This window comes from Pseudomonas sp. S3E12 (genome assembly GCF_001702295.1).
GTDB lineage: Bacteria > Pseudomonadota > Gammaproteobacteria > Pseudomonadales > Pseudomonadaceae > Aquipseudomonas > Aquipseudomonas marginalis.
Genome location: NZ_MBDT01000032.1, coordinates 402,753 through 460,423, shown reverse-complemented (window position 1 = coordinate 460,423; position 57,671 = coordinate 402,753). Strand labels below are relative to the sequence as shown.

Here is a 57,671-nt window from a genome sequence, read left to right as displayed (position 1 = left end):
TCGCGGATACAGATGTTTTTTGGGGACCCCGATAGCCTGTAATGGAGTTCCAGTAAATTCCATAAAATTGTTTTATAACAAACGCTTATTGGAAATTTCAGTCCATTGCCGCCTGTCTAAATCCAATGGATTCCACGACTCATGGGGGCATAATTGGGGGCAAATTTCGGTTCCTTAAAAAGGATGCCCCCACCGATGCCCCCAGATAATGCGGTTGTTTTCAAACGAAAACTCAGCGATGCCTTGATCCGCTCGCTGACCGAACCCGGCAAACACGCCGATGGCGAAGTCCCTGGCCTTTACTTAGAGGTAAGGGCGTCGAGCAAGGTCGGCAAATCCCCTTCCAAGGTTTGGCGATTGAAGTATCGGCTGCATGGTAAGGAAAACCGCTTCTCCATCGGGGCTTACCCCGACATTGGTCTCAAGGAGGCGCGCGACATTGCCCGCGGCGCACGCCGCGATGTGGCTAACCAAACCGCACCGCTCATGGCCAAGACCGCCAAGATCGAAGCACACCTGCTCAACGAGGTGCGCACCTTCGAATACGTAGCCAAGCAATGGTTGGCGTTCAAGTCTGCCGAACTGGTAACCAAATCCATCGCGGGGTTTAACGGAGCGCTGAACAACCACATCTTGCCCGCAATCGGTAAAAAGCCGGTCAGCGAGATCAGGCTGGAGCACATCACTACAATCATTACGGAGCTGCGTCGCCAGCGCACCATGGCCATGGCCCGGCGCGTGCGTACCATCATCCGTGCCGTCCTGGGCTTTGCCGAGGGGCGCGGATGGGTGGAACGCAATGTGGCGCTTAGCAACATTGAGGAGTTGAAGATCCGCCATGTTGTAACCAGCAACCCAGCGATCGAAAGGCCAGCCGACCTAGGCAGGTTTCTCCTGCGTCTGGATGACTGCAACGACGGCAGCGTTGCCGCGGCAATGCGCCTGCTGGTCATATTGCCGGTCCGCCCAGGCGAACTAGTGCAGATGCGATGGGAAGATGTCGACTTGGTGGGCGCCGATTGGCGTTATGTGGTGAGCAAGACCAAGCATCTGGACAAGAGCAAACACATCGTGCCGTTGCCTGAGCAAGCCTTGATTCTGTTACGCGAGCTACATAGAACCCGCGTGGTGGATGAAGAAGGTAAAGGCTGGGTGTTCGTCTCGCCGGTCTATCCGGGACGTCCCATAAACCCGACCTCCATGCTCAAGTCCTTTCAGCGTATCTGGCCGGAGTACAACATCACTGCCCACGGCTTTCGCGCTACCTACCGGACCATTGCTCACGAGCACTTGGGTTTTGACCCCATCGTGCTGGAACTCTCGTTATCCCACCGTATGCCAGGTGCGCTTGGAGCTGTGTATGCGCGCGCGCAGCTGCTGGTACAGCGCCGGGAGGCGGCTCAGCAATGGGCGAACTACTTAGACCAATTGCGGCAAAACGCGGCGAGAGCGGTGGCAGATTGACGATTCAGCGAAAACAGGAGATTGAAGAGGGAAACGAGACTCGCATCTGGCGCCCGACCCATTGAAATCTAAGGGGTTTCTTTTCTTACCGAAGCAGGAAAAGACTCAATTCTTGACCTGTTTTTAGGGCGTTTCAAGAGCGAAAAAAGGGGTAATCCTAAGCAACGCTACTGGATTCTACCCTTAGCCAAAAAAACAATTACTCATCAGCGTTACATTTAAAGCGCTGCGCTGGATAGAGTACCAATCCATAAGACCGGTATTCACGTTTTCACCAACTGAAGCCAGCTCAACCAGACGAACCTGGACGCCGATCAAGTTTTTCCATCAGCCTCTGGAACGCCGCCAGCACCTGCGCAGGCCGCTCCAACATCAATTGATGACCACACCGCTCCAACACCTCAAAGCTACCCGTTGGCAGCTGTCGGGCGAGCGCTTCCCCCCCACTGGAGGGAGTCAGTCCGTCGCTGTCTCCCGCTAACACATAAGTCGGCAAAGTCAGTCGGGCCAGGGCATCGGCGTCGGGCCATTGGGCATTTTGCAGTAGAGACTTGAACACATACAGACGATTGCGACGGGTCAGGTGTTCCTCGTAGGCCACCAGCCGGGGATCGGCTGCGGGGTGCCACGCACGCTGACGAAAGCCCTTGGCCAGCAACGGCCGCAGCAGCTCCAACACCCAGGCAGGCAGCGACATCAGACCACCATGGCTCAACGGGCGATGCAGTTGTGTGCCTAGCAGCAGGGCGCCATCTATGGTCACCTGCGGCAACCTGCGTGGAAGCTCCAATAAGGCACTCAACCCCAGTCCGGTACCAAAGGAATGGGCGACCAGGATATTCCGCCGTGCAGCGTAGCGGCCCAGTATTTCCAGCTGATCTGCCACCAGTTCCGACCAGGCATAGGCCTGCGGCCGGCGCGGCTTTTCGCTATCGCCGTGCCCCAACAGGTCCCACGCCACCAGGCTGTATCCCTGCTCGGCCAACGCCTGCCATAACTCGCGCCATTGATCCTTGTGACCACCACCGCCATGCCCGAAGAACAGGACTGTGTCTGCCTGATGCGTGCCAGGTTGATAAGCGATGCTCAGGTGCCGTCCGGGTCGGATTTCCACCCGCTCGCCCCGCACCAGAGGTAAATCAGAAAATGCGTGTAAATCAGCCATGAGTGGGACAAGCCTCTTGGGATTCAAGGTGTTGAGGAGTGACCGTCGAAGGGTGGGCTGTTCTGGAAAAACCACGTAATAAGGTCTGGGTATAAGCATGTTGCGGATGGGCCAGTAGCGTTGCCGTTTCCCCCTGCTCCACCACATGCCCGCCCTGCATCACGGCAATGCGATCACACAATCTGGCGGCCACTCGCAAGTCGTGGGTGATGAACACAATGCTCAGCTTGAGCCGACGTTGCAGGTCTTCAAGCAACTCGAGGATCTGTACCTGGATCAGCGCATCCAGAGCGGAAACGCATTCGTCCGCGATGAGTATTTTCGGATCCACAGCCAAGGCACGGGCGATACCGATACGCTGGCGCTGACCACCGGAAAACTGATGAGGATAGCGTTCGAACGCGGCTGCGGGCAGCCCAACCAACTCCAGTATTGACCGCGCGCGCCGCTCGGCCTCGGCCTTTGAGTGTCCCTGCACCAGCGGGCCGGTCATGACGATACGGCCGACGGTCTGGCGCGGATTGAGCGAGGCAAACGGGTCCTGGAAAATCATCTGCACATCGCTGCGCAATGCTCGCAAACGCCCTTTTGACAGCGCCGTTACATCCTGGCCCAACCATTGAATTTGACCACTTTCAGCACGTAGCAGCCGAACAAGGCAACGCCCCAGAGTGGATTTCCCCGAGCCTGACTCCCCAACAATGCCCAGGGTTTCACCCTCGCGCAGGGTCAACTGAACCTGCGCCAGGGCCTGGGTGGCACGCTTACGCCACCAACCGCTGTTGCTGCGAAACACTTTATTGAGTTGCTCGGCCTTGAGTACCACACTCCCGTCCACCGTGGTGCGCGGGGCCCGCGGTTGCGCCGAGACCGCTGCCAACAGTTGCCGGGTATAAAGCGCCTGAGGCTTGCGCAATACTTGATGGGCGCTGCCCTGCTCCACCAGTCGACCTTTTTCCAGCACCAGCACGCGGTCGGCAATTGCCTCGACCACGGCGAAATCATGGGTGATGAACAACAGCGCCATGCCTTTGTCCTGTTGAATCTTGCGTAACAGATCGATGATCTGCGCCTGGGTGGTCACATCCAGGGCCGAGGTGGGTTCGTCGGCGATCAGTAACGAGGGATCGAACGCCAATGCCATGGCGATGACCACGCGCTGACGCTGACCACCGGAGAGTTCAAAGGGATAGACCAGGCGCAGGCGTTCAGGCTCGGGCAGGCCGACGTAACCCAACAATTCCACCACCCGTCGGCGACGCTCCTGGGCCGATTTCACCCCGTGGGCGTGCAGGGTTTCATCGATCTGCTCACCCACGCGCAACAGCGGGTTCAGCGCGCTCATGGGCTCCTGGAACACCATGCTAATATCTCGCCCGCGCAGCTGACGCATCGCGGTTTCACTGAGCTTCGCCAAGTTTTCACCACGAAACACCAGGCGCCCGCTTTCCACGCTCAGCGGCGTCGGTAACTGCCGCAACAATGCCTTGGCCAACATCGACTTGCCCGAGCCGGACTCGCCCACTACACATAGGCATTCACCGCTGCGCAATTGCAGCGACAGGTCATACAGCGCGTGACTGCGGTCGGCACCGGCCGGCAAGGCGATACGCAGGTTTTCCACACTGAGCAACGTCATAGCGACCTCCCCGGTTCAAAGGCCACGCGCAGGCCTTCGCCCACCCGGTTCACGGCCAGCACGCACAGCACAATCGCCAACCCCGGCAGGAAACTCATCCACCAGGCATCCCGCAGCAGTCCACGGGACGCGTTGATCATGTAACCCCAGCTCATGGCCTCAGGGTCGCTCAGGCCGAGAAACGCTAACGCGGCTTCAGTGAGAACTGCAGTGGCCATCACAAAGGTCATGGTCACCAGCAACGGCGCCAAGGCATTGGGCAGGATTTGTTGGCTGATGATGCCTAATGGTGATTGCCCCAGCACCCGCGCCGCCTGCACAAACTCACGATGTCGCAGGGTAAGAAATTCGCTGCGCACCAGCCGCGCGACGCCCGGCCACGCCACCAGCGAAATCGCCAGCACGATGGACCCCAGGGAAGGTTCCAGCACCGCCACCAGGATCACCGCCAACACTAACTGCGGAATGATTTGGAAGAACTCGGCGATCCGCATCAGCGCGCCGTCGAGCCAGCCACCGAAATAACCGGCGACAGCGCCGACGAGCAGCCCCACCAGCAAGGTCACCAGACTGGTCAACACCCCCACGGCCAGGGACACACGGGCGCCGTAGAGCAAGCCGCTGCCGAGGTCGCGGCCAAGCATATCGCTGCCCAGCCAGTGCGCCGAATCGTGGAACGGCGGGAGCATCGGCTGGGTGTTCATTTCCCAGGGCGAGCTACTGGTGAGCCACGGCGCGGCAGTCGCCAGTGCTGCTAACACCAGCAAAAACACCGCGCCGGCCAGCGCCGACGGCTGGAGAATAAAGCGTGTGAGCACCGCCATCAGCCCTGTCCTCCGGCGCCAATACGTGGGTCGAGCAAACGGCAAATCACATCGGTCAACACATTGAAGCCCACCACCAAAATCGAGATCACCAGAAAGCCGCCCATCAACACACCGTAGTCACGCTGGGCCAATGAGTCATACATCAAGCGGCCAATACCAGGCCAGGAGTACACCACCTCCACCAGTAACGCACCGCTGGCCAGCTGGCCGAGTTGCAAACCAGCGAAAGTCACCACCGGCAGCAGTGCATTGCGCAACACATGTACATAGAGGATCCGCCGTGGATGCAAGCCTTTGGCATGAGCAGTGCGCACGTATTCCTGACCAAGAGCATCGAGCACGGCGGCTCGGGTGAGGTGGATATACAGGGCCAGAAACAGCACGCTCAGGGATAGGCACGGCAACAACAGATGCCGCAGGCGATCCAGCAGCGAGAAGTCCCGGCCCACGGTCTCCATGCCGAACGCCGGCAACCAATCCAGGCTTACGGAGAACAGCAAAATCATCAGCATCGCCAGCCAGAACGGCGGCATCGCGTACAGCAACAAAGCACCGTGGGAGATCACGCCGTCCAGCCAATGCCGTTTCTGCCGTGCCCGCGCCGCCAGCCCCCCCAGGGTCACGCCGAGCACGGAAGACACCACAAAGGCCGAGCCCATCAATGCCAGCGTCGCCGGCAACCGCTCGGCGATCAGCGACCACACCGAGGTCTGGTTTCGGTAGGAATAACCCAGGTCCAGATGGGCGATATTGCCCAGGTATATCAGCAACTGCTGGAGCAGCGGTTTATCCAGGCCCATGGTCTGGCGCAGCTGCTCGATAAACTGCGCATCGTCCACTCCCGCCTCTCCGGCCAACAGCAATGCAGGATCGCCGGGCGCCAGTCGAATCAGCAGGAAACTCAGCACCAGCACCGCCACCACCATCAGCAGCGCCTTGACGAGCCGCCCGCTGAGATACAGCACGCCGTTCATGGCGCCAGGGCCTCGAGGTACACGCTCTCGTAGTCCTCGTTAAGGCTGGTAGCGGTCTGCAGCAGGTTTTTTACCTGTTTGTGAAACAGCGTCGGGTAACGCATTTCGAAGATCGGTGCGATGGGCAGGTCGGTGTTCAGCAGGTTCTCCAGCTGGCTGTAGAGCTGTTTGCGCTCCGGGCCTTGCGGGGTATCGGCGACTTTCGCCCACAAGGCATCGGCCTCGGCGCTGTTGTAGCCGCTGACGTTGGCGAACGGCGAGGTTTTGAGTATGTAGTCGGAGCGGAACAGGTAGGCGCTGGTCAGGTAGGGATCGCCGATCTGGAAAATAAAGTTGTAGGTCAGGTCGAAGTCCCAGTCGCTCACGCGCTGGAACCAGGTCGCCGCGTCGGACGTCACCACCTGCACCTTGAAACCCAGGGGTTGCAAGGACTGCTTGGTGTATTCGGCCAGACGCTCCCAGGCACCACCCTTCTCGCCATTGAGCAGGCGAATGCGCACTGCGCCGACATCCACGCCGGATTCCGCAATCAGCGCTTTGGCCTTTTTCACGTCATAGGCGTACTGCGGCAACTGGGGATCGTGGTAAGGCGAGCTGGACACAAACGGCCCCTGGGCGACCTTGCCCGAGCCGAAGAAAATGTTATCGACAATGAACTGTCGGTTCAGCGCATACAGGATTGCCTGGCGCACCTTGGGGTTGTTCAACGGTGGCTTGCGCGTGTTGATTTGCAGGAAGGCCAGACCCGAGTACAACTCCCAGCCCTTTTCCGACGACTGCACATCGGGCAAGGCAGTCAGGCGCTTGAGGTCGGAGTAATCCGCATCGCCGCTGCGCAACACTTGCACGTCGTTACGCTCGAACGCGGCGGCACGCGAAGAGGCATCAGGAATGACGTGGAAGATGATGCTGTCGAGGTGCGGCAGGCCCTTTTTCCAGTAGTTGGGGTTCTTGGCCAGCTTGATATAGGCGCCGCGTTTCCACTCTACGAACACAAACGGCCCGGTGCCCACCGGTTTTAGGTTGTAGGGGTTGTTACGAAAGTCGGTGTTCTCGTAAAGGTGCTTCGGCACCACCGGGCGCAAGCCGCTGCCAAAGGCCGAAAGCAACGGCGCGAACGGTTTCTTCAGGTGAAAGACCACCTGCAGCGGACCTTTGGCGGTGATGCTTTCGACGTACTCGGTGATGATCCCGCCGAGGCGTTTGTCCACCTCGGGGTAGAAGGTCTGGAAGCTGAACACCACGTCATCGGCGGTGAACGCTGGACCGTCGTGCCAGTGCACGCCGTCCTGCAAGTCGAAGGTATAAGTGAGGCCGTCAGGGGAGATAGTCCAGGCTTTGGCCAATACCGGTTTGGGCGCAAGGCGTGTGTCGAAGGTGAGCAGGCCCTGGAGCACCTTGCCGCTCACGTATTGGGTCGACACATGGCTGACTACACCGTGCATCAGCGAGGGCGGCTCCGGCTGGGCCACCAGGTTGAGCACCCCGCCCTCATGGGGTTGCGCGTGAGCCTGGCCGGCCAACAACGCGGTGCACAGTGCCACGGACGTGAGGGCACGGCGGAAGGAAAATGGGCGCATGGAGGCTCCTCGAATTTAAAAATCTAACGAGGGTTTTGCAAGCGCTGTGCCATGGGGGTTGTGCGGGTATTGCTGGGGTTGGCGGTGATCGCACTGATGAAAAAACCACAGAACTGCGCCTGAGTGTGCAAAAAGCAGCAGCAAAGCATTTCAAATGCAGGAGGTGCTTGCTCCCGAAAGAAGTGAGTCATCAATGAATGAGCCAACTGTCCCGACGCTATCGGGGGCAAGCCTCCTACCACAGGGATTCACCACTGGTCGATGGCACAAGGTTTGCCCCTGTAACCGTCATCTGAATAAACGAGCCTCGCCACCATGTCACTGGATTACCTGGGCAACCCCATCGACACCACCGCCCCCACCACCCGCCAAGGTCTGGACGACTTCATCGGCGGCTTCCTCGGCTACCAGCCCCGTGCCGAAGGCATCCTCGCCGCCGCCGATGCCGACCCCGACTCTGCGCTGGCCAATGCGTTTGCCGGCTTGCTGCTGATGTTCATCGAGTCGCCCGAGGGCCCGGCACTGGCGGAAAAATACCGTCAACGTGCGGCACACGCCGCCCACCCGCGCGCCCAGCTGTACCTTGGCGTGCTGCAAGCCTGGATCAAGGACGACCTCGATCAAGTCCTGCATTTGAGCGAAAACCTGCTCGACCGCTACCCCCGCGACCTGTTTGCCGCCAAGCTCAACCAGTACCTGGAATTCAACCGCGGCAACTGGCCCGCCCTGTTGCGCATCGGCCTAAAGGCCACCGTTGGCGCACCCGACATTGCCCACAGCCACGGCCTGCTGGCCTTCGCCTACGAGCAATGCCACTTGCTCGAAGAAGCCGAAGCCAGCGCGCTGCAGGCCTTGCGCCTGCAACCCTCGGAGCCCTGGGCCCAGCACGCCCTGGCCCATGTGATGCTGACCCAGGGACGCATCGAGGAAGGCACGGTGTTCCTGGAAAGCGTGACCCACCACTGGGACGGCTTGAACTCGTTCATGTACACCCACAACTGGTGGCACCTGGCGTTGTTCTACCTGGCGCGGGGCGAGGATCAGCGCGTGCTGGAGATTTACGACCAGCACGTGTGGGGCATCCTCCCGGAATACTCCCAGGACCAGGTCGGCGCCGTGTCCTTGCTCGCGCGATTGGAACTGGCCGGCATCGACGTGGGCGAGCGCTGGCAGGCACTGGCGCCGTACCTGCAAGGCCGGGTCTGCGATACGGTACAGCCGTTCCTGAGCGTGCAGTACCTGTATGGCCTGGCCAAGGCGGGTAAGCCGGAAGCGGATAGGTTGCTGGCGGCGCTGCGCCAGTACAGCGTCGACGCACGGCCGGTGTGGGGCGAAGTGACCCTGCCGTTGGCGAAGGGCTTATTGGCCCATGCACGTGGGGACTGGCAACAGTCGCTGGTGCAACTGACGATCGCCCTTCCCCGGCTGAATGAGATTGGTGGCAGCCACGCACAGCGCGATCTGTTTGCCCTGGTGGAGCTGGATGCACGAGTGAAGGCCGGGGATTGGCTGGATGCGCAGCAGACACTGGAATTGCGGCGCCGGTATGACGGCTGGGATGTGCCGACAAATCGGAGTCTGGTGCAGGTGTATGAGGCGTTGAGGTTGCCGGCGCTGGCGGCAAAGGCACAGACGCGCCTATCACGTTTCACCTGAACAGCAGGAGCCGGCTTGTCGGCTCCTACAGTTGATCGCGGCTAGCGCCTGGCACTGAACACCCCTCTGGCGATCGCCCGCGCCACGCAATCCGCGGCCGCCGAGCCAATACGGCCAATCTCCACCTGCCGCCGTGGGCCATCGGTCAACTCAACCGCCGCCGACGCCAAGGCAAATACCGTGTCCCCATCAAACGGCAAATGCGCCGGACGCACCGCACGGGCAATCCCGTCCTGAGCCATGATCGCCACGCGCTTGCACTCAGCCACAGTGAGCCGGGCAGTACTGGCGACCACCACCAGAGTCGTGTTGGCCCCGGCTTGCAGGCGGCCCATCGAATCCAGGCGTGACAGCTCCGGCATCGGGTCGCTGCAGTCCATCTCGGCGTCAGGGCGCTGGCCACCGAACTCCCCCGCGACTTCCCAGGGCCACGCCCAGAAGGTCTGGCCGTCGGGCATGTACACCGAGCCTATTGGATTGGCGACCACCAATGCAGCGACGATCAAGCCGTTCCCCAGATTCAGGGAAGCGGTACCCAGCCCACCTTTCAGCACCCCGGCCATTGCACCACGACCGGCACCCACCGAGCCCAATTCAAAGTCCTCACCTGTATTGGCCAGCGCTTCGAAGCCCAAGCGTCGGTATGGCGGTTCCAACCCCCAGTCTTTGTCGCCGCCGTTGGCCAGGTCATGCAACACCGCTGCGGGCACGATAGGAATCGCTGGGGCACCGGGTTTGAGGTGCAGGCCCACTTGGTCGTGGGACAGTTTCGCCGCCACCGCATCCGCCGCCCCCAGGCCGAAGACCGAGCCGCCGGCAAATACCAGAGCGTGGAGCTGGCCGACCATGTTTTCCGGCTCAAGCGCAGCCGTTTCGCGCCCGCCAGGGCCACCGCCGCGAATGTCGATGCTGGCGGTCCAGAAACCATTGGGGCGAATCACTGTGACGCCGGTGTCGACGCGCAGGTCCGTGGCGTGGCCGACCGTGAGGCCTGGGATATCGGTGAGGGCATTGCGCGGGCCGGGTCTAGGCATACAGAAATAGCTTCCTTGGGTTCAGGGTGTCGCGTGGGGAGAGCAAGTCGTGTGCCAAGCACAACCACCCAAGCCTTACGGCTCACTACCCGGTTGCCGATAAAAGCCCCTGCACAAAAACCAACACCCTGCCCTTCGGCCTGTTAAAAAAACACCAACACCCCCGCTCAATAACAAGTAAGCCTATGTTTTTAAACACTTTTAACAGATGGCATAGCCCTTGCTCTCCAGCCTTCCCACCAGAGCTTGAACTCAACAAGCCGTCCTCTATCAAGGCCCAACACCTTAAACCACTGGAGTATTTCCCATCATGAATGCATCACGCGCCACAGGTCGCCGACCCAGTAAGGCCTTCGCCCACACGTTGTTGTTTATTGCCCTGTACGAAGCCGCCAGCTACAGCAGCCTGACGCTCGCCGCCGACGCGCCGGCCAGCGATAACCCCTTGGACACCGTTGTGGTGATCGGCAACCGTGGCCAGGCGCGCACCCTGGCCGAGAGCCCGTCACCCGTGGACGTGATCTCCTCCAAACAACTGCTGGCCACCGGGCAAGGCGATCTCACCCGCGCCCTGAGCAAGGTACTGCCATCCCTCAATCAGCCAGCATCGTCAGGCTTCGGCTCAACGTCGGTGGTGCGCCCGATCAGCCTGCGTGGCCTCAATGGCGACCAGGTGCTGGTACTGGTCAACGGCAAGCGTCGCCACAACAGCGCGCTGCTCAATAACGGCACCTACCTCAACTCCGGCTCGCAACCGGTGGACTTGGACATGATCCCCACCGCTCTGGTGGATCATGTCGAAGTGCTCCGTGACGGCGCCTCGGCCCAGTATGGTTCGGATGCGATTGGTGGCGTGGTCAACATCGTGCTCAAGCAGACCGACCACGGCGGCAGCCTGTCCACCAGCTACGGCCAGAACTATGAAAACGGCGACGGCGAAACCGCGCGCCAAACCGGCAATGTCGGCCTGGCGCTGCCCAACGACGGCTTTATCAACCTCGCCCTGGACGTGAAGAAACAGAAGATCTCCGACCGCTCCGACAACGCGCCCTATACCGACTCGGCCGGCAACACCAGCCTGCAACACACCTACTACGGCACCGGCCTGCCCGAGGCACGCAACTTCAGTTTCGGGTACAACGCCGAGCTGCCGGTGGACGATGCCCTCACGCTCTACTCATTCTCCACCTACACCCGCCGCAACTCGGAAAAACCGCTGGCTTTCCACCAGCCCGCCAGTTTCGATGGCATCCGCACCCCCTTCCCCGAAGGCATCGAAGACACCCTGCGTTTTATCGAAAATGACTTCCAGGTAGCGTTTGGCGGCAAGGGCGAACTCGCCGGCTGGGACTATGACCTGTCCAGCACCTATGGCCAGGACCATGCCGAAGCGACCCTGCGTCACACCTACAACCTGAGCTACGGCCCGGACTCGCCGACCTCGGTGGACACCGGCGTCAAGACCTTCAGCCAATGGACCAACAACCTCGATCTGACCCGCGCATTTGACCTCGGCCTGCACAAACCCACGCAAATTTCCTGGGGCCTGGAGCAACGCTACGAGAACTACAAGATCGGCAAGGGTGACCTCGCCTCCTACGCCAGCGGCCCTTTCACCACCGGAGCCAGCGGTGGCCTGATCGCACCGGGCACCATCTCCGGTGCCGGTACCACCCCGCAGGATGCTGCGCAAAAAGGCCGCACCAGCCTCGCCGGGTATGGTGAGATCGGCCAGGACTTCACCGATAAATGGCACGTCGACCTGGCCGGTCGCTACGAGCACTACAACGATGGCTCGGGCACCACGACTAACGGCAAGTTCTCCACCCGCTACCAACTCACACCGATCCTGGCAGTACGCGGCACCTTCAGCACCGGTTTCCGTGCGCCTTCGCTGGCCCAGCAGATTTACAGCTCCACCTCGCAAACCAGCGTCAACGGCCAGCTGTTCGACTACCGTAACGTTGCAGTCAACTCCGACGTGGCCAAGGCGCTCGGTGCCGAGACTCTCAAACCTGAGAAGTCCACCAACTTCAGCCTGGGCCTGACCCTGCAACCGACGGACGCCACCAGCATCACCCTTGATGCCTACCAGATTAAAATCAAGGACCGCATCGCGCAAACCGGCTACCTCGGCGGCACACCGCAAATCAGCGCAATCCTCGCAGCAGCGGGTCTCAACCCGAACCAGGCGGTTACCTATTTCACTAACGCCCTCGATACCACCACCCGTGGCGTCGACATCGTCGGAGACTACCGCCAGAGCATCGGTGCCTACGGCAACCTGCGTTACACCTTGGGCTTCAACTGGAACACCACGCAGATCGACGACATCCACGCCTCCAGCGTGGCCCAACAAGCCCTCGGCCCAACCGGTGGTTATGACCGTCAGCGCCAGGGCAACCTCAAGTACGGTTTGCCGCAATCCAAACTGCTGCTGGGCACCACTTGGACCGTCGACAAGTTCGAGATCGGCCTCAACCTGACCCGCTACGGCGAGTACACCCAGTACGGCACCGCCGAATCCTTCGACCGCACGTTCTCGCCAGCGTGGATCACCGACCTGAACATCGACTACCACCTGACTCCGGCGATCACTCTGAATGCAGGCGCCAACAACCTGTTCAACAAGTACCCGGAACGCACTGACCTGGCCAGCAGCTCGGGCGGCTTTCCCTATGGCAACTTCTCGCCCTACGGCACCACCGGCGGCTACTGGTACACCGGTGTGACGTACAACTTTTAAGCCAGCCTGCGGAGCCGGTTCACCCGCTCCGCACCTGCCCCTGATGGGAGCCTGTTCATGACCCGCCGCACCGACACACTCAAACTGGGGGCCTTCCTCGCCAACAGCGGCCACCATGTCGCCGCCTGGCGCCACCCGTTGGCCCAAGCCGATGCCAGCCTGGATTTCGACCATTTCAAACACATTGCGCAGACCGCCGAGCGCGGCAAATTCGATGCATTGTTTATTGCCGATGTGGTCGCCTTGTGGGGCCACCATCACGATGCCCTGAGCCGTACGGCCCGCGCCGAACACTTCGAACCGCTGACGTTGATGTCGGCCCTGGCTGCCGTCACAAACAACATCGGGCTGATCGCAACCGCGACCACCACCTACAACGAGCCGTACCATATCGCGCGCAAATTCGCGTCCCTGGACCACCTGTCCAAGGGACGCGCCGCCTGGAACCTGGTGACCTCGGTGGTCTCGGATGAAGCGTGGAATTTCGGCCGCGAAAACCACGTCGACCATGGCGACCGCTACCAGCGTGCCGAAGAGTTCCATGACGTGGTCAAGGATCTGTGGGACAGCTGGGACGACGATGCATTTACCCGCGACAAAGCCAGTGGCGAGTATTTCGACCCGGCCAAATTGCACACCCTCAACCATCGCGGCAAGCACTTTGCCGTACGCGGCCCGCTCAACGTAGCTCGCCCGCCCCAGGGCCACCCGGTACTGGTGCAGGCCGGGGCATCGGAGCCGGGCAAACAACTTGCCGCCCGGGTTGCCGAACTGATCTTCGCCCACGCCCATAACCTGGAAAGCGCCCAGGCGTTCTACCAGGACATCAAGGCACGTGCGGCTGCCCTCGGCCGCGACCCGGATCACGTCAAAATCCTACCCGGCGTCACACCGTTTATTGCCGATACCCGTGAACACGCCAAGGTGCTGTTCGAAGAGTTCCAGGCACTGATCGACCCGGTGCTGGGTCTGCGCCTGCTGGCCGACACCTTGGGCGATGACATCGACCTCTCCGGCCATGACCTTGACGGCCCATTGCCGGAAACCCCCGTGGGCCAGCGCGGCAGTCGTCGGGACAAGGTGCTGGAATTGGCGCGCACGGAGAACCTGAGCATCCGCCAGCTGTACCTGCGCCTGGCCGGCGGCAACCCTGTCGTGGGTACCGCCGAGGACGTTGCCGATCACTTTGAGGCATGGTTCCAGGCGCGGGCATGCGATGGCTTCAATGTGTTCTTCCCCTACTTCCCTGGCGCCATCGACGTGTTCGTCGATCAGGTGATTCCGTTGCTGCAGGCGCGTGGGCTGTTTCGCCAGGAATACGAGGGCACCACCCTGCGCGAAAACCTCGGCCTGCCGCGCCCGGACAACCGCTTTACGGGAGAGAGGACATGAAACGCTGCGCCTGGATGCTCGCCTTCGCCAGCTTGATCGCCCCCAAAGCCTTTGCCCTGAACATCTTGCTGAGCAATGACGACGGCTATCAGCATCCGAACATTCGCGCACTCTACACCGAGCTGAAAGCCCAGGGCCATAACGTGAAAATCGCCGCGCCTCAGAGTGATCAGAGCGCGCGAGGCGGTTCGTTCTTCTTCGGTCGCGAAGTGAGTGTTGGGCAAGATACCGACCCCGCTTACCCCGACAGCTACTACATCAGCACCACCGACAACGGCATATGCCAGAGCACCGAGTGCGCCGGCAAAGCAGTCCAGATCGAAATCAGCGGCACGCCGGTGATGGCACTGCTGATGGGCCTGAACAAAGTCCTGCCACATCCCGACCTGGTGATCGTCGGCCCCAACCCCGGCAATAACCTCGGCGCGATCAATATGGCCTCCGGCACCTTCAATACCGCGAGCGTGGCGTTGCAGCGGGGCATTCCGGCATTGGCGGTGAGTACTGATCTGAAGGAGAAAGACCCGCAGCGCGCCGCTCGACTGGTAGCCACACTGGTGCATGCCCTCGACCAGCATCGCCAACCCGATGGCGCGCTGCTGCCGCCGGGCCTGGGCTTGAATATCAACCTGCCCAAGGATGCGCAGATAAAAGGCGTCAAACTGACCCGCGTCGGCAGCTATGTGGGGTTTGAGGCGCTGTACACCGATGATCTCAAGCAGTTCAACCTGCCCGGCAAACCCGGCATCGGCTTCCAATACAGCCCCGCCGCTACCGCTGCGCAACAGAACGATGAAGCGGTGTGGCTGAACAAGGGCTACCTGACCATCAGCCCGTTCAGTGGCCTGCCGGAATCCGTCAGCGCAGGGCCAGCACTGCAAAAGCAGTTGGCCCATGAGGTGAAACCATGAGTGCAGGTTTTTCCCTCGGGTTTCTGAGCCGGGTCTATAGCCCGAGCGCTGATCCCAAGGTCTACCGCGACACCCTGGAACTGTTCAAGGTTGCCGAAGCGCTGGGCTTTGACAGTGGCTGGTTGGCGCAGCACCACTTCGCCAGTGAAAAGGGGCGCTTGCCGTCGCCGTTGGTAGTGTTGGCGGCCGTCGCCCAGCACACACGGCATATCAGCCTCGGCACCGGGATTATCGTATTACCCCAGGAGGCGCCGCTGCGCCTGGCGGAAGACGCCGCCGTGCTGGACTTGCTGTGCAACGGCCGACTGGAACTGGGGCTGGGTGCGGGTTTTGATCCTGAGACCTTCGTCGCCTTCGGCCGCGAGCATGAAACACGGCATCGTGACTACGAGCAGCACCTTCAACAGTTGCTCAATGCGTTTGGCAACGCGCCGCTGACCGACAGCGGTTCCCGCCTCCTGCCACGCACCAGCGGCTTGAGCCAGCGTGTGTGGGAAGCCACCTCGCGGGTGGAACTGGTAGCCGAACGTGGCCACGGCCTGATCATGGCACCCGATCCGCATTTGCCTGCCGAAGCCGGTGTTGAACGGGTGAACCGCTACCGCAACGCCTGGACCGGCGACAACGGCACGCCCGCCCGGGTCGCACGGGTGCAGGCGTTGCTCCCCGCACCGGACGACGCCACACGCCGCGATATCCAGGCCTATGTGCAACGCCAGCAAAGCATCGGCGTACTCAAGGGCACGCTGGACGCTGACTTCGACACCACCCTCAAGCGCCTCGGCGTGTTGCACGGCCCGGTGGAGCAGATCATCGAGCAATTGCAGCAAGGCCCGCCATTGACAGCCCACGACCAACTGATCCTGCAGGTACAGACCACCAGCACGCCGCTGCGCGAGGCGATCCGTGCCCTGGAGATCATCCGCGAACACATCGCACCCGCACTGGGCTGGCAACCCACAGGAGTCCCGTCATGACGTTCAAATTGGGTTTCCTCAGCCACGCTTTTGGTGATGACCCGCAGCAGGTCTACCGCGACCTGATCGAACAATTCGAAGTGGCTGAAGCCCTCGGCTTCGACGGTGGCTGGATTGCCCAGCACCACTTGAGCAATGGCTTTGGTCGTCTTCCTTCACCCTTGGTGCTGCTGGCGGCCGTTGCCGAACGCACGCGGCATATCGAACTGGGCACCGGGGTGATTGTGTTGCCATTCGAAGACCCGATCCGCCTGGCCGAAGACGCCAGTGTGCTGGACGCCCTGAGCAGCGGGCGCGTGCAATTGGGCCTGGGCAGTGGTGGTGCCAACCTCGATAACTTCAGCGCTTTTGGCCGCGACCCAAGCCGGCGCCAGGCGGATTTTGCCGAGCGCCAGCAACGCTTGCAGCGCCTTCTGGAAGGTAAACCGCTGACCGGCGAATTAACGTTGCAACCGCCTGCACTCGGTCTGGGCGAACGCCTTTGGCATTCCCACGGCAGCACTGACGGCGCGGTCTATACCGCCCGACAAGGCAATGGACTGCTGCTGGGCACCGCCACCCATGATCCGCTCACCGTGCAAAAGCCTTTGGCGGACGCCTACCTGCAAGCCTGGTCGCGCAGTGACCGCGCACCGCGTATCGGCGTGGTGCGTGCCATTTTCCCCGCCATCAACCGCGCCAGCGCCCAGGCCGAACTGTCGGTGGATATCGAGCGACATATCCCGCGCCTGCGACGTGAGGGCCTGATCGACGAAGCCTTGGATTTGCAGGAACACCTGCGCTTGATGAACGTGCACCACGGCCATCCCGATGAAGTGATCGAAAGCTTGCAACAGGACCCGTCGCTGCTGCCTTATGCTGACTACATGATTGCTGTGGTTCAGGCCGAAAGCTCGACCCAGGCACAAATACTCAAACGTTTGGAAATCCTGGCCCAGGATATCGCCCCGGCCTTGGGTTGGAAAAAACCATGAATAATGGAGCTTATGCATGCCCCTGGAATTCAGTTGGTTGATGCCCCTGTGTACCCCTGACTGGGCGGCGCGGCCGGGACAATGGGTTCAATTGGCCCAGGCTGTGGAATACGCCGGGCTCGATGGCCTTTGGATTCCCGGCGGCGCGTTATGTGCCGACAGCCTGGGCGTGGCGGCAGCCTTGTGCGCGCATACACGCAACGTGCAGTTGTCGGTGAGTGTGCCGCCGGAAGTGATGCTGCCAGCCGCGTTGGCCACTACCCTGCAAAGCCTGCAGTCGATCAGCGGCCACCGTGTACGGCTACATTTACCCAATAGCGAACACAGTGCCTTTGGGGAGTGGCTCAACCGCGACCAACGCAGCGAACGCATTGGCGAATATCTGGAACTGCTGCAACACCTGCTGGCGTCCAACACCGAAGGGTTCGACTATCAGGGCCGTTATTTCCAACTGGAGAACGCCGGCTTCACCCGCCGCGAAATACCCGCCCCATCGTTGCTACTGGACGACACCCAGAGCCATGCGTTGGTGGCGGCACATGCGCGGACCTGCCTGTTAGCGCCTGGCCACCCATTACGACTGGCCCAGGAGATACAGCGCTGGCGGCAGGTCCAACCTACGCTCGACTTTGCCTGCACGTTTGGCTTGATCCTCGGCGACAGCGAAGACCTCGCCTGGGAGACCGCCGCCACTTTATTATCGGTTCCTCAATTGCCCGAGGAACCCCTGGCCACCCTGCCCCGAGCACGCCACCCGCTACGCCAGTGGGAAGTGCATCCCAACCTGCTGCAACGGGAAGCCGGCCAACCGCTGATCCTGGTGGGCACCCCGCAACAAGTCGCCACACGCCTGCAAGAACTGCACGGAATTGGCTTGAATCACCTGATCCTGGAGGGCGGGCCGTCAGTCAGCGAAGTACTGCGCTTTGGCGAACAGGTTTTACCGTTGCTTTTCCAACAGGGTTTGCGCAAGGAGCGCCTGCACCATGACTGATGATGTACGCCCACCGATCCAACTGGACTGGTTTTTACCCACCAATGGCGATGGCCGTCACCTCACCAGCAGCGGCTTGCCAAAGGTCGGGTTGTTCCAGCAAGGCGAGCGTGCACCGACGCTGGACTACCTGCGCCAGATTGTGCGCGCCACCGAGCAGGCCGGTTTCGACGGCATCATGGTGCCCACCGCTGCCGGGTTTGAAGACCCGTGGTTAATCACTGCGGTGCTGGCCCAGGAGGTGCGCCGCCTGAAATTCCTCCTGACGCTGCGACCGGGCACCGAGCTGCCAGCCTATACCGCCCACCGCGCAGCGACGTTGCAACTGCTCAGCGAGAACCGCCTGGCGTTGCATGTGGTGACGGGCTCCAGCCGTTTTGAACAGCGTTCCCTCGGGGATTTTCTCGAACACGATGAGCGTTACGCACGCACTGCAGAGTTTTTGCAGGTGTTCCAGGCCGTATGGGCAGCCCAACCGCCTGCGCATCAGGGACGTTACTACCGCAGCGGCATTCAAACGCCGATTGCGCCGGGCGCACGAGTGCCGCCGATTTACTTTGGCGGCGCCTCCGAAGCCGCCGAGCGTGTCGGTGCGGCCCATGGGCAAACTTATCTGATGTGGTGCGAACCGCCGGTGATGATCGCCGAACGCATCCAACGCATGCGTGACCTGGCTGCCGCCCAAGGCCGTACGCTGCGCTTCGGTCTGCGTCTGCACGTGTTCGCCGCTGTCACTGACGACGCGGCGTGGGCCCACGTGGAACGGCTGTTGGAAGAAATCCCGACGGATACCATTGACCATGCACAACGGCAGATGGCGGCGTATGAGTCGGTGGGGCAAAGCAGGCAGACGCAGTTGATGCAGGGCCGTGGGCGCGGCGCTCGGGAACTTGAGGTGTCAGCTAATCTTTGGGCCGGTGTAGGCTTGGTACGCGGCGGCGCAGGAACAGCGTTGGTCGGCAGTTATGCGCAGGTGGCAGAGCGAATCGAGGAGTATCACCAGTTGGGGGTGGACAGTTTTATTCTGTCGGGTTTCCCCCATTTGGAGGAAGCGATTCATCTTGGCGAGCAGTTGCTGCCTCAGCTACGCCGTATCGGAAATGCCCCCAGCCAGGTCAAACAAGGTTGAACGCAGGTCAGGGTTTTGCCCGGCCTTTGAGCATGCCGTGATTGACCAGCAAGGTGCGCATGGCGTTGCGGGTAATGCCCAGCAGGTCTGCAGTGCGCAGCTGGTTGAAGCCGCAATAGGCAAAAGCCTCGCGCACCATCAACGCCTCAATATCATGCAAGAGCGAATCACCTGGCACATCGAACAATCGCAAAAACTGTTCGCGAAGCACGTCCTGAGGAAGCTTTTGCACCCCGCTGGAACTTGCGCCCTGCAATGCACTGAGGCCTGCCGAGAACTTCAAGTGCTCGGGGCGGACCGGTCTGTCGCCGGCCACTAATAGAGCCAGGTGAACAACGTTCTCGAGCTCTCGGATATTCCCCGGCCAGGGATAATCGAGCAGCGCCTGAGTAGCCGACTCCGACAGCATAGGCTCATTGATTTTAAGGCGGGCGCTGTAGAGTTTCCTGAAGTGTTCCACCAACGGCAGAATGTCCAAGGGACGTGCCCTTAACGGCAGAACTTCCACTTGGGCGACGTTTATTCGATAGAACAGATCGAGCCGAAAATTGCCGGCTTCAATGGCCTGTTCCAAATTGACGTTGGTAGCCGTCACCAATCGGATGTTGATCTTGATCGGTTTGCGCGAGCCGACCCGAACCACTTCCTGTTCCTGTAGGACACGCAGCAATTTAACTTGCAAAGGCAGCGGCAGATCACCAATCTCATCGAGAAACAGTGTCCCTCCATCTGCCTCCTCGAACCAGCCGGCTCGCCGACCGACAGCTCCGGAAAACGAACCGGCCTCATGGCCAAAAAACTCGCTTTCAGCCAGGGTCTCACTGATCGCACCGCAATTGACCGCAATAAAAGCGCCAGTGCGGCCACTGCTCGAATGGATGTAGCGCGCCACCAACTCCTTACCGGTGCCCGTCTCTCCATTGATCAACACTGGCGCGTCACTGGGCGCCACCCGCTGCAGATACTCCAGCAACTGCCGAGACCGGGGGTCGGCAAATACCAGCGCTTTCGCTCGGATTGAAAGAGGATCTTTATCGCCCTGAGGCAATGTCAAAATCGGGCTGGGGTGTCCGCGCGGGATGTTCATAGACAATTTCCAATGGCGGCCATGAAGGAATTAACAGTACTTTACTGCTTGCGCCATATAACAATAAATATTAAAAAAACATGAGGATATAACCTTGCACCATAGCGACTGAGGCGTCAGGTACAACCAATCGCCTACTCGCATGAACGATCAAAAACAACCATTGCTTTAGTTGCGGATAGATCAGTTAAATTCTCGCTGACGCTCCCAACTCACCAATCTTTTCCAGTCGTGCCCTGACAATGTTGCGACTGATATTGAGCAGGCGCCCAGTCTGCAATTGGTTGCCATGGCAGTATCGGTAAGCAGCACGAAAGATCGTCTCTTCAATATGCTCGTAAAGGTCGGGAATATTTTGTTCGAATAACGCATTGAGGGCCGTTTCCAAGTCCACGGGACCGCTGAGGGCGGCTGGAGTATGGGTAGCCTCTTCCTGGCGAATACCCGAGGATCGCATGTCCACCAGATGAAGATCCGGCGGCTGCACCAACTGGTTGCGGCACACCAGCAAGGCGTGGTGAATGGCATTTTCGAGCTCGCGGATATTGCCCGGCCAGCTATGTTCCAACAGCTTTCGCTCAGCATCGATGCTCAACGTGGCGCGGTTGTACCCCAGTCGCTGGCAGTGCTCTTCGAGAAAAAATTCCGCCAGGGGCAGGATATCGCCCGGCCGCTCGCGCAGAGGCGGCAGTCGAATGGTGGCGACGTGCAGACGGTAGAACAAGTCTTCGCGGAAGTTACCTGCAACGACGGCATCGGCAAGGTTAACGTTAGTGGCGGCCACCAGCCGCACATTGATCGGGATCGGTGTCCGCGAGCCCAGGCGCACCACTTCGCGCTCCTGCAAAACGCGCAGTAACTTCACCTGCATGTTCAACGGCAGATCACCGATCTCATCGAGAAACAGCGTGCCGCCGTTGGCGGCTTCAAACCAACCGGCCTTCTGGGTGGTAGCGCCGGTGAACGCGCCTTTCTCGTGGCCGAACAATTCGCTTTCCACGAGGGTCTCGGCAAACGCGCCGCAGTTCACCGCCACGAAAGGTTCACGTCCGCGACGGCTCAGATGATGGATATGTCGTGCGACCAGTTCCTTGCCGGTCCCGGTCTCGCCAATGATCAAGGTATTGGCTTCGCTGGGCGCCAGGCGTTCGATACGTGACAGTAATTCCTGAGAGCGCGGGTCCTTGAAGACCAGCACGGTAGCACGCACCGACTTGGTCAATTCGCGAGGATTGGGGTGGGTGATCAGCGACATGGTGCGTTCCTGGCAGTAAAAGCGCGTACTCAATAGTGCATGAAGTTTTCTAGACCATTTAATTATAAATTAATATTTATATATTCCCATATCGCATATGCAGACAACATGACCTACCACTGCTGCTGGAGCAGCAACCGGCCAGCACCCACGTGCTCGTCCACCAGCAGCAGATCAGGCAGGCCGTTGCTGCCTCAGACACTGCAGCCCATACAGCACGCGGCCTAGAGCGATTTTTTCGGCAGCTGGCATACAATCTGCTCTCTCCCTCCCAACACGATCCCCTGTAGGAGCCGGCAAGCACGCGCCTACAAAGGGTTTTGAATTCAGGTAGGGAGAAACCTCATGAGAAATTTCTGGCACAGAAGCCTCATCGCTCTGTTCGGCCTACTGGCAAGCAGCGCGGCGCTCGCCGAGTCGGCTGCCCCGGCCTCGGTAAAAATCGCTATCGTGGCCTACACGCAAGGTGGCAAGCCAGTGTTTGGCGGGATTGCCGGCCGCGTGATCGAAGAAGGTTGGCTGGAGGCCCAACTGCGCGAGCGCGGGGTGAAACTCGAATGGATCGCCCTACCCCACGCCGGCGCTGGCCCGCAGATCAACGAAGGGTTCAGCAACAACAGCCTGGACTTCGCCGTACGCGGAGACCTGCCCTCAGTGATCGCCGGCGCCGGCGGTGTGCCGGGCAAGCTGATCGTGCCCGGCGGCAGTGGTAACAACATTTACCTGGTGGTGCCCGAAGGCTCCAGCGCCAAGACCATCGAAGACCTCAAGGGCAAGCGCCTGGCCCTGCACCGTGGCCGGCCTTGGGAGTTCGCATTCAGCAACTTCCTCGCCAGCAAGGGGCTGAAGCTCGATGACTTCAAGATCGCCAACCTCAACCCGCAGGTCGGCGCGGCAGCGGTGTCTGCCGGCAAGGTCGATGCAGCCGTGTTGCTCAGCGAGGCCTATGCCCTGGAAGACAAGGGCGTGGGCAAGATCATCTGGTCGACCAAACAGGGCAACAATGACTGGCGCCTGATCTCCGACCTATGGGGCACCGATTCTTTCGTGCAGCAGCATCCAGACATCACCCAATTGCTGGCGACCGCCTGGGTCAAGGCAGCGTGGTGGATTTCTCAACCGCAAAACCAGGACGCCTATTACCAGCTGTCCTCTCGCGCCGGTACCGCTGAAAGCGTGCTGCGTCGCGACGACCAAAACGACCCGGTGGCCTGGAAGGAGCGCTGGGCGCCGAAAAGCGATGCGCAACTCAAGGCCCACTATCAGGCCCTCACCACCTACGCCCTGGCCAACCACCTGATTCGCGACACCTATGACATCGGCCCGTCACTGGCTACCGGCTTTACCAACCAGGCTTTGATCGACCTGAAACTCACTGACTACTGGCCGGCCCTGCGTGGCCAGGTCAGCACCAATCCTTGATAGGGAAATTGATAATGAAACTGCCGCATTCTTTCGCCTTCGGTCTCAGCGTACTGGCCTTGTCCATGAGCGCATTCGCCGCTGACGTATACGCCCCAAAACCGGACCCACTGCAAGGTGATGGCCGCGTCTCGGCGTTCTACACCTGGGAAAAAGCCATTCCGGCCATTCCGGGCAAGCTGTTGCGCAGCGAACCGCTGGACAAGACCATCAGCCTGGCAAACGCCGCCAGCGCCCAACGCATCCTCTACACCTCCACCGATGGCATCGATAATAAAACCCCAGTCGTGGTTTCCGGCGCGTTGTTCCTGCCCAAGGGCACACCGCCGGCCGGCGGTTGGCCGGTCGCAAGCTGGGGCCATGGCACAGTCGGCGTCGCAGATGTGTGTGCACCGTCCTGGCAAGGTCGCTCCTACCGCGATGTGGCGTACCTCAACCGCTGGCTGGCAGAAGGGTTTGCGGTGGTCGCCACCGACTACCAAGGGCTCGGCGTACCCGGCGGCCACCCGTTGCTGAACAGCCGCATGGCCGCCTACGGCATCCTCGACGCCGCCAAGGCCGTAGTTGCAGGCGTACCTGGGTTGGCTGACAAGGTATTGATCGTCGGCCAGTCCCAAGGCGGGGCCGGCGCGTTTGCCGCAGCGGCCTATGCCGCCACTTACGCCCCGGACCTTGGCGTCAAGGGCAGCATCGGCACCGGCGTGATCTACACCCTCGACTACGCGAAAAATCCCAGCGAGGAAGTGCGCAATAAAGTCGACCCGACCCTGGCCTACGGCTTCTACACCTTGCTCGCCGCCCAGCAATACGACCCGAGCATCAACCCGGCGGACTTCTACACCGACAAGGCGCTGCCCATCTTCGAACAGGCTCGCACTAGCTGTCTGTTCGCTCTAGAAGGCGACGTGGAGGGCCTGGGCCTGAGCATTGCCAACACCAAGAAAGATTACAAAGGCAAACAGCTCGCGCCGTGGCTCGCGCAAGTCGCCTACCCCACCCTGAAAACGTCCAAACCGGTGTTCATCGGTACCGGTGCCGAAGACGTCACCCCAGCCGCCGCGACCCAGGTCAAGCTGATGCAGGACGCCTGCAACGCCGGTTCCGTAGTCGAGGGCCACCTGTACAAAGGCCTGGGCCACAGCGCGACGGTCAATGCCTCGCTCAAGGACTCGATCCCATTCGCCCACAAAGTCATCAATGACCAGCCGATCACCCCAGTCTGCGCCCCAACCGCGCAGTAAGCAGGAGGCTTGCATGAGCATCGAATTTTTTACTCGCCTGCCGCTGCACGGCGAAACCCAGTTCCTGCCGGGCGACCCGCGTAACCGTGGCGACTGGCATCGGGGCGGTCCCGACAGCACCGGGGCTGTGTCCGGGTTCAGCGTGGGCGACCACTTCACTTACATCGACTACCTGGGCCAGATCGCCAAGGCCGCCGAGATCAATAAGTTCGGCGGTGTGTTGATGGTCAACGCGCCCAGCGGCGAAGAGCCGTGGACGGTGTGCTCGCTGCTGGCCCGCGAAACTCGTACCCTGCAATTCGTCACCGCGTTCCAGCCCTACCACTACACCCCATGGGTGGCCGTGCAGCAGGCGGCGACCTACCAACGCGCCACCGGCAACCGCCTGGTATGGAACATCATCAACGGTGGCTCGGACGCGATCCAGCGCCAGGTCGGCGACTACAGCGACCACGATGCACGCTACGAGCGCGCCACCGAATTCATGGACGTGGTCAAGGGCTATTGGCACAACGAGTCATTTCACTACGATGGCAAGTTCTACAAGGCCGACGGTGGGGGCTTGCGCGCGCCGCTGAAAAAGGCGCAGTTGCCGCTTATCTGCACGGCTGGCTCATCCATCGCTGCACGGGAGTTCGCCGCCAAGCACGCGGATTTCTACTTGATGCGTGCCGAGCACCCGGATGAAATCACCGCACTGATCGCCGACCTGCGCCAACGTGCGTTGAAATGGGGGCGCACCGATATTCGCTTTGGCCTCTCGATTGATGTGATCACCCGCGAAACCGATGAACTGGCACGCACTGAAGCCAAGCGTTTCTTCGACGAAGGCATCGCCCGTGGCGCGGTCAAGGCCGTGGCCGCCCACGCCGGGCTGCGCACCGCACGCAAACTGAGCTACGAGCATGGTTTTGCCGAGAAAAACGAGGCGCAGGGTTTCGAAGACTTTTTTATCCACCCGAACGTGTGGGCTGGCTTCGGCTATATCGGCATCCCACCGGGCTGCGCGCTGGTTGGCAGTTATGAAAACGTGGTGGCGCGAATTCGCGAATACAACAACCTCGGCATCGACCTGTTCTTCCTCGCCGGCTATCCGCACCTGGAAGAAGCCTACCGACTCGGCGAGCATATCCTGCCGCACTTTCGCAGCGAACGTTCAGTGTTGAGCCGCCCGCTGGAGCCGGTGCGCGAACTGCACTCGGCCAACGGCGGAGCCTGAAACCATGACCTTACTGCTGAGCCGTCGAGACTTTCTCGGCTACAGCGCGACCGCCGGTGGCGCACTGCTGCTGGCGGGTTGCGGCCCGAATGACGCACCGGCTGCCGCCGCCGGCAGCGACCAGCCACGCTACGGCGGCCGCCTGCGCCTGGGGATTCTCGATGGCAACCAGAGCGGCAATCTGGACGCGCATAAACCGGTGGGCAGCGGCATCGTTCGTGGCTTTGCGCTCTATAGCAAGTTGTGGGAGTGGGATGAGCAAATGCAGCCGCGCTTGGCACTCGCCGAGTTCGCCGAGCCCAACGCGGATGCCAGCACCTGGACCCTGCGCTTGCGTCCGGGCCTGGAGTTCCACAACGGTAAGACCATTGACGCCGACGACCTGATGTTCTCTATCCGCCGTCTCACCGATCCGCAACTGGCCTCGCCGTATGCGGCACTGTTGCACTGGGTAGACCGCGACAACCTGGTCAAACTCGACAACCGCACCGTGCGCCTGAACTTTCGCGACGGCCGCAGCTATATGCCGCTGGCCGAAACCTGGGTCAACTTCGGCGGTATCGTGCCGGTGGATTACCACCCGGTCACCAATCCGGTGGGCGCCGGCCCCTACAAACTGAAAAGCTTCACCCCCGGCCAGCGCTCCCTGTTCACGCGTTTCGAGAATTACTACAAGGAAGGTAAGCCGTACGCCGACGAGCTGGAAATCATCGATTTCAAGGATCAGGTCTCACGCCTCGCCGCACTGCGCGCCGGGCAGATCGACATGGCCAACTCGATGCCCACCGAACAGCTGCCGATCCTGGAGAAGGACCCACGGTTGAAGGTCATCAAATCGGTGACCGGCAACTGGCTGTCCTTCGATATGAATCTGGACAAGCCGCCCTTCAACGACCCGCGGGTGCGCGAGGCATTTCGCTTGCTGGCCGACCGCGAAGAACTGGTCCGTCGCGCGCTAAATGGCCAGGGCCGAGTGGCCAATGATTTGTATGCGCCCAGCGACCCCACCTTCAACCACAGCCTTGGCCCGCGACCGTATGCCCCTCAGCGCGCCGCACAACTGCTCAAGGACGCCGGCCAGGAAAACCTCGAGGTGGAACTGATCACCACCCCGGGTCCAGGCCTGAGTTCAGCATTAGTGCTGGCTGAGCAGGCCAAGCGCATCGGCGTCACCCTTAAGGTCAAGCAAGTAGACCTCGCCACTTTCCAGGGCCCACTGAAAAACGATTGGACCCTGAGCACCGGGGGCAGCATCGGTGCACCGTTCCTCGCCAGTGCAATCCACACCGACGCTCCCTTTGCAGTATCCAACAAGACCCACTTCAACGACGCGCAATTCAGCGAACTGTTCCTCGCCGCCATGGCCCAGCCCGACCTGGAAAAACGCAAGGTTCTGGTGCATCAGGTGCAGCAGATCCAGTACGAACGCGGCGGCATGTTGATCTGGGGGTATGCCGACCTGCTGGACAGCTTTTCCACGCGCGTCGGTGGGGCCCAGGCAGAACAGTCGCTGTTCAGCACCTGGCGCTTCGAGAAGCTCTGGCTCAAAGACACGGCCTGACACCTCATTCCCCGCAGGAGCCCGACTTGCCGGCGATAAGGCCCCCAAGCCTTGCCGATCAACCGGGCGCCTACGAGGCATCACATTGATACCCATTTTCGACAGGAGTCATTTCTGCCATGCACGCTATCGCCTTGCGTTTTCCCCTGCTGCTGGCAGTCACCCTGCCGCTGCAGGCTTTTGCCACCGATACCCAACTGCAAACCGTGACCGTGCAGGCAAGTGCCAGCGAGTCGGATGACGACGCACTGCCCACCCGCCCGCCGACCTCAGTGTACGGTGGCACGGAAACCAAAGTGCTGGACACGCCGCGCTCCGTGGTGCAAATCAACGCCGAGCAATTGGCGAGCGGCGCGATCCATAGCGCCGACGACCTGGTCAAATATGCGCCCGGCATCACTCGGGGCGGCGGGCAAAACGCGGGTATCGCACCGCAGTTTCGTGGCCAGGGTTCGGAGATTTTCCAGGACGGCCAGCGTGGTTACGCCGTGCGCCACCCCGCCAACTTCAACGCCTATGAAGGTGCGGACATCGTTGCCGGCCCGTCCTCGGTGACCTACGGCTCGGTATCCGGCAGCGGCGGCTACGTCAACTACCTGAGCAAGAAACCCGACTTCAACGCGTTCAAGACCAAACTCAGCGGCGAGCTGGGTTCGTGGGTTCCAGACGGCACCTCACGCAGTTCCAACAAATTCAGCATCGACAACACCGGGCCTCTGAGTGACAACCTGGCCTACCGCATGAGCATCACCAAGCAGCGCCAGGAGGACTTCTATGACAATGTCGAGAACAATTTTGACGCCTTCTATGGCGCGTTGGCCTGGCGCAACGACAACGTGCGCGTCGACTGGAACGCCAGCTACGACAATTACTACGACTACAACATCACCCACGGCTGGAACCGCGCTACCCAGGACCTGGTGGACAACGGCAAATACTACGCCGGGCGCGCCACGCCGATTATCCAGAACGGCAGTACCCTGTGGTCGCCGGTGCTGGCTTCGGGCGCCGCCGATGCGCCAACACTCGGTTGGGTAAAACGCCAACGCAACGCCCAGGGCCAATACAGTGTGGTCGACGGCAGCTTCCAGACCGCCTCACCGAATACCCAGACCAACCCCGGCAGCCTGCGTGGCTGGGTGTATGACCCGACGCTGGCGGGCAATGGCGAGCAGTCGCTGTCATCACAGACCGGGCAGCGCAAAGAGGACGAAAGCAGCTCGCGGCGCTTTACCACGCAACTGCGTATCGAGGCCGACTTGTCGCCGACTATCACCGTAGCCAACAGCACTTTTTATGAACGCTCCAAGGACATCACCGATGCCGTGGGCGCATTCCAAGTGCAATCGAAAGACAACATTTTCGATAACCGCTTCGAGTTCCGCTCGCGCAACGAGACCCAGCTGGGCGGCTGGACCCTGCGCGATGACAGCAACACCGGGCTGATCTACCGCCGCGAATTCAACCAGTCGATTGCTGCGAACAACAGCTTTGGCTCGACCATCAATGCCTATGACCTGACCCAGAACCCTTCCGGTAAAAACCCCGGCGACTTGCTCGGCCTCGACGCCAGCAACCCGGCCGGCGGCAACGGCGCGTGGATCGGACAACCCGGCGTGCCGCAATACTCCAATTACTACGGCTGGCTCAACCTGCCGCCCATGTATGCAGCTGGGCACGGCCTGTACGCCGAATCGGTGGCGCCCTACACCGCTGAAAGCACCTGGACCACCAAAACCCTGTTCAGCCAGCACAACCTCAAGTACGGCGAGTATTTCGGCTTGAATATTGGCGCCAGCCGCAGCTGGATCGAGGCCGAGATCGACAACCCGTTCGTACTCGCCGGTGGCAACCGGCGCAAGGACAGCGACAATTACCGGCTGTTTGCTTTCCAGGTCAGCCCGTATGTAAAACCGACTGAAAACACCACGCTGTACTACACCTTCGACCGCTCGTTGGCGGTCAACACCGGGTTCTTTTCCAACGGCCTTGGCTGGGGCAGCGGCAGTGGCGCCAACCAGCTCAACCCGCTGGCGTTCCAGAGCTTGAGCGTGCTGCATGAAGTCGGGGTAAAGGTCGAAGCAGTGCCTAACCAGCTGTTCATGACGTTGGCGGCGTTCAAGCAAGCCCGCGACCAGGCACCTGACAGCAATAACAACATCGCGCGGCTGATGATCAAGGGTGTGGAAGCCACCGTGCGCTATCAACCGGACGACCACCTTCGCAGCGGTCTGAACCTGTCCAAGCTCAACGCCTATAACGAGTTCACCTCCCAGGCCGGATTTGCCTCAGCGGGGTTCATTCCCGACAACGGCACAGTGTTCGGCGATAACAATAGCCTCAACCAGCGGCCGTCCGGGCGTTTCGACGCGGTGCAGATTCCTGAATACACCGCCAGCGGGTATGTCGACTACCGCTTCGACTCAGGCTTTGGCGCCGAACTTTCAGGCTGGTGGACCAGCAGTTGGTACCTGAACCTCAGCAAGACCGTAAAGATCCCGAACGAATACAATCTCGATCTCGCCGTGTACTACCGCCAACCGCAATGGAGCACCACGTTACGGGTGCTCAACCTGACCAATGAACTGAACTTCGTCAGCGGACTGGCCGGTTCCACCAACACTTTTTTGCAACCCATGCCTGGCCGCACCTTGTTGGCCCAGGTCGACTATCAATTCTGATCCGCACCAGGAGCACGTTATGTCTATCGAATTTGTCGGCATGATTTTCCCTCGCCAGTGGTCCGAAACCCGTGGCGTTCGCAGCCCGGATTTCGACCTCGACTTTATCCGTCACCATGCCCGCGCCCATGAGCATGCAGGCTTCGACCGTGTGCTGATCGCCAGCGGCCCCGGCAGTGCCGACAGCCTGCAAATTGCCGCGTATGCGGCGGCGCACACTGAGCGATTGGGCTTCATGATCGCCCATCGCCCCGGCCTCACCGCGCCGACCGTCGCTGCCCGCTCGTTTGCCACGCTGGACCATACCACTGGCGGCGGGCGCATTCGCTTGCACGCGATTACCGGCATTACCGCCGAGCCACAGGAAGGCGACTTTCTGCTGGACAAGACCGAACGCTACAGGCGCACCGATGAATATCTGGAGATTGTGCGACGCACCTGGACGGCCGAAGAGCCGTTCGATTTCGAAGGTGAGTACTTCAACATCAAGGGTGCGTTTTCACCGGTCAAACCGTTGCAACAGCCGCATATTCCAATCTCGTTTGGCGGCTCTTCCGACATTGCCTATCAGATCGCGGTGAAGCATGCGGACCTGTATGCGCTGTGGGGCGAGCCATTAAGCGGCGTGGCTGAGCAAATTGCCAAGCTGAAGGCGGCAGCATTAACAGCGGGTGTTGAAGCGCCACGGGTCAGTTTGTCGGTGCGGCTGATTTTGGGGGCAACAGAGGAATTAGCCTGGCAACGCGCCGAGCAGATCCTGGAGCAGATCAAGGCCAATCCACAGTTTGCGGCGGGCAGTCCGTGGCAGAAGCGGCTCAAGGGCACCGGCTCCGAACGTCTGTTAGCGGCGGCGGCGTTGGGTGATCGTCATGATCGCGCGCTATGGATGCCGACGGCGACAGCAGTGGGCGCTTATGGCGATACCACCGCGCTGGTGGGTACCCCGGAAACGGTGGCGCAGGCACTGCTGGATTATGTGGACCTGGGCGTTACCACGTTCTTGAATCGCGGTTATGACCCGCTGTACGACACCGTGGATTATGGGCGGTGGATTATCCCCGCAGTGCGTGAAGAGGCGTTGCGGCGCAAGGCGAAAATTGCTTAACGACGGCTGAAGCCATCGCCGGCAAGCCGGTTCCTTCAAGGGGTTTGTGTACCTGTAGGGGCCTGCTTGCCGGCGATCACTGTGCAGCGGAGCCATTCACCCCAACGACGGCGAATGCTCCAGCAACGTGCGCGTATAGGCCGCCTGTGGTTGATCCAAAACATCATCAACGGCCCCCTGCTCCACCACCCTTCCGACCTTCAACACCAGCACCCGATCAGCAATCGCGCGCACCACGCCCAGGTCGTGGGTGACGAATAACATCGTCAATCCTTCACGCTGTAGCTGGCGCAGCAGGTCCAGGATCGACGCCTGTACCGATACGTCCAATGCCGAGGTGATTTCATCGCAGATCAGCAACCTGGGCTCGCACAACAGCGCACGGGCGATGGCCACTCGCTGGCGTTCACCACCTGACAGGCTGTGGGGATAGAGGCCGGCGACTGATCCCGGCAGTGACACACGCTTGAGCACGGCTTCCACTCGCTCCCGTGCTGGCGCCCCTTTTACGCCGAAGAAATGCGCCAGTGGCGCGCTCAGAGTCTGGTACACGGTTTGCCGTGGGTTCAACGCGCGATATGGATTCTGGAAGATGTATTGAATCTGGTGGCGCAGGCCTGCATCGCGCTGGCGGGCGTGCAACGGTAAATGCCGGCCGGCGTAGTCCAGTGCCCCCTCGGCATTCTCCCCAAGGCCAGCAATAGCCCGCGCCAGGCTGGTCTTGCCCGAGCCCGACTCACCCACAATCGCCAGGCATTCACCCGGTTGCACCTGCAGCGAGACATCGAACAACACCTGCCGGTCATAGGCGACGTTCAAGCCTCTGACCGACAACAGTGACCGCTCTACCCGGCCCTTCAAGGCCGCAATTGGCGCGAGTGCCTTGACCTGTAACGCCTGATCGTGAGGCGCCAGGCAAGCCACCCCACGACCGGCCGCGTTCATCTGCAATAACGGCTCAGCCACCGCGCACCCAGCCGTAAACCGCTCACAGCGCGGCCCGAAACTGCACCCCTGGGGCCGACGCCCTGGCGCCGGTGCATGCCCGGCAATCGCCGTCAATTCGCGCCGTCCCGCCACATCCGGAATCGCCGCCAGCAACCCTCGGGTATAGGGATGGGACGGTCGACTGAACAACTCATCCCGCGTCGCCGTTTCAACGATGCGCCCGGCGTACATCACCATCACCCGGTCCACCAGGTCCTTGATCACCGCCAGGTCGTGGGACACATACACCGCCGCTACGCCCTGGCTTTTGCAAAGCCGACGCAGCGTGGCGAGGATATGCGCCTGGGTGCTGACGTCCAGCGCAGTGGTTGGCTCGTCCAGCACGATCAGGCGCGGGTGCAGCACAAAAGCCAGCGCCAGCATCACCCGTTGCTGCTGGCCGCCGGACAGTTGATGGGGAAAGCGCCGCAGAAACCCGTGATCGTCCGGCAAGCCGACATCACGCAGGGTCTCGATGAGGCGCTGCTGTTGCGCCTCGCGGTCAAGCCCGGAAGGATGCGCCGCTAAGGTCTCACGCAACAGGTGACCGATGCGCAGTGCCGGATTGAGCGCGGTGGCCGGGTCCTGGGCGACATAACCGATCAGGCTGCCACGAGCACGGCGCAAGGCGTCGCCTTCCAGGCTCAACAATGCCTGGTCACCTACGTGCACCTGTCCGCCCACAATCCGTGCACCGCGCCGGGCATGTGCCAGCAACGCAGTCGCCAAGGTGGTCTTGCCCGAGCCCGACTCCCCCACCAAACCGAGAATTTCCCCGGCAGCCAGGCTGAACGAGATTCCCGACACGACATCCACATGCCCCGGCAATTCCACCCGCAGGTCGCGGACCTGCAACACCCCGGCTTCGATTTCGGTAATCACATTCATGCTTGTCTGTCTCCCAGCCTTGCGCTGCTGCGGCCGATGCCTTCAGCCAAAATATTGGTGCCGTAGGCAAACACACCGATCAGCACCGCCGGAGCCAATACGGCCCAGGGTTGCACCAGCAGGCCGGCCTGGTTTTCATTGATCATCAGCCCCCAGTCAGCGGTGGGTGGCGCCACGCCGTAGCCAAGAAAACTCAGGCCCGACAGCATGCCCACGCCCCAGGTCAGCATGTTGCCGAAATGCACCAGCAGCGGCGTGAGGATGTTCGGCAGGATCTCCTTGAACAGAATTCGGCGTCGCGAATAGCCCATCATTTGCGCCGCTTCAACGAACTCCTGACCTGCCACTGCTACCGCACTCGCCCGCGCCAAACGGATAACGCCCGGTATAAAGGCGATGGAGACTGTCAGCACGATCAACCACGGTGCGCGCCCCAACATGGACACAATCAGCAGCACCAGAATCAGGTCGGGGAACGCCAGGGACACATCCGCCGACCAGGTAATAAACTGATCCAGGCGCCGACGCGACAAACCCGCCAGCAACCCCAACGTAGTACCCACCGCCAGTGCAATACTAGCGGCTGCGACCGACATCCACAGCACCGACAAACCACCGCTGAGCAACCGCGACAGCACGTCATGCCCCAGGAAGTCATACCCTAGCCACGCGTCACCTGAAGGCGCGCCGTAGACAGGACCGACCATGTCCGTCGACCCGTGAGGTGCCAACCAAGGCCCTGACAGCGCCACGGCCACCACCAGCAAAGTGATCAACGCGCCCTTACGTGTTTGTGGTTCGGCCAACCATCGACGGGCACTCATGCATCACCTCGGGAGCGGCGCCACCACGGGGTTATTCCCCTTCGGTTGCGTTGAATCAGGGTCACCCGCCGTGCGGTGCGCAGCTTGGGTGTAAGCAGTACGGTAAATAGGTCGGCCAGTAGGTTGATCAGCACCACCGCGAGGGTGATCACCAGCACAATCGCCTGGATCATCGGCAGGTCGCGCATCTGGATCGCGGCGTTCAGCGCGGTGCCGATACCGGGATAGCTGAAGATGACTTCCGCCAGCACGGCGCCTCCGATCAACGTACGCAAGGTCAGCGCCACACCCTGGATCGCCGGTACCAGCGCATTGGGCAACGTGTGGCACCAGACAATCCGCCGCTGCGGAATGCCGCGTAGCCTGGCGGCAATCACGTAGTCGGACTCCTGGGCCTCGATCACGGCGGCCCTTACCATGCGCGTGAGGTACGGCAATGCAGTGAGGCTCAAGGCGAATATCGGCAATACCAGCGACTTGAGTTGGCGCAGCAGCGACAGGTCGGGATCCAGGATCGATACCGCGGGTAAGAAATCCATATGTGGCATGGAAAACAGCAATACCAGGCCAATCGCCAACAGAAACCCCGGCGTGGCTTTCAGAAAGATCAGCAACGACAGGCTCCAGCGATCCAGCCAGCTGTCGCGTCGCAATGCCAGGGCCACGCCAAGGGCCAGTGCGCCAGGCACTACCACGGTGATCACTCCGACTAGCAACGCCAGTGTGTAGCCCAAACGCCCCCACAGGATGTGGCTGACCGGCGCGTTGGAGTCCAGGGAAACCCCGAGGTCCCCGCACAAGACGCTGCCGAGCCAGCGCAGGTATTGCCACAGGATTGGCTGGTCGAGCCCCAACTGGTGTTGCAGGGTAAGGATGCTTTCCAGCGGCGCGTCCGGGCCGAGGATCACCCCCGCGGGGTCGGATGGCAGTGCCTGAGTGGCGATGAATACCACCAGGCTGATAACCCAGGCCGTCAGCAGGCCGTAACCCAGGCGCCCGATAAACCATGACAACCAAGCAGGCGTGCGTGGAGGGTTGGTAGACGGCTCAAGCATGCTTCAACCACAGTTCGTCAAACCGCCAGGAAGCGAAGGTGGTCTGCTCTGGCGCCAAACCGCCGACCTTGACCGAGGCAGCGTCCAGCACATCGTTGAAGCCCCAAATCAGCAATCCGCCGCGCTCGTGTTGAATCTGCTGGGCCTCGTGTACCAGGCTTTTACGCAACTCCAGGTCTGGCTGCGCAAGGGCCTCACGGTAGAGGTCATCAAAACGCGGGTCATGGAAGTTGCTGCGGTTGTAGATCGCCAAAGGCGCGTCGTTGTGCAGTGCCGAGGCCAGGAAACCCCGGGCCGGCGTAGAACCCGGCGACACTTGCCACTGCTCACGCTGCGGGCCGTTGAACACAGCGCCATCCACTTGGCTCACGCGTATCTCGACACCGGCCTTTTTCGCTTGCTGGGCAAGCACCAGAGCGGCGTTCACACCGGGCCCAGGCGTGGTGGTCAGTTCCACGCGCAAATCCGTCTGCCCGGCCTGACGCAGCAGCGAACGGGCCTGCTCCAGATCATACGGCCGCTGAGCAATCGCATGGTTGTAGGTGGGATCGTGAGGTGAATACAGGTCATTGGCAACGCGACCGAAACCGTTAAGGCCACGGTCCACCAGCTCTTGCCGATCCGCCAGCAAGCGAAACGCCTGGCGCACCCGCACATCATCGAAGGGCGGCTTGGCCAGGTTGAGATTGAAACCGGTAAACGAAGTGCTTGGCGACACGCACAACGACAAGCGTGAGTCGGCCTTGAGCAACGCACTGTGCTCGGCCTGCACACCGCTGGCCACATCGATCTGTCCGGCGCGCAACGCGGCAACACGGGAGACCTGGTCCTTGAACTCGATGATTTCCAGCTCATCGGCATAAGGCTGGCCGGGTTTGTAGTAATTCTCAAACCGCGTGTACAACGAGCGCTGGCCCGGTACGAAGCGCTTGAGCTTGTAAGGGCCGGCACCTACCGGATTGGTGATGGGGTCATAGTCGGTGGGGACGATGCCGCCAAAGCTGATCAGGGTTTCATCCAGAGGGAAGAAGCTCTGGCCTTGCTTGAAGCGGATTTCGATGGTGCGCTCATCCAGCTTGCGTAAGGCATTGCGATCAATGGCACCGACCAGGCCGGCAAACGGCGATGCCAGCTTGGGATCGGTAAGGCGCAACAACGAAAACAGCATGTCGTCAGCGCCGATGGTCTTGCCATGGTGAAACTCCAGGCCCGGCTTGATGCGGATAGTCCAGGCACTCGCGTCGGCATTCGGTTCGGCGAACTCGGCCAGGGCCAGGCGCGTGCTGACATCGGTGTTCCATTCCCAGAACTTGCTGTACAGCGCCCAGCCACGAATGATCCCGCCGCCCACCGGTTTATGCGCATCCAGGTTGCCGGACTGATCGCCATCGATAATGCCAACGCGCAGGCGTCCACCGCTGACGGGCTTAGCGCTCAGTACGGCGGCACCTTGAGTCGTCGCGCCGCTGTCGCAGCCGCCCAACAGCAGACCACCGCCGATGGCCAAGCTGTTGCCGAGAAACACCCGGCGGGAAAATCCATCACTCATGGTTCAAGCCTCTTGGCGCTGCGGCGATTTTTGGCTGACACCCAGGCGCGGCGCTTCAAAGCCATGGTCCAGGTCCAGCAGTGGGAACAGCAGGTCGGCCACGCGGTGGGCTTCATCGATCAGCGGGAAGCCAGACAGAATGAACGCGGAAGTACCCTGGGCTTCGTATTCGCGGATGCGCTCGGCGACCTGTTCCGCGCTGCCCACCAAGTAGGTACCGGCGCCCGGCCCGAGGATATTGAAGCCGAACAGGCTCGGGCCAAGCCATACGTTAGGATAGATCTCCAGCTCACGCGCGGTCGGCAAACGCCCGGCGCGAATGGTCTCGACGTTACGCTGGGTCTGTGGGTCGTCGCTGTGGAAATCTTCCAGGCTCACACCGGCCGGCAACTGGCGCTCGATGGCGTTGCGCGCAGTTTGCAGCGAGGTGCGTTGCAGGAGTCTTTCGGCGTGGGCCCAGGCTTCTTCCTCGGTCTCGCGCACGATGATTTGCAGGCGTGTGCCAAAGGTCAGTTCGCGGCCGATCTTCGCCGCTTCAGCGGCGACTTTGCGAAACTTGTCGCCGAGTTTTGGCGGAGTGTTGGCGAAGCTCAGATACACGTCGAGCAATTGCACCGAATGCTCGACGCCGGGCCCTGAGGTTCCGGCGCCCCACAACGGGATGCCCGGCTTCTGGTAAGGCGGATGCCAGCCGCCCAGTGGATGGTTGGCTGCGCCCGGCGAACGCGGTGCGAGCTTGACGTACTCACCGTCATAGCCACGCGTGTCGCCGGCATAGAAACCCTGGAATGCCCGCCAGTATTCCAGGCTGAAGGCGTATCGCTCGTCATGCGGGTAGTGCACCCCAAGTGTCGCCAGGCCCGCGTCATTGCCATTAACCACGTTGAACAGCAGGCGGCCATTGGAGAACTGGTCGAAGGTCAGTGCCCACTTGGCCAACACCGCTGGCGATAACTCGCCCGGGTGCTGCGCCACCAGAAAACGCAGGCGCTGGGTGGCGTCGATCAACGACGCGGCCACCGCCAGGCTTTCATTGGGGCTGGAACCGAGCAGCGAACCGTAGTAGCCCAGGCGATCACTGGCCACGGCGAGCTGCTTGAGGTGCTGGAAATCAGTGTTCCAACGGCCTTGAGGCTCCCATGGATAGGGGCCATCGGGCGTGGTCAAGTACCAAAGAATTTTTACAGCCATAAAAAACATCCTGGAAATAGAGAACCCTGTGGGAACTGGTAAGGCGTTAACGGCGGTCGATGGCCGGGACCAGGCCCAGTGCCGTGGCTTGTTCGAACAGGCCGCTCATTTTCCATTGCTGGGTCAACACGCCCGGCCCGTAGGCCCGTGAGCCACCGAGTGCATCGGCAAGCAATTGCAGTTGTGCGCCCTCCTCCAGCAACAGGATGAATTCGGCGGTGGCGCGCAGGCCTTGCTTGCCCCACACGGTGGAGCCGCCATTGGCCTCCAGGATCGCCAGGTTGAAGGGGTTCTCAGCGATCTTGTCGAGGATGAAATCCACTTCCTGCTGGCGACGGTCGATATACACCGGCAGTTCACGGGCCAACTGGTAGCGCTGCACCGGCACGTAATGGAATGGCAAGGTGCGGTGGGTCTGGGCCCAGGCGCCCAGGTACGGCGAATGCACGTGGGACACGGTGGTCACATCCGGGTGTTGCTGGAACAGCTTGGTGTAGCGCCCCAGGCCGCCCTTGCCCTTGCCAAAAACCACGTTGCCGGCAAAGTCGGTAACCGTGGCTTGCAGCGGTTTGCGGTAGTTCCACGGGCCTGCGTAGTTCACCGATACCAACAGTTCCTGGCCAGGTACGCGCTCGATAAAGCCGACCGTCCCAGCGGCGGTGATGGTGTTTGTTTCACGGAACACGGTGAAGGCTTCTTCTGCTTCCAGCAGGACCTTGTCGATGAAGGTTTGCAGTTCCTGGCTGATCGGTTGTGTGTGGGCAATGGCAGTCATGGGGATTCTCCGGATTCAGGCGCGGCGCTTGGCCAACAGTTCATGGGCAGCTTGCAGGGGGCGCGGGTCGACCCAGTCAGCGATGGCAAAATCGCGCTCCAGGAAGCCGTGCAGGTAGAGGAAATCTTTCTGGATATCGAGGAATTCCAGGCGCTGGGCAGACAGGTCCGGCGCCAGGGTGGTGTGGAAATCACCGCGATAAGCCTCGGCCACACCGGCACTGCCGGCGCGAGTTTCTTCTTCTAGAATGGCGTTCAGGCTGTCGCGGTTGTTGGCCGCCCAATCGGCGGCGCTGAGGGTTTGCGCGAGAAAGCGCACCACCAGGTCAAAGTGGTTGTCCAGCAGGCTCTGGTGAACGGTGATCGGACGCGGCGTGCCGTTGTTGATGCGGTAGCGCGGCTCGGCGATCAGGTCCAAGTCGATCCCCACCACCAGCCCCAGGCGGCGTGCGGCGTCGGCCGCCGAAGCGCCCTTGACGTAAACCGCATCCACCTCTCCACGCACCAGGTAATCCAGGCCGGACCACAAGCGCTGCAAACCTTGCTGCGGGTCAGGCGCTTGTTCCTGGTCCTGCAATGCCACTTCCACCAGTTCCACATCATCAAATCCCAGTCCGGCCAGGCTCAATGCGCCCTTATAGCCATGCAGGCTCATGGCGCGGGCGATGCTGCCGGGACGGCTTTCACCCCAGGCTGGCAGGGCCAGGCGCTTGCCCCTCAGGTCTGCGGGACGGGTGATGCCGGAGTCCGGGCGGACCAGGATGGTCTGCCATTCCTCGATCCAGGTCAGGCCGATCAAGCGGCTCGGCGCACCCGCAGCACGTGCGGCCAATGCAGGGACGTTGCCGCCTTCGCGAAACAGCCCCGGCAAATCGTGATCGTAGTGGTGCCGGCCCAACTGACGCGCCTCCTGCAAGGTGGACACCGGCAGACCGTCGGAGGCGAACTCCTCGCTCAACCAGCCCAGCTTGTAGGCGATGCCGGACGCAGTCGGCACCGGGCAACGGGTAAACCAGATCTGCTCAAGCTCAGGCGTGGGCAGGACAGCGGAAAGGGTCATGGGCAGCTCCATTAAATTGGGCAAGTCAGTAAAGGGGGGTATTGCAGAGGGCGTGCCAATCGCTCAAAGCCCCGGTTTACAAGGGCATCGAAACAAACATCCAAACGCGACTGCTGGCCTGCCAACAGCACTGCTGCTCTTCCAGCAGCCGTTTCACGACGCTGCTTCCCCAGCAGCAAACCGACGCGTCCCTTCCCCCATACAGCAGGGTTTTGCTCGTTGGCGCAGAACTTGCTCAAGCCCTCCCAACACCAACCTCCCCGCAGGAGCCGGCTTGCCGGCGATGTTCGTCAACGATGACGCACAGCCATAGAGGAACGGGGCAAACCAAAGGATGAATGAATGACAACGTATGAACAGGCGCCCGCCCGCCACCTGCACAGCGAAGCCGAGGCCATCGCCGCCGCCAGAGAAATCGCCGTGGAGATCGCCAGCATTGCCGCCGACACCCAGCAAAATGGCCAACTGCCCTGGCGCCAGGCGCAATTGCTGTCCGAAAGCGGCATCACCGCCATCGGTGTACCCAAGGCCTTGGGCGGCCTGGGCGCATCAGTGCAAACCATCGTCGAAACCGTGCGCATCATTTCGGTGGCCGACGGCGGCGTCGGGCAATTGCTGCAAATCCACAATGTGATGCTGCGCGGGATTTTCAACGGTTACCCGAATGCGGTACGCGATCGGCTGGTCAGCGATGTCCTGGCTGGCAAGCGTTTCGGCAACGCCCTGGCGGAGGTAGGCGGCAAGAACAAGTTCGCCCTCAAGACCCGCGTCGAACGCCGCGAGGACGGCGCCCTGGTACTCAATGGCAGCAAGTTTTACTCCACGGGCTCTTACCTGGCCGAATGGATCTCCCTCACGGCCGCCTCGGATGACGGCGGTGCCGGCGTACTGCTCAACCGCAACACGCCAGGCCTGACCCTGGTGGACGACTGGGACGCCTTCGGCCAGAACAACTCGGTGAGTGGCACGGTGAACTTCGACAATATCGTGCTGGATGAGGATTTTGTTTCACGCCGCAAGGGCCCAATGAAGCGTACCGGGTTGACCTTCCCGCAGATCCTTCACGCGGCCATTGATACCGGTATCGCGGCCGGCGCGTTGTCGGCAGCCGTCGACTACCTCAAGCACAACGCTCGACCGTGGGTGGAAAGCGGCGTAGACCATGCCAATGAAGAGCCGCACATCATCAAACAGATTGGCGAATACGCCGTGGCCCTGCGCGCCGCTGAATCCCTGCTGCGCGATGCGGCACGGATATTTGACCGCCATGAGCAAGACCCGGAAAACAAAGAGCTGCAAGACGAGCTGATCCTTTCGGTGGCCACTGCCCGTGCCCATTCGGACAGCGCCTCGCTGAAGATCTCCAGCGATATCTTCTCGCTGCTGGGGGCCAGTTCATCGCTGAGCAAATGGAACCTCGACCGCTTCTGGCGCAATGCCCGGGTGCACACCACCCACGACCCGATCCGCTGGCGCCTGCACCATGTGGGCAACTACTACCTCAATGGCGTGGACCCCGGTGAATACACCGCGATCCTCAACGCCAAGGAAACCCAGGGCGCTACGCGCAAATAAATCACCGTAGGGTGTTGTGTGTGCCCCTATACGCCGTTTATGCCAATGAGCTTTTCATGATCGAACGACACCCTCTTCTACGCAGCCTGGCGATCTATAGGGAAATGCCCTGGCGATTCATCCTGGTGGCGGCGCTGTATGTGGCCATCAACCTGGGCCTGGTCTGGCAGCAATGGCTGATCGGCCATGCAGTCAATGACGTGAGCGCCGGGCGTGCCGTGGTACGCCTCGGCGACGGCAGCCTGGATGCCGGCCTTGGCTGGTACTGGCTGGGCCTGATGCTGGCCGTCGCCCTGGGCCGTGGCGTGCTGCAATACATCGCCAGCGTGTTGTCGCTGGTGATCAGCCAGGAACTGCTGACGCGCCTGCGCGAACGCATCCTGGCCCAGGTGCAAAGCCTGCACATGGGCTATCACTGGCAGCACGGCATGGGTGAAATGATCACCCGCACCACCCGTGATGCCGACAAAGTCCGCGATGCGTTGATCACCTTCTGGCGGCAGTTGGTAGAGACACCGCTGGTGGTGCTGGCCACGGTTGGCCTGCTGAGCTGGTACAACCCGCTGCTGGGGCTGGTGCCGCTGTTGCTGACGGTGACCGGCTTGGCGATTTTCGTGCGCCAGACCGAACAGCTGGTGAGCCTGGATCGCGCGGTCGGTAGCGCCTATGACCGGGTCAACCAGGACCTCAGCGAAGGTATTGGCGGCGTGCGGGTGATCAAATCGTTCGCCCTGGAACAGCAGCGTATCCAGGGCTTTGCCGATCAGGTGGCGGTGTTTGCTACGTTGGCGCGCCAGGCCCTGGCTTATTCCAGCTCACGTATTCCGCTGCCCCAGGCCGTGGTGGCGCTGGGTCACGTGTGGATTCTGGTATACGGCGCACACCTGGTGGCGACCGGTCAACTGGGAATCGGCGAATTGGTCACTTCGCTGCTGATCGCCACCACCCTGGTATTTCGTATAGAGGGCATCGGCCGGGTAATGCAGACCTTCGCCGATGCCCGCGCCAGCGCCGAACGCATCTGGCAACTGCTGGACGCCCCCGCCGCGATCCGCAGCGGTGCTGCCACCCTACCCGCCAGCCCGCTGGGACTGAAGCTGGAACAGATCAGCGTGACCGCGCCCGGTGGTGGCCGTGACATTTTGCACGGCTGTTCGCTGACCTTGCAGCCGGGTGAAATCGTCGCGCTGGTGGGCGCAACCGGTACCGGTAAGAGCCTGCTCGCCAGCTTATTGCCACGCCTGAGCGATGTGACCGCCGGGCGCCTGTTGCTCGGTTCGGACAACGACGGCTGGCAGGACATCCGTAACCTGCAACTGGGCCCGCTGCGTCAGCGAGTGCATGTGGTACCCCAGGAGAGTTTCCTGTTTGCCGGCAGCCTGGCGGCCAACCTGCGCCTGACCGCGCCTAATGCCACTGACGAAGAACTGCGCGAAGCGTTGCATCAAGCCGCTGCTGAAGATGTCCTGCAGCGCCTGCCCCTGGGCCTTGAAACCCCTCTCGGCGATAGGGGCGTGACCTTGTCCGGCGGCCAGCGCCAACGCCTGTGCCTGGCCCGCGCGCTGCTCGGAAAACCCGACATCCTGTGCCTGGACGACGCCACCAGCGCCCTCGACGCCATCAGCGAGCGCCAGGTGCTGCACAACCTGCGACACCTGCGCGGCACCACGGTGCTGGTGATCTCCAGCAAGCTCTCGACCATCCTGCTGGCCGACCGCGTGCTGATGCTGGATGACGGCAGGATTACCGCCCAAGGCACCCATGCTGAACTGCAATCAACCAATGCGCACTACCGCGACCTGCTGGGGATAGACCATGGCTAACCCGCTGCCAGGCAAAGCCTTGAGCGATATCGAAATCGAAGAAATGCTGGCGAAAAAGGCCCTCGATCGTGGCATGTTCAAACGCTTGCTGCCGTTACTGCGACCGATCCGTCGGCAGATTGCGGCTGTCATCGGCATTGAGATCCTACTGGTGTTCACCGTATTCCTGCGGCCCTGGTTTGTGCGCGAGCTGCTGGACCGAGGGCTGATCCGGCAAGCCGATCACTGGCTGCTGGATGAACGCCTGGTGCTATGGCTGGGCCTGGGCCTGGCGGCCAGTTGGCTGACGCGTTTCCTGCTGGCCGGGGTCTCGCAGTTTGTTGCCGGCGGCGCGGCGATCCGCGTGTTGAATGCCTTGCGCGTGCGGGTGTTTGCCCATGTGCAGAACCTGAGCGTGAGCTACTTCGACCAGACCCGTGCAGGGCGCATCATTTCCCGGGTCGACCGCGATGTCGACGCCCTCGAACCACTGGTGATCCAGGGTCCGCCGGAATTGCTGGGCGCCGTGCTGCGCTGCGGCCTGGCCTCGGTAATGCTCTGGCGCATCGACCCACGGTTCTTCCTCAGTCTGGTGGCGACAGTGCCATTGCTGGTGCTCGCGACATGGAGCTTCAAGCGTATTTCCCAGCGCAACTGGGCCAAGGTCGCGGAGAACCGCAGCCGCTTTACTGCGCACTTGGTGGAAAGTGTCAGCGGTGCGCGCTTGCTGCAACAGTGCGCCCAGGAGACGCCGAACCTGCAGCGCTATCGCGTGCTGCTGGATGATTTCAACCATGCGTTGATTCGCGGCAGTTTGCGCTCGTCGTGGTTTGCACCGTTTACCGCACTGCTCAGTTCGGCAGGCATCGCGCTGTTACTGCTGGTGGGTGCGTATGGGTTGGCGGCGGGTGACGTCAGTGTCGGCCAGGTGGCAGAAAGCCTGTTCTACGTGTTTCTGTTCCTGGGGCCTTTGCAGGAGCTGTCGGACCTGTTTGAACGCTACGCCACGGGTTCGGCGTCGGCCCAGCGGATCTTCCTGTTGCTTGACACGCGCCCGCAGATCCTCGACAGCGCTACCCCCCGCACATTGGAACGCGCTCGTGGGGAAGTGCAGTTTGACCAGGTGGTGTTCGGTTATGGTCAGGCGCCCGTCATCAAAGGCTTGAACCTGCATATTCCAGCAGGAGAAGTGCTGGCGATCGTCGGCCCGTCCGGCCACGGCAAAAGTACCCTGGTGCAACTGCTGACGCGCTTCTACGAAGTCCAAGCCGGCGCCGTGCGACTCGACGGCATCAATGTGCGCGACCTGGCACAACACACCTTGCGTCGCCATGTGGGCGTGGTGTTGCAGGACAATGTACTGTTCAGCGGCAGCATCCTCGACAACCTGCGCCTGGCCGCGCCCCAGGCCGATGATGCAACGCTGGTCGCCGCTGCCCGTGAGCTGGGCGCCGATGAAGTGCTGGAACGCCTGCCCCATCAATACCACACTGAAGTAGGGCCACTGGGGGCACATCTGAGCCATGGCCAGCGGCAACTGGTGTGTCTGGTGCGCGCGTACCTGGCGGACCCCGCGGTGTTGGTACTGGATGAGGCGACGTCGGCGGTGGATATTCATACCGAACGGCGTATCCAACGGGCCTTGCGACGCCTGTGTGAGGGGCGCACGGCAATCATCATCGCCCACCGCCTGGCAACGATTCGGGATGCCGACCGGATTGCCGTCGTACGCCACGGCCAAGTGGTGGAACTGGGGCCACACCAGCAATTGATCGGACAGGCCGGGCCCTATGCAGCGCTGTACCACACCTACCTGCGCAGCGCCCATCAACCTGACGCCATCGCCCTATAGGAGCCGGCGTGCCGGCCCCCTGAAAGCCTATGTTGCGCGTCCAGCATTGGTTGCTGGGAGGCTGCTGCTACAGCAGCAGCCCTCTCCTGCTGAAGTGCGGTTGCCCCCGTAGCCATTGGCCGAAGCGCCCATGGCATGCACGTTGCACAGACCTTGCGCATCAGGTCTGCGCCCCTTGCACGACTCAAATCAGGAGCACCCATGAGCACTGAATTTTTCTGGCGCCTGCCGTTGGGCACCGACGGTCCGCAACTGACCACCGACAAACACAACCGTGGCAACCCCGACTACCGACCTGGCAATATCGCCCCGGGGCGATTACCCAACGGCGAGCCGGATGACTTCACCTACATCGACTACATCGCCCAAGTGGCCAAGGCCGCCGAACTTGCAGGTTTTGAAGGCGCCCTGCTGCCCACCGGCCCTGAGCCCTGGATCGCCGCTGCAGCGCTGGCCCGCGAAACCCGGCGCATCAAGTTCCTGATCGCCTTCCAAGCCACCTGGACCCTGCCCGCCTACGCCGCGCAGCAAGCCGCGATCCTGCAGAACCTCAGCCGTGGCCGCCTGGAGTGGAACATCATCACCGGAGGTAACCCCGCGAGCCAGCGCGCCAATGGTGATTTCCTCGAACATGACCTGCGCTACAAGCGCACCGGCGAATTCCTGGACATCATCCAGGGCCTGTGGAAGAACGAAAAATTCTCCTACGACGGTGAGATCTACCAACTGGAAAACGGTGCCCTGCCCACCGGCCTGCGTCATGAGCGCAAGCCAGGAGTTTATTTCTCCGGATTCTCCGATGCTGCGTTGGGCGTTGCCGCCAAACACGCCGACGTGTACCTGAATTGGGCCGAGCCCATCGACAAGCTCAAGCCGCATATCGAGCGCGTACGCGAGTTGGCTGACAAACAAGGGCGCACGGTACGTTTCGGCCTGCGGGTCGACCTGTTCGCCCGTGAGACCGAAGAGCTGGCCTGGAAAGACCTGCGACGCCAATTCGACAAACTCGAAGGCAAGACCAGTACGGTTGCCAAAGGTTTTACCAGCGGTTCGGATTCAGTCGGCGGCGCGCGGCAGACCGCCTATCACCAGAACGTCGACCGCTTCGACGACCTGACCATCGGCCCCAACCTCTGGGCTGGTTTCGCCAAGGCCAAGCCGGGACCCACCGTCGGCCTGGTGGGCAGCCACGAAAACATCGCCGAGCGCCTGGTGGAATACCGCGACGCTGGCTTCTCGACCTTTATCCTTGCCGGCAACCCGCACCTTGAGGAAGCCTTGCGCATTGGCCAGGAAGTATTGCCGCTGGTGCACCAACGCCCGGCGATCCAACCTTTGAAAGCCAGCGCCTAAGCGCTGGGGGAGAACCTCTGATGACACAACCCCTCGACACTCTATGGTATACCCGTTGTCCTGTGCCAACCGGGCTGGGCATCGCCGTACAAAAGGGCTGGTTGCAAGACACCGTCGGCGCCTTGGGCACCGAGGTGCAGTCCCTGCGCGAATCGAATGACAAGGCCGTGCGCGAGTCGCACTTCGACCACACCTTGCAGAACTCGGTGCGCCATGGCGGCAATATCCCGGCGATCTGGGCCCGCGCCCAAGGCCGCGAAACCCGGGTGATCGGCTTGTCCTGGGCGGATGAAGTGCAACTGATCCTGACCCGCCCGGACAGCGGCATCAAGACCGTCAAGGACCTCAACGGCCGCACCTTCGGCTTGCCGGACTGGGCCGGCGTTCAAATCGACTTCACCCGCGCCCAGGCCCTGCGCGGCCTGGAAAACGCGCTGTCGCTGGAAGGCTTGAAAGTCGGCGATGTGAAGCTTGTCAACTTCCGCTACGGCGGTACCTTCAGTGACAGCGCCGTGCGCAATGTAGCCGGCACGCCGGTTAACACCCAGGTCAGCGCGCGCAACCTGGAACTGATCGGCCTGCTGCGCGGCGAGGTGGATGCAATTTTCCTCAAGGGCGCCAGCGCCGCCCAGCACGCCCATGATTTCGGCCTGCATATCGTGATCGATACAGGCGCCCACCCCGACCCACTGATCCGCAGCAACAACGGCACCCCACGCACGCTGGCGGTCGACCTGAACCTGCTGGAGAACCATTTTGACGTGGCCACTGGCATCCTCGACGCGGTGCTGCGCGCCGAACAGTGGGCCCATACCCACCCGGAAGACACCCGCCGTTACCTGGCGAGGGAAACCAACAGCAGCGAGTATTGGGTGACAGCCGCCTATGGCCACGACGCGCACCTGCGCCTGCGTACCGAGCTGGATGAACAGGCGATTGCTGCCCTGCAGGACTTCACCCACTTTTTGCACCGTTGGCGCTTTATTCCACAGCGCTTCGATGTGCGTGAATGGATCGATGCACGGCCGTTGAACACTGTGCTCAACGACAACGCCAACCCTGCAGGAGCTGGGTTGCCAGCGATGGCCTCCTAATGATTACTGCATCATTCACGGGCGCCATCGCCAGCAAGCCGGGCTCCTGCAATGTGCGAACATTTCATGGATTTGAACGAAGAATTTTATGAGCAAACCACTCGATACTCTCTGGTATACCCACAGCCCGGTCCCCACCGGGCTTGGCATCGCGGTGCAGTCCGGGCGACTGGCCGAAGCCTTCCTGCCCTTTGGCACCAATATCCAATCGTTGCGCGAGTCCACCGAGCGGGAAGTGCGCGAAGCCCACTATGACCATCACCTGCAGAATTCGGTGCGCCACGGTGGCAATATCCCGGCGATCTGGGCCTACGCCAGTGGCGTCGAAACCCGCGTGCTGGGCTTGTCGTGGAGCGACGAGGTGCAGTTGATCCTGACCACCGCAGAGAGCGGAGTCAAGAACGTACGCGACCTGAAAAACCGCCGTTTCGGTCTGCCCAAGTGGGCCAACGTACAGATCGACTTCACGCGTGCCCAGGCCCTGCGTGGCCTGGAAAACGCACTCAAACTCGAAGGTTTGAACGTGTCGGACGTGGAACTGGTGGATTACCCCTATGGCGGGACCTACAGCGATAACCAGACCTCCTATGTGTATGGCCCCGAAATCGGACTGGGGGTCAGCCGCTTCAGCCGGCGCAACAATGAACTGATCGGCCTGCTGCGCGGCGATATCGACGCGATCTTTCTCAAGGGCGCCCACGCTGTGCACTTGGCCAATGAGTTCGGCTTGCATGTCGTAGTAGATACTGGCTCGCACCCTGACCCGTTGATCCGCAGCAATAACGGCACGCCGCGCACCCTCACCGTGGATATCAACCTGCTGCAAGAGCATTTCGATGCCAGCGTGAAAATCGTCGATACCGTGCTGCGCACCGAGCAGTGGGCCTGGGCCAACCCGGATGAAACCCGGCGCTTTCTCGCCAAAGAACTCAATACCAGCGAATACTGGGTCACGGCCGCCTATGGTGAAGATGCGCACCGTCGACTGCGGACCACGCTGGACTCGCGCTCGATCGATGCATTGCAGGATTTTACCGACTTCCTGTTCCGCTGGAACTTCATTCCGCGCCGCTTCGATGTGCGCGACTGGATCGACTTCAGCGTGCTGGAAAAAGTCATTGGTTCCACTTCGCGCGTCGCTGTTTAGTCCTACCCTACCTGTAGGAGCCAGGCTTGCCGGCGATGGCAGCCGTGAAAACGCCATCGCCGGCAAGCCGGGCTCCTACAATTAATGTGTGATCAGTGCCAGCGGTGCTGGCCTGGCAACACTTTCCCTGCTGCTCCAGCAACACACTGCGCGCACTTTCTGCTGAATCCTCCGCAGGTCGTTTTCACGCCTCTTGAAAGCGTTATAAAACTCAGCTTTATATATTTTTTTTATAATTAAAATCAGTAGCTTATGATCATGTATCAACACTGAAATCCTCTTGGCACGATCTCTGCTCTACCCCCCTTAAGGACATATTTTCCGGGGGAGACTGCAATGCATAAAATCAATCCGATCACCAAGGGCCTTTGGCTCGCTTTGCTCGTCGCCGGCAGCACGCACGCCGCTGAAGACGACGCCAGCAAGACCGAGCCGTCACTCAAGACCGTGACCGTCACCGCGCAACACCGCGAGCAAACCCTTCAAGAGGTTCCGGTGGCGGTATCGGCGGTCCAGGGCACCAGCATCGTCGCCGATGGCGTACGTAACATGGGCGACATCACCACCTTCATTCCCAACGCCTCGGCCAAGAATCCCGACGGCGACGGTCGCCCGCGCTGGTACATCCGCGGGCTGGGCACTGGCGACACTGGTGCGGCCACGGTTTACCCCGTAGGCATTTATGCCGATGACGTGTACCTGAATGCACCGATTGCCGGTGGCGGCCCGCTGTGGGACCTGGAGCGCATCGAGATCCTGCGCGGGCCACAGGGCACGCTCTACGGCAAGAACACCACGGCCGGCGCGGTAAATATCATCTCGAAGAAACCGACGTTCGACACCGACGGTTTCGGCACCATCGGCTTTGGCAGCAAGAACGAACGCATCCTCAGCGGCGCCCTCGGCGGGGCCCTGGTGGATGAGAAACTCGCCGCGCGGATCTCGCTGTACTCCGAAGAGCGCGACGGTTTCCAGAAGAACCTAGTGGACGATCACACCTACGGTGACGTGAACAAAAAGGCCGTGCGCCTGCAGTTCTTCGCCCAGCTCAACGACGACCTGGACGCGCTGTGGAAGATCCACAGCCGCGAGTTCAAGGGCGATGGCGCCAACGGTGCGCTGACCCTGGGCCGCTATTACAACGTGGGCTACCAGCGGCCGGCCGGGCGCGATATCGCGCTCAATGTGAAAGACGATTCCAAGCTCAATCACGACGGTACTTCGCTGACCCTTAACTGGCACCTGGGCGACTACACCCTCACGTCCATCAGCGCCTATGACTATATTCGCGGCCAGTCCAGCAGTGACGGCGACTACACGCCGTACGAGGTCAACGGGACCTCCACCGCAGACAACAAATACGCTCAGTATTCCCAGGAAATCCGCCTGGCCTCGCCCCAGCAGGAAACCCTGCGCTGGCTGGCGGGTGCGCACTATTTCCATGAAGATCTGGATAGCACCGCCGGGCGTTTTATCCAGCCCGGCCCGACCCCCAATGGCACAGGTTCGAACCAGATTGGGGGCGCCACGGATTTTCGTGACCTGAGCTACGACCATAATACTGACAGCTACGCGCTATTCGGCAACCTGACCTACGACTTCACCGACAACTTCAGCGTTACCGGTGGCCTGCGCTGGACCCAGGAAAAGAAAGACATCGACCTCAGCCTGACCCAGTTGACCCGCGCCACCGCCAACGGCCCATTGATCCCGCTCGCCGCCGCCGGCAGCAACGGCAATCGCCAGGAGGATAAAACATGGGAAGCCTGGACCTACGACCTGACCCCGGAATACCGCATCAACGACAACGTGCGCGTGTTTTTCCGCTACGCCCATGGCTTCCGTTCCGGCGGTTTCAACACCGGGTTGTCCACCAGCCTGTCGCAACTGACCACGGTAGACCCGGAACAACTCGACGCCTATGAGTTCGGCGTGAAGTCCGAGTGGTTCAACCATCGCCTGACCGCCAACGCGAATATCTTCTACTACGACTATTCGGACATTCAGGTGAACCTGCTGACGGTTAACAACGGAGTACTGACAACCGCCTTGACCAACGGCGCCAAGGGTAAGGTCAAAGGTGCCGAGCTTGAGCTGGAAGGCCAACCCACCGACTACCTGCACCTGCGCGCAGCGATCTCGTTCCTGGACAGCGAATACACCGATTTCAAAAACACCAACCCCACCACCGGCGCCGTCACCGGCGACTACAGCGGCAACAGCTTCGTGCGCTCGCCGCGTAATGTGGTGTCCTTGGGCGGCGACTACACCATCCCACTGGAAATCGGCGGCAAGCTGGTGGCGGGGGCGGATGTGAGTTTCCGCGACAAGGAATACTTCCTCGCCGACCGCCAGAGCAGCGCCGACAAGGACCTGAGCCAGCCTCACTACACCTTGGCCAACAGTCGGCTGACCTGGTACAGCACCGACGAAAAACTCAGCGTCACCGGCTTCGTCAACAACCTCACCGACCGCCGCTACCAAGTCCATGGCCGGCCGAACGGCGGCTTGGGCCAGTACGTGATCACCTACGGCGACCCTCGCACCGTAGGGCTGAGCGTGACCAGCCGCTTCTAACCCAACCACACCTCCACTCCCTGTAGGAGCCGGCAAGCCGGGCTCCTACATTCTGAAAGGACCTTTTTATGTTCCAACGCACTCCGTTGGCCGGCGCCATTGCGCTGGTCATGGGCAGCCTTGCCGTGCCTGTCTTTGCGGCAGACGATACGCAGCCCACTGCAAAAAACGATCACCTGGACACCGTAGTGGTACTCGGCACCCGCCGCAGCGACCTGACCGCCCTGCAAAGCGCAGCCCCCGTCGACGTACTGTCCGGCGAGCAATTGCAGCAGACCGGCGCCACCGACCTCTCCGGCGCCCTCACCGCCTTGTCGCCGTCGTTCAACTTCCCACAATCACCTCAAGGAGCCTTCGGCGGCTCCATCGCCCAGGGCGCTTCGCTGCGTGGCTTGGCGTCGGACCAAGTGCTGGTGCTGGTCAACGGCAAGCGCCGTCACAGCAGCGCGAATATCACCCGTCAGAGCCTGGTGAATGGGCGTGGCGCGGCAGCGGTGGACTTGAGCCTGATTCCGTTGAGTGCGATCCAGCGCGTAGAGATCCTGCGCGACGGCGCCGCAGCCCAATATGGCTCCGACGCCATCGCGGGGGTAATCAACATTGTGCTCAAGGAAAACGACGACGGCGGCAACCTGGGCTATCGCTTTGGCGGCTATGACAAAGGCGATGGCCTGCAGCGTAAGCTCAACGGCTGGAAGGGTTTCACGCTGCCCAACGACGGCTTCCTGACCTTGAGCTTCGACGCCGGCAGCCAGGACCCGGCCAACGACACGAACCCCGACAACCGGATCTTTTACCCCGGAGATACCAGTGTTAACACGCCCCGCGAGCAGAATAACCGCTACCGCACCTGGCGTTGGGGTGCAGGCAATGTCTCGGACCAGTACAACTTCGTGGCCAACAGCGAGGTCGGCATCGGCGAGAGCCTGACCGCCTACGGCTTCGCCACCTACTCCCACAAGAACACCGACGCCGAAGGTTTCTTCGACCCGCCTACCACCTTGCGTAACAACTACGGCAGTAATGCGTTGGCGCGCTACCCGGACGGCCGCTTGCCGATCACCCGCTACGGCCTGGAGGATTATGCGGTGACCGGCGGGCTGCGTTGGGAGAACGAGCGCCTGGGCAAATTCGACCTGGCGCTCAATCATGGCAACAACACCCTCAAATCCACCGACCGCAATGCGATCAACCCCAGCTACGGCACCAATAGCCCATCGAAGATCTACACCGGAGAGCGCGAAAACGACCAGACCAACCTGACCCTGGACTGGGTGCGCGACTTCCCTACCGATCTGTTGTTCAAGCCGCTGACACTCTCCGCCGGGCTGGCCTGGCGCAAGGAAAACTATCAACTGAGCGCGGGTGAAGCGGCGGGCTGGCAGAACGGCCCGCTGTTCAACACGGCCGACCCGATCACCGGGCGCCGAATTCCAGGTTATTACTCAGGCATCACCCAGGTAGATGCTGCCTCGCTGGATCGCAAGGTACTGGGCGCCTACATTGACGTCGAGGGCCAGGTCACCGAGAAATTCCAGGCCGGCGTGGCGGTGCGTACTGAGCACTATTCGGACTTTGGCGACACCACCAACGGCAAACTGTCCCTGCGCTACGACTTCACTCCACAGATCGCCGCACGGGCCACTGCGAGTACCGGCTATCGCGCGCCTTCGCTGGTACAGAGCGGCATGTCCTCGTTCAGTGTGCAGGTGGTAGAGCAACCACCGGGCAGCGGCAACTTCGTCGAGGTGCAACAACGTACGTTGCGCGGCAACAGCCCGGAAGCCCAGGCGCTTGGCGGCAAGGCGCTCAAGCCGGAGGAGTCGACCAACTATTCCCTGGGCCTGGTCTGGCGCCCACTGGAAAATGCCTCGGTCACGGTGGACGCGTACCGCATCAACATCGACAACCGCATCACCCTTTCCGACCAGTTGCCCGCCAGCGTGGTCACGCCGATCTTCGCCGGTACACCCTACGCCAATATCCAGAGCGCGGCGTTCTACACCAACGTCGCCGACACCCGCACCGACGGTATCGAGTTGACCGGCAATTACCAGTGGGACCTGCAGCAGTGGGGTCGACTGAACCTGAGCGGCGGCTTTGCCAAGACCGACACCACCATCACTGGCTTGCGCGATGTGGGCAATATCAAGGGTTCGCAGATTGTCGGGCGCAACACACAGGGCCTGATCGAGGAAGGCACGCCGGACACCAAGCTGACCCTGAGCGCCAACTGGCTGTATGAAAACTGGGGCCTGACCGTGGCCCAGCGCCGCTATGGCGAATGGAAAAGCCTCAATGCCACCAATCCCAGCCTCGATCAAACCTACAGCCCGCAATGGGTGACCGATCTCGACCTGTCGTACACCTTCCACAAGGGCGTAAAAGTCTCGGTGGGTGCGATCAATCTGTTCGATACCCACCCTGACAAATCCGATGGTGCGCAGCTGTATGGGGTACCGAAATACTCCATCACCAGCCCGGAAGGCGCACAGGGGGCTTTTTATTACACCAGCGTGAGCTACGACTTCTGAGGCGGCTGCTGAATGGGTGCTGCCCCAGCAGCACCCCATCACCAATTGCCCGTTTGCCATGAGCTGATCTTACGGGCCTAATCGCCGGCAAGCCGGGCTCCTACAGATGGGTTGGGTTGTGGCACATGTTTTGCGATGGACACGTTGTACTTCGCTGAAAAAGACTTGCCATGCGCACCCATCGATTGTTCACCGCTCTCACCTGGCTGATCTCCCCCCTGGCTTTGCTCGCCGTCTGGACGTGGGTGGCCCATCTCGGGATTTTCCCGCGCAACCTGCTAGTACCACCGGCCCAGGTGCTGCACACCTTCGAAGAACTGCTGGCCAGCGGCGAATTGCTCGAACACCTGGGTAATAGCTTGTCGCGGCTCGGCCTGGGCTTTGGCATTGGTTCACTGTGTGGCTTGGCCTTTGGCGTGCTGATGGCCTTGTCCAAGAACGTCGAGGTGTACTGCGGGCCGCTCTTCCACACCCTGCGCCAGATCCCCAGCATCGCGTTAATACCGATGTTCGTGCTGCTGTTCGGCATTGATGAAACCTTCAAGATCATTATCGTCGCCAAAACCGCGTTCTTCCCGGTGGCACTCGCCGCAGGAGAAGGGGTACGCGGCATTCCGCGCAGTTACTTCGAAGTGGCCGACGTGTACCGCTTGCGCTGGCCGACCTTTGTGCGCCTGGTGGCTCTGCCCGCCGCCGCGCCGCCGATCATCACCGGCTTTCGCATCAGCTTGACCCGTGCATGGGTGGTGCTGGTGGCCACTGAGTTGCTGGCGGCCGACAGTGGGCTGGGGCAGATGATCGAGATGGCCCGGCAGATGCTGCGCATCGATGTGGTGATGGTCGGTGTAGTGGTGACCGGGGTGATTGGGTTTGCCCTCGACTATGCCTTTCGCCGTATCGAACAGCGCCTGTTTCGCTGGCAGACCCGCTAGGAGCCTCACATGCTGCCCTTACTGAAAAAATCCCGAGGACTGCTGCTGCCACTGCTGCTGGTGCTCGCCTGGGAATACGCCTCACGCCAGGACGCTGCCGGGGCCTATGCCTTCGTGCCGTTATCGGCAATCGGCTCGGCGTTGCTGGAAATGCTCGGCAACGGCGAACTACTGGTCAACCTGCTGGCAAGCCTGGCGCGTACCAGCAGTGGCTTGCTACTGGGCATTGTGTTCGGCGTGATGCTGGGGGTGCTGATGGCACTGTCCAGCGTAGCCAACCGTTTGATCGGCCCGCTGTTCCACTCGATTCGTCAGGTACCGATGCTTGGCTGGATCCCGCTGATTGCGATGTGGTTCGGCAACGGCGAGTTTTCCAAAGTGCTGATCGTCACCCTTGCCGCGTTCTACCCGATGGTACTGAACACCTACCAGGGTTTCAGCCATGTGGAGCGCCGTTACCGGGAAGTTGGCCAGGTGCTGGTGCTCACCCCTGTTCAGCAATTCACCCAGGTGCTGCTGCCGGCGGCGTTGCCGAGTATCGCCACCGGCGTGCTGCACGCGCTGGCATTCGCCTGGGTCACCGCGATAGGCAGTGAATTGTTCCTGTCCTCCGGGGCAGGCCTGGGCAATCTGATGATGAACGCAGAGGCCGGCTCGCGCATGGAAGTGATCGTGCTCAGCGTGCTGTGCATCGGCTTGCTCGGCTACCTGATGACCCTGTTATTCACCCTACTGAGCCGCCACCTGTTGCGCTGGCGCAACCTCCGTTGAAAGGCATGATATGAACGCAATCGCTTCCCCACTTTACGTGCAAACCGGTGCGCTGCAGATTCGCGGCCTGAACAAGACATACCAGATCGAGGGCCGTTCACTGCCGGTGTTGCACGATATCCAGCTCGACGTGCGCCCTGGCGAGTTTGTCAGCATTGTCGGCGCCAGCGGCTGCGGAAAATCCACTCTGCTGCGACTGATTGTCGGCCTGGAAGCCGAATACGAAGGCGATATTTTGCTGGACGGCAAACGTATCGTCGCCACCAGCCTGGAACGCGGCATCGTGTTCCAGGACCACCGCCTGTTCCCGTGGATGACTGTCAGCCAGAACATCGCCCTGGCCCTGAAAAACCACAAGCTGCCCCAGGCGGAGAAAGACCGTCAGGTAGCTGAACACATCACGCTGGTGAACCTCGAAGGATTTGAAAGCGCCTACCCCCATCAGCTCTCAGGCGGTATGGCGCAGCGCGCCGCGATCGCCCGGGCGCTCATCAACAGACCCAAAGTGTTGCTACTGGATGAACCGCTGGGCGCCCTCGATGCCTTGACCCGCGTGCACCTGCAACGCGAGCTGCAACGCATCTGGGTACAGCAGCGTTGCACGGTGATTATGGTCACTCACGATATTGAAGAGGCGTTATACCTGGGAGATCGAGTGATCGTGATGGACGCACATCCGGGCCGGATCAAGCATGAAATCCGGATAGACCTGCCCCATCCGAGGGACCGGACATCATCAGTGCTACAGGGGTACAAGGAGCAGTTGCTGGAAGAATTGGTAGGGCATTGAACCTGCCGCTCACAGGCTGCACCTTCCGATCCCGTACGTCTAACTTGGCGCTGCATTGGCGCGACGCTTTGCCCGTGAGGGTTACCGGTCGATTCGCGGCGGAATAAAGCTGAGCATCCACCCACACCTTTGGGTATCCGATCTCGTTCAGCGCCGTCGAGATCGTCGCCCTCATCCCATGACCAGTGAGTTGATCGGCATACCCCATTCGACGCAACGCGCCATTCAGCGTGTTCTCGCTGATGCGTTTGCTTAGATCGCTTCGATGCGCAAATAAGTAGCGCTGTGCGGGAACAACCTGGTCCAGCAAGTGACGCACGATCTCCAGCGCCTGAACCGACAGCGGCACGATATAAGGCGGTACATTTTGGGTCTGCTTACCTGGCTTCCGCATCGCTAGCTGGAGTTGTTTCACCATGAATCGCTCTTGGTTTCGTAGACACCTCCAAGCCCAGCAAACAAATTACGCGGATGCAAATATTAGGTCGAACACAGCCGATCGGAGTTGCTGTTCTCGACCGAGAGCGGATTAGCTGGTCCTTGATGAGCCCTGCCCCCTCCCGTCAGATCCGATGAGGAGTTACACTGAAAGCCATCGACGACCACCCTGCTCCGCCTCAGAGATCGCCAATCTCGATCACCCGCATATCCCGCGCTACTGGGGGCAAAACTGGGGGCATATTTTAGGTTTTCCGACCTGAAAATACTGCGCTAGAGCCTAGTCAAAATGTTTTTTGGCGATCCTGAGAGTCTTTAGGCGTTGTTGGGCAGGCTATTCGACTGATCATTTCTGCCTTTCCACAAACCCTGTAGCGCCATTCACTTCCACTGGTCAGGTGAACGAGGGGGGGGGCTGGACCACTACAGGATATCCGGGCGGTGCACTCTACCTCCTCACCGCTGGGCCAGCTCACCCCGAAAACCCATCCTCTGCCCGCCGCGCCTCAGGCAGCGGTTGTCAACTCGGTCAGTTGGCTGGCGACACAGCCAGCCTAGAGCATCAACGCATACACCGTCTTGTTTGGCCCGGCACTCGGGGTATGGGTCCCGGTGGTCCCACCTGCAATCCACACGCCACCGCGAAATGATGTGGAGCCCGGGCGCGATATACTCCAGGCCAAGCCCGGCAGCACACTCCAGCCATTGTCCGAATAACAATTGAGATCCCCCAGCGCCGAGCCATCCGGCGCGACACCGCCCAGGACAAACACGCCACCGTCGCGGGTGAACACCGTCGGAGACGAGCGAGCCGACGCCGGCAGCGGCGGCTGCTCTTCCCACGTGCTCCCCTGGCTGCTGGTCCACACATCATTGCTGACCGTGTTGATATCGGTCTGTCCGCCAACAACATACAGGGTGGTGTCCGATGCAGCGATCCCAAACCGAGAACGCGGCGTCCAGCCGGCCGTACCGACCTTTTGCCAGTTGCTGCCGTCGCTTGAGCACCACAGATCATTGAGAGGCTGATAGCTCTGGCCAGAGCCCCCCAGCACCCACAGTTTATCCTTGAACACCACGCAGCCGAAATCACTGCGCCCGGACCAGGCCGCATTCGCGGTCACCTGGGTCCATTGCATGCCGTCATTGCTGCTCCAGACGTCATTCAGACGCTGCGCTCCGGTGTCCCCACCCATCAGCCAAAACTTGCCTTTCCAGTACACGCCGCCGGCATTCGAACGCGCCGGAAAACTGTCGTCGAAACCCGCGACCTGGGTCCAGGTCTGCCCGTCACGCGTGTTGAAGATCGCTTTGGCCGTGTCTGGCGAAAACAGCCACAAGGTATTGGCGTTACCCAGCAGGACGGCCCCACTGAGCGCTTTGAAGTCAGTACCGCTATTAAAGGTGTTCCAACCCCGGTTCAGGAAGAACAGGTCTAAGGACTT

At 61.2% G+C, this 57,671-nt stretch carries 43 protein-coding genes and 1 pseudogene (2 of these 44 cut by a window edge); 27 read left to right on the top strand and 17 right to left on the bottom strand.

Annotated elements, in window-relative coordinates:
* Positions 1-42, top strand: partial view of a LysR substrate-binding domain-containing protein gene (locus BB029_RS26360; protein WP_065905096.1) — the 3' end only. Its footprint begins 873 nt before the window's first position; the window shows 42 of its 915 coding nt (coding positions 874-915); the start codon falls outside the window, past its left edge; it ends in the stop codon at positions 40-42.
* Positions 43-195: 153 nt separating this feature from the next.
* Positions 196-1,464, top strand: a complete 1,269-nt coding sequence (locus BB029_RS26355) for a site-specific integrase (RefSeq protein ID WP_065941423.1) — start codon at positions 196-198, stop codon at positions 1,462-1,464.
* Between the two features lie 289 nt (positions 1,465-1,753).
* Here BB029_RS26355 and BB029_RS26350 read toward each other — a convergent pair whose 3' ends face one another.
* The 5 genes from BB029_RS26350 to BB029_RS26330 are packed head-to-tail and all read right to left on the bottom strand — an operon-like array spanning position 1,754 to position 7,649.
* Positions 1,754-2,629: an alpha/beta fold hydrolase gene (locus tag BB029_RS26350; protein WP_065941422.1), complete on the bottom strand. Its 876-nt coding sequence runs from the start codon at positions 2,627-2,629 to the stop codon at positions 1,754-1,756.
* A complete protein-coding gene (locus BB029_RS26345) occupies positions 2,622-4,268 on the bottom strand; it encodes an ABC transporter ATP-binding protein (protein WP_065941421.1) in 1,647 nt (548 codons plus the stop codon). The genes BB029_RS26350 and BB029_RS26345 overlap by 8 nt, the downstream gene beginning before the upstream one ends.
* Complete coding sequence (locus BB029_RS26340; RefSeq protein ID WP_065941420.1) at positions 4,265-5,092, bottom strand: ABC transporter permease; 828 nt, start codon at positions 5,090-5,092, stop codon at positions 4,265-4,267. Before BB029_RS26340 ends, BB029_RS26345 begins: the two co-directional genes overlap by 4 nt.
* Positions 5,092-6,069 carry an ABC transporter permease gene (locus BB029_RS26335; RefSeq protein WP_065941419.1) on the bottom strand — a complete coding sequence of 326 codons (978 nt, stop codon included), beginning with the start codon at positions 6,067-6,069 and terminating at the stop codon, positions 5,092-5,094. Before BB029_RS26335 ends, BB029_RS26340 begins: the two co-directional genes overlap by 1 nt.
* Positions 6,066-7,649, bottom strand: coding sequence for an ABC transporter substrate-binding protein (locus tag BB029_RS26330; protein ID WP_065941418.1), 1,584 nt, complete (start codon positions 7,647-7,649; stop codon positions 6,066-6,068). The genes BB029_RS26335 and BB029_RS26330 overlap by 4 nt, the downstream gene beginning before the upstream one ends.
* Before the next feature lie 315 nt (positions 7,650-7,964).
* On the opposite strand from BB029_RS26330, the gene BB029_RS26325 reads away from it, so the two are divergent.
* The gene (locus BB029_RS26325; RefSeq protein WP_065941417.1) at positions 7,965-9,305 is read left to right on the top strand and encodes a tetratricopeptide repeat protein; all 1,341 of its coding nucleotides are present in this window, start codon (positions 7,965-7,967) and stop codon (positions 9,303-9,305) included.
* A 41-nt stretch (positions 9,306-9,346) separates the two neighbouring features.
* Here BB029_RS26325 and BB029_RS26320 read toward each other — a convergent pair whose 3' ends face one another.
* A complete protein-coding gene (locus BB029_RS26320) occupies positions 9,347-10,339 on the bottom strand; it encodes a P1 family peptidase (protein WP_065941416.1) in 993 nt (330 codons plus the stop codon).
* A 310-nt stretch (positions 10,340-10,649) separates the two neighbouring features.
* Here BB029_RS26320 and BB029_RS26315 point away from each other — a divergent pair, with 310 nt between their 5' ends.
* From BB029_RS26315 to BB029_RS26285, 7 genes are read left to right on the top strand one after another with little or no spacing between them, the layout of a single operon-like run.
* Complete coding sequence (locus BB029_RS26315; RefSeq protein WP_065941415.1) at positions 10,650-13,085, top strand: TonB-dependent siderophore receptor; 2,436 nt, start codon at positions 10,650-10,652, stop codon at positions 13,083-13,085.
* Positions 13,086-13,142: 57 nt separating this feature from the next.
* Positions 13,143-14,477 (top strand): LLM class flavin-dependent oxidoreductase, encoded by a 1,335-nt coding sequence (locus BB029_RS26310; protein WP_065941414.1) that lies wholly within the window; start codon positions 13,143-13,145, stop codon positions 14,475-14,477.
* Entirely contained in the window at positions 14,474-15,388 is a 915-nt protein-coding gene (locus tag BB029_RS26305; protein ID WP_065941413.1) for a 5'/3'-nucleotidase SurE, read from the top strand. The genes BB029_RS26310 and BB029_RS26305 overlap by 4 nt, the downstream gene beginning before the upstream one ends.
* Positions 15,385-16,365, top strand: a complete 981-nt coding sequence (locus tag BB029_RS26300; protein WP_065941412.1) for an LLM class flavin-dependent oxidoreductase — start codon at positions 15,385-15,387, stop codon at positions 16,363-16,365. Before BB029_RS26305 ends, BB029_RS26300 begins: the two co-directional genes overlap by 4 nt.
* Complete coding sequence (locus BB029_RS26295) at positions 16,362-17,339, top strand: LLM class flavin-dependent oxidoreductase (RefSeq protein ID WP_065941411.1); 978 nt, start codon at positions 16,362-16,364, stop codon at positions 17,337-17,339. Before BB029_RS26300 ends, BB029_RS26295 begins: the two co-directional genes overlap by 4 nt.
* Positions 17,340-17,355: 16 nt before the next feature.
* Positions 17,356-18,333, top strand: coding sequence for an LLM class flavin-dependent oxidoreductase (locus BB029_RS26290; RefSeq protein WP_065941410.1), 978 nt, complete (start codon positions 17,356-17,358; stop codon positions 18,331-18,333).
* On the top strand, positions 18,326-19,462 hold the full coding sequence (locus tag BB029_RS26285) for an LLM class flavin-dependent oxidoreductase (protein WP_065941409.1): 1,137 nt from the start codon (positions 18,326-18,328) through the stop codon (positions 19,460-19,462). The genes BB029_RS26290 and BB029_RS26285 overlap by 8 nt, the downstream gene beginning before the upstream one ends.
* A gap of 7 nt (positions 19,463-19,469) precedes the next feature.
* Here the strand turns inward: BB029_RS26285 and BB029_RS26280 are convergent, their stop codons facing one another.
* Together BB029_RS26280 and BB029_RS26275 are read right to left on the bottom strand one after the other, a co-directional pair.
* Positions 19,470-20,549, bottom strand: a complete 1,080-nt coding sequence (locus tag BB029_RS26280) for a sigma-54-dependent Fis family transcriptional regulator (protein WP_065941408.1) — start codon at positions 20,547-20,549, stop codon at positions 19,470-19,472.
* Positions 20,550-20,736: 187 nt separating this feature from the next.
* Positions 20,737-21,804, bottom strand: coding sequence for a sigma-54-dependent Fis family transcriptional regulator (locus BB029_RS26275; protein WP_065941407.1), 1,068 nt, complete (start codon positions 21,802-21,804; stop codon positions 20,737-20,739).
* Between the two features lie 345 nt (positions 21,805-22,149).
* Between BB029_RS26275 and BB029_RS26270 the strand changes: the two genes are divergently transcribed.
* The 6 genes from BB029_RS26270 (at position 22,150) to BB029_RS26245 (ending at position 31,033) form a co-directional block, all read left to right on the top strand.
* Positions 22,150-23,226, top strand: a complete 1,077-nt coding sequence (locus tag BB029_RS26270; RefSeq protein WP_065941406.1) for an ABC transporter substrate-binding protein — start codon at positions 22,150-22,152, stop codon at positions 23,224-23,226.
* Positions 23,227-23,240: 14 nt separating this feature from the next.
* On the top strand, positions 23,241-24,467 hold the full coding sequence (locus BB029_RS26265; RefSeq protein WP_065941405.1) for a S9 family peptidase: 1,227 nt from the start codon (positions 23,241-23,243) through the stop codon (positions 24,465-24,467).
* A gap of 13 nt (positions 24,468-24,480) precedes the next feature.
* Entirely contained in the window at positions 24,481-25,686 is a 1,206-nt protein-coding gene (locus BB029_RS26260; RefSeq protein ID WP_065941404.1) for an LLM class flavin-dependent oxidoreductase, read from the top strand.
* A 4-nt stretch (positions 25,687-25,690) separates the two neighbouring features.
* Positions 25,691-27,247, top strand: coding sequence for an ABC transporter substrate-binding protein (locus tag BB029_RS26255; protein ID WP_065941403.1), 1,557 nt, complete (start codon positions 25,691-25,693; stop codon positions 27,245-27,247).
* Between the two features lie 119 nt (positions 27,248-27,366).
* Positions 27,367-29,928 carry a TonB-dependent receptor plug domain-containing protein gene (locus BB029_RS26250; RefSeq protein WP_065941402.1) on the top strand — a complete coding sequence of 854 codons (2,562 nt, stop codon included), beginning with the start codon at positions 27,367-27,369 and terminating at the stop codon, positions 29,926-29,928.
* A 19-nt stretch (positions 29,929-29,947) separates the two neighbouring features.
* Positions 29,948-31,033 carry an LLM class flavin-dependent oxidoreductase gene (locus tag BB029_RS26245; protein WP_065941401.1) on the top strand — a complete coding sequence of 362 codons (1,086 nt, stop codon included), beginning with the start codon at positions 29,948-29,950 and terminating at the stop codon, positions 31,031-31,033.
* Positions 31,034-31,129: 96 nt separating this feature from the next.
* On the opposite strand, the gene BB029_RS26240 is transcribed toward BB029_RS26245, so the two are convergent.
* From BB029_RS26240 to BB029_RS26210, 7 genes are read right to left on the bottom strand one after another with little or no spacing between them, the layout of a single operon-like run.
* The gene (locus tag BB029_RS26240; protein WP_065941400.1) at positions 31,130-32,908 is read right to left on the bottom strand and encodes an ABC transporter ATP-binding protein; all 1,779 of its coding nucleotides are present in this window, start codon (positions 32,906-32,908) and stop codon (positions 31,130-31,132) included.
* Positions 32,905-33,732 (bottom strand): ABC transporter permease, encoded by an 828-nt coding sequence (locus BB029_RS26235; RefSeq protein WP_065941399.1) that lies wholly within the window; start codon positions 33,730-33,732, stop codon positions 32,905-32,907. Before BB029_RS26235 ends, BB029_RS26240 begins: the two co-directional genes overlap by 4 nt.
* The gene (locus BB029_RS26230) at positions 33,729-34,787 is read right to left on the bottom strand and encodes an ABC transporter permease (protein WP_065941398.1); all 1,059 of its coding nucleotides are present in this window, start codon (positions 34,785-34,787) and stop codon (positions 33,729-33,731) included. The genes BB029_RS26235 and BB029_RS26230 overlap by 4 nt, the downstream gene beginning before the upstream one ends.
* A complete protein-coding gene (locus BB029_RS26225) occupies positions 34,780-36,336 on the bottom strand; it encodes an ABC transporter substrate-binding protein (RefSeq protein WP_065941397.1) in 1,557 nt (518 codons plus the stop codon). Before BB029_RS26225 ends, BB029_RS26230 begins: the two co-directional genes overlap by 8 nt.
* Before the next feature lie 3 nt (positions 36,337-36,339).
* A complete protein-coding gene (locus tag BB029_RS26220) occupies positions 36,340-37,527 on the bottom strand; it encodes an LLM class flavin-dependent oxidoreductase (protein ID WP_065941396.1) in 1,188 nt (395 codons plus the stop codon).
* A 46-nt stretch (positions 37,528-37,573) separates the two neighbouring features.
* Complete coding sequence (locus tag BB029_RS26215; RefSeq protein ID WP_065927638.1) at positions 37,574-38,302, bottom strand: class II aldolase/adducin family protein; 729 nt, start codon at positions 38,300-38,302, stop codon at positions 37,574-37,576.
* 15 nt (positions 38,303-38,317) lie between these two features.
* Complete coding sequence (locus tag BB029_RS26210; protein WP_065941395.1) at positions 38,318-39,361, bottom strand: ABC transporter substrate-binding protein; 1,044 nt, start codon at positions 39,359-39,361, stop codon at positions 38,318-38,320.
* A 342-nt stretch (positions 39,362-39,703) separates the two neighbouring features.
* Between BB029_RS26210 and BB029_RS26205 the strand changes: the two genes are divergently transcribed.
* The 11 genes from BB029_RS26205 (at position 39,704) to BB029_RS26155 (ending at position 55,788) form a co-directional block, all read left to right on the top strand.
* A complete protein-coding gene (locus tag BB029_RS26205) occupies positions 39,704-40,936 on the top strand; it encodes an acyl-CoA dehydrogenase family protein (RefSeq protein ID WP_065941394.1) in 1,233 nt (410 codons plus the stop codon).
* A gap of 56 nt (positions 40,937-40,992) precedes the next feature.
* Entirely contained in the window at positions 40,993-42,759 is a 1,767-nt protein-coding gene (locus tag BB029_RS26200; protein ID WP_065941393.1) for an ABC transporter ATP-binding protein, read from the top strand.
* Positions 42,752-44,590 (top strand): ABC transporter ATP-binding protein, encoded by a 1,839-nt coding sequence (locus BB029_RS26195; protein ID WP_065941392.1) that lies wholly within the window; start codon positions 42,752-42,754, stop codon positions 44,588-44,590. The genes BB029_RS26200 and BB029_RS26195 overlap by 8 nt, the downstream gene beginning before the upstream one ends.
* Before the next feature lie 201 nt (positions 44,591-44,791).
* The gene (locus tag BB029_RS26190; protein WP_065941391.1) at positions 44,792-45,943 is read left to right on the top strand and encodes an LLM class flavin-dependent oxidoreductase; all 1,152 of its coding nucleotides are present in this window, start codon (positions 44,792-44,794) and stop codon (positions 45,941-45,943) included.
* A gap of 20 nt (positions 45,944-45,963) precedes the next feature.
* On the top strand, positions 45,964-47,037 hold the full coding sequence (locus tag BB029_RS26185) for an ABC transporter substrate-binding protein (RefSeq protein ID WP_065941390.1): 1,074 nt from the start codon (positions 45,964-45,966) through the stop codon (positions 47,035-47,037).
* Between the two features lie 88 nt (positions 47,038-47,125).
* Positions 47,126-48,184, top strand: a complete 1,059-nt coding sequence (locus BB029_RS26180; protein ID WP_065941389.1) for an ABC transporter substrate-binding protein — start codon at positions 47,126-47,128, stop codon at positions 48,182-48,184.
* 336 nt (positions 48,185-48,520) lie between these two features.
* Positions 48,521-50,761: a TonB-dependent receptor gene (locus BB029_RS26175; RefSeq protein WP_065941388.1), complete on the top strand. Its 2,241-nt coding sequence runs from the start codon at positions 48,521-48,523 to the stop codon at positions 50,759-50,761.
* Positions 50,762-50,829: 68 nt separating this feature from the next.
* Entirely contained in the window at positions 50,830-53,295 is a 2,466-nt protein-coding gene (locus tag BB029_RS26170) for a TonB-dependent siderophore receptor (protein WP_065941387.1), read from the top strand.
* Positions 53,296-53,465: 170 nt separating this feature from the next.
* Positions 53,466-54,227, top strand: a complete 762-nt coding sequence (locus tag BB029_RS26165) for an ABC transporter permease (RefSeq protein WP_065927648.1) — start codon at positions 53,466-53,468, stop codon at positions 54,225-54,227.
* A 9-nt stretch (positions 54,228-54,236) separates the two neighbouring features.
* Positions 54,237-54,998: an ABC transporter permease gene (locus tag BB029_RS26160; RefSeq protein WP_065941386.1), complete on the top strand. Its 762-nt coding sequence runs from the start codon at positions 54,237-54,239 to the stop codon at positions 54,996-54,998.
* Between the two features lie 10 nt (positions 54,999-55,008).
* Positions 55,009-55,788 carry an ABC transporter ATP-binding protein gene (locus BB029_RS26155; RefSeq protein WP_065941385.1) on the top strand — a complete coding sequence of 260 codons (780 nt, stop codon included), beginning with the start codon at positions 55,009-55,011 and terminating at the stop codon, positions 55,786-55,788.
* Between the two features lie 97 nt (positions 55,789-55,885).
* Here BB029_RS26155 and BB029_RS32560 read toward each other — a convergent pair.
* Together BB029_RS32560 and BB029_RS26150 are read right to left on the bottom strand one after the other, a co-directional pair.
* Positions 55,886-56,206, bottom strand: a pseudogene (locus BB029_RS32560) (tyrosine-type recombinase/integrase); the annotation flags it as partial.
* 574 nt (positions 56,207-56,780) lie between these two features.
* Positions 56,781-57,671, bottom strand: the end of a protein-coding gene (locus BB029_RS26150) for a hypothetical protein (protein ID WP_065941384.1). It continues 1,434 nt past the right edge of the window; 891 of the gene's 2,325 nt are visible here — the last part of the coding sequence; the start codon falls outside the window, past its right edge — the gene reads right to left on this strand; the stop codon is at positions 56,781-56,783.

What these genes read in the sequence shown, in the direction of transcription:
- BB029_RS26355 (WP_065941423.1), top strand. Translation starts at nt 196, where the DNA reads ATGCCCCCAGATAATGCGGTTGTTTTCAAACGAAAACTCAGCGATGCC.
- BB029_RS26350 (WP_065941422.1), bottom strand. Translation starts at nt 2,629, where the DNA reads ATGGCTGATTTACACGCATTTTCTGATTTACCTCTGGTGCGGGGCGAG.
- BB029_RS26345 (WP_065941421.1), bottom strand. Translation starts at nt 4,268, where the DNA reads ATGACGTTGCTCAGTGTGGAAAACCTGCGTATCGCCTTGCCGGCCGGT.
- BB029_RS26340 (WP_065941420.1), bottom strand. Translation starts at nt 5,092, where the DNA reads ATGGCGGTGCTCACACGCTTTATTCTCCAGCCGTCGGCGCTGGCCGGC.
- BB029_RS26335 (WP_065941419.1), bottom strand. Translation starts at nt 6,069, where the DNA reads ATGAACGGCGTGCTGTATCTCAGCGGGCGGCTCGTCAAGGCGCTGCTG.
- BB029_RS26330 (WP_065941418.1), bottom strand. Translation starts at nt 7,649, where the DNA reads ATGCGCCCATTTTCCTTCCGCCGTGCCCTCACGTCCGTGGCACTGTGC.
- BB029_RS26325 (WP_065941417.1), top strand. Translation starts at nt 7,965, where the DNA reads ATGTCACTGGATTACCTGGGCAACCCCATCGACACCACCGCCCCCACC.
- BB029_RS26320 (WP_065941416.1), bottom strand. Translation starts at nt 10,339, where the DNA reads ATGCCTAGACCCGGCCCGCGCAATGCCCTCACCGATATCCCAGGCCTC.
- BB029_RS26315 (WP_065941415.1), top strand. Translation starts at nt 10,650, where the DNA reads ATGAATGCATCACGCGCCACAGGTCGCCGACCCAGTAAGGCCTTCGCC.
- BB029_RS26310 (WP_065941414.1), top strand. Translation starts at nt 13,143, where the DNA reads ATGACCCGCCGCACCGACACACTCAAACTGGGGGCCTTCCTCGCCAAC.
- BB029_RS26305 (WP_065941413.1), top strand. Translation starts at nt 14,474, where the DNA reads ATGAAACGCTGCGCCTGGATGCTCGCCTTCGCCAGCTTGATCGCCCCC.
- BB029_RS26300 (WP_065941412.1), top strand. Translation starts at nt 15,385, where the DNA reads ATGAGTGCAGGTTTTTCCCTCGGGTTTCTGAGCCGGGTCTATAGCCCG.
- BB029_RS26295 (WP_065941411.1), top strand. Translation starts at nt 16,362, where the DNA reads ATGACGTTCAAATTGGGTTTCCTCAGCCACGCTTTTGGTGATGACCCG.
- BB029_RS26290 (WP_065941410.1), top strand. Translation starts at nt 17,356, where the DNA reads ATGCCCCTGGAATTCAGTTGGTTGATGCCCCTGTGTACCCCTGACTGG.
- BB029_RS26285 (WP_065941409.1), top strand. Translation starts at nt 18,326, where the DNA reads ATGACTGATGATGTACGCCCACCGATCCAACTGGACTGGTTTTTACCC.
- BB029_RS26280 (WP_065941408.1), bottom strand. Translation starts at nt 20,549, where the DNA reads ATGAACATCCCGCGCGGACACCCCAGCCCGATTTTGACATTGCCTCAG.
- BB029_RS26275 (WP_065941407.1), bottom strand. Translation starts at nt 21,804, where the DNA reads ATGTCGCTGATCACCCACCCCAATCCTCGCGAATTGACCAAGTCGGTG.
- BB029_RS26270 (WP_065941406.1), top strand. Translation starts at nt 22,150, where the DNA reads ATGAGAAATTTCTGGCACAGAAGCCTCATCGCTCTGTTCGGCCTACTG.
- BB029_RS26265 (WP_065941405.1), top strand. Translation starts at nt 23,241, where the DNA reads ATGAAACTGCCGCATTCTTTCGCCTTCGGTCTCAGCGTACTGGCCTTG.
- BB029_RS26260 (WP_065941404.1), top strand. Translation starts at nt 24,481, where the DNA reads ATGAGCATCGAATTTTTTACTCGCCTGCCGCTGCACGGCGAAACCCAG.
- BB029_RS26255 (WP_065941403.1), top strand. Translation starts at nt 25,691, where the DNA reads ATGACCTTACTGCTGAGCCGTCGAGACTTTCTCGGCTACAGCGCGACC.
- BB029_RS26250 (WP_065941402.1), top strand. Translation starts at nt 27,367, where the DNA reads ATGCACGCTATCGCCTTGCGTTTTCCCCTGCTGCTGGCAGTCACCCTG.
- BB029_RS26245 (WP_065941401.1), top strand. Translation starts at nt 29,948, where the DNA reads ATGTCTATCGAATTTGTCGGCATGATTTTCCCTCGCCAGTGGTCCGAA.
- BB029_RS26240 (WP_065941400.1), bottom strand. Translation starts at nt 32,908, where the DNA reads ATGAATGTGATTACCGAAATCGAAGCCGGGGTGTTGCAGGTCCGCGAC.
- BB029_RS26235 (WP_065941399.1), bottom strand. Translation starts at nt 33,732, where the DNA reads ATGAGTGCCCGTCGATGGTTGGCCGAACCACAAACACGTAAGGGCGCG.
- BB029_RS26230 (WP_065941398.1), bottom strand. Translation starts at nt 34,787, where the DNA reads ATGCTTGAGCCGTCTACCAACCCTCCACGCACGCCTGCTTGGTTGTCA.
- BB029_RS26225 (WP_065941397.1), bottom strand. Translation starts at nt 36,336, where the DNA reads ATGAGTGATGGATTTTCCCGCCGGGTGTTTCTCGGCAACAGCTTGGCC.
- BB029_RS26220 (WP_065941396.1), bottom strand. Translation starts at nt 37,527, where the DNA reads ATGGCTGTAAAAATTCTTTGGTACTTGACCACGCCCGATGGCCCCTAT.
- BB029_RS26215 (WP_065927638.1), bottom strand. Translation starts at nt 38,302, where the DNA reads ATGACTGCCATTGCCCACACACAACCGATCAGCCAGGAACTGCAAACC.
- BB029_RS26210 (WP_065941395.1), bottom strand. Translation starts at nt 39,361, where the DNA reads ATGACCCTTTCCGCTGTCCTGCCCACGCCTGAGCTTGAGCAGATCTGG.
- BB029_RS26205 (WP_065941394.1), top strand. Translation starts at nt 39,704, where the DNA reads ATGACAACGTATGAACAGGCGCCCGCCCGCCACCTGCACAGCGAAGCC.
- BB029_RS26200 (WP_065941393.1), top strand. Translation starts at nt 40,993, where the DNA reads ATGATCGAACGACACCCTCTTCTACGCAGCCTGGCGATCTATAGGGAA.
- BB029_RS26195 (WP_065941392.1), top strand. Translation starts at nt 42,752, where the DNA reads ATGGCTAACCCGCTGCCAGGCAAAGCCTTGAGCGATATCGAAATCGAA.
- BB029_RS26190 (WP_065941391.1), top strand. Translation starts at nt 44,792, where the DNA reads ATGAGCACTGAATTTTTCTGGCGCCTGCCGTTGGGCACCGACGGTCCG.
- BB029_RS26185 (WP_065941390.1), top strand. Translation starts at nt 45,964, where the DNA reads ATGACACAACCCCTCGACACTCTATGGTATACCCGTTGTCCTGTGCCA.
- BB029_RS26180 (WP_065941389.1), top strand. Translation starts at nt 47,126, where the DNA reads ATGAGCAAACCACTCGATACTCTCTGGTATACCCACAGCCCGGTCCCC.
- BB029_RS26175 (WP_065941388.1), top strand. Translation starts at nt 48,521, where the DNA reads ATGCATAAAATCAATCCGATCACCAAGGGCCTTTGGCTCGCTTTGCTC.
- BB029_RS26170 (WP_065941387.1), top strand. Translation starts at nt 50,830, where the DNA reads ATGTTCCAACGCACTCCGTTGGCCGGCGCCATTGCGCTGGTCATGGGC.
- BB029_RS26165 (WP_065927648.1), top strand. Translation starts at nt 53,466, where the DNA reads ATGCGCACCCATCGATTGTTCACCGCTCTCACCTGGCTGATCTCCCCC.
- BB029_RS26160 (WP_065941386.1), top strand. Translation starts at nt 54,237, where the DNA reads ATGCTGCCCTTACTGAAAAAATCCCGAGGACTGCTGCTGCCACTGCTG.
- BB029_RS26155 (WP_065941385.1), top strand. Translation starts at nt 55,009, where the DNA reads ATGAACGCAATCGCTTCCCCACTTTACGTGCAAACCGGTGCGCTGCAG.